The organism is Neobacillus mesonae (genome assembly GCF_023715155.1).
GTDB classification, from domain to species: domain Bacteria; phylum Bacillota; class Bacilli; order Bacillales; family Cytobacillaceae; genus Neobacillus; species Neobacillus mesonae_A.
In genome coordinates, this window is the sequence record NZ_JAMBNQ010000008.1 from 1 (window position 1) to 57,671 (window position 57,671).

The 57,671-nt window shown below is 38.5% G+C and carries 53 protein-coding genes, 1 other RNA gene and 3 other annotated features (1 of these 57 running past the window's edge); of the genes, 43 read left to right on the forward strand and 11 right to left on the reverse strand.

From position 1 onward, the window contains the following. The first annotated feature begins 219 nt into the window (after positions 1–219). Positions 220–417: a hypothetical protein gene (locus M3183_RS09355; protein WP_251468810.1), complete on the forward strand. Its 198-nt coding sequence runs from the start codon at positions 220–222 to the stop codon at positions 415–417. A gap of 86 nt (positions 418–503) precedes the next feature. Then, the gene (gene ald, locus M3183_RS09360; RefSeq protein ID WP_251468812.1) at positions 504–1,622 is read left to right on the forward strand and encodes an alanine dehydrogenase; all 1,119 of its coding nucleotides are present in this window, start codon (positions 504–506) and stop codon (positions 1,620–1,622) included. Between the two features lie 44 nt (positions 1,623–1,666). On the opposite strand, the gene ssrS is transcribed toward ald, so the two are convergent. Further along, positions 1,667–1,863, reverse strand: a non-coding RNA gene (gene ssrS, locus M3183_RS09365) — 6S RNA. Between the two features lie 137 nt (positions 1,864–2,000). Beyond that, a complete protein-coding gene (locus M3183_RS09370; RefSeq protein WP_251468815.1) occupies positions 2,001–3,098 on the reverse strand; it encodes a M24 family metallopeptidase in 1,098 nt (365 codons plus the stop codon). Positions 3,099–3,279: 181 nt separating this feature from the next. On the opposite strand from M3183_RS09370, the gene M3183_RS09375 reads away from it, so the two are divergent. The 3 genes from M3183_RS09375 (at position 3,280) to M3183_RS09385 (ending at position 5,922) form a co-directional block, all read left to right on the forward strand. Beyond that, positions 3,280–3,960 (forward strand): metal-dependent hydrolase, encoded by a 681-nt coding sequence (locus tag M3183_RS09375; RefSeq protein ID WP_251468817.1) that lies wholly within the window; start codon positions 3,280–3,282, stop codon positions 3,958–3,960. 234 nt (positions 3,961–4,194) lie between these two features. After that, complete coding sequence (locus tag M3183_RS09380; protein ID WP_251468819.1) at positions 4,195–4,428, forward strand: hypothetical protein; 234 nt, start codon at positions 4,195–4,197, stop codon at positions 4,426–4,428. Between the two features lie 174 nt (positions 4,429–4,602). Further along, positions 4,603–5,922 carry a CBS domain-containing protein gene (locus tag M3183_RS09385; RefSeq protein ID WP_251468821.1) on the forward strand — a complete coding sequence of 440 codons (1,320 nt, stop codon included), beginning with the start codon at positions 4,603–4,605 and terminating at the stop codon, positions 5,920–5,922. 56 nt (positions 5,923–5,978) lie between these two features. Here the strand turns inward: M3183_RS09385 and M3183_RS09390 are convergent, their stop codons facing one another. Continuing rightward, positions 5,979–6,290 carry a YtpI family protein gene (locus M3183_RS09390; protein WP_251468823.1) on the reverse strand — a complete coding sequence of 104 codons (312 nt, stop codon included), beginning with the start codon at positions 6,288–6,290 and terminating at the stop codon, positions 5,979–5,981. A gap of 359 nt (positions 6,291–6,649) precedes the next feature. Between M3183_RS09390 and M3183_RS09395 the strand changes: the two genes are divergently transcribed. After that, positions 6,650–7,582 (forward strand): DHH family phosphoesterase, encoded by a 933-nt coding sequence (locus tag M3183_RS09395; protein ID WP_251468825.1) that lies wholly within the window; start codon positions 6,650–6,652, stop codon positions 7,580–7,582. A 41-nt stretch (positions 7,583–7,623) separates the two neighbouring features. Here the strand turns inward: M3183_RS09395 and ytrI are convergent, their stop codons facing one another. Together ytrI and ytrH are read right to left on the reverse strand one after the other, a co-directional pair. Next, the gene (gene ytrI / locus M3183_RS09400) at positions 7,624–8,127 is read right to left on the reverse strand and encodes a sporulation membrane protein YtrI (RefSeq protein ID WP_251468827.1); all 504 of its coding nucleotides are present in this window, start codon (positions 8,125–8,127) and stop codon (positions 7,624–7,626) included. Continuing rightward, positions 8,124–8,459 (reverse strand): sporulation membrane protein YtrH, encoded by a 336-nt coding sequence (gene ytrH, locus M3183_RS09405; RefSeq protein WP_251468829.1) that lies wholly within the window; start codon positions 8,457–8,459, stop codon positions 8,124–8,126. Before ytrH ends, ytrI begins: the two co-directional genes overlap by 4 nt. A gap of 155 nt (positions 8,460–8,614) precedes the next feature. On the opposite strand from ytrH, the gene dnaE reads away from it, so the two are divergent. The 7 genes from dnaE (at position 8,615) to pyk (ending at position 19,445) form a co-directional block, all read left to right on the forward strand. After that, complete coding sequence (gene dnaE / locus M3183_RS09410; RefSeq protein ID WP_251468832.1) at positions 8,615–11,980, forward strand: DNA polymerase III subunit alpha; 3,366 nt, start codon at positions 8,615–8,617, stop codon at positions 11,978–11,980. Positions 11,981–12,462: 482 nt separating this feature from the next. After that, positions 12,463–13,698 (forward strand): NADP-dependent malic enzyme, encoded by a 1,236-nt coding sequence (gene ystJ, locus M3183_RS09415; RefSeq protein ID WP_251468834.1) that lies wholly within the window; start codon positions 12,463–12,465, stop codon positions 13,696–13,698. 8 nt (positions 13,699–13,706) lie between these two features. Further along, a complete protein-coding gene (locus M3183_RS09420; protein ID WP_311315355.1) occupies positions 13,707–14,318 on the forward strand; it encodes a FadR/GntR family transcriptional regulator in 612 nt (203 codons plus the stop codon). Positions 14,319–14,528: 210 nt separating this feature from the next. Next, positions 14,529–15,416 (forward strand): acetyl-CoA carboxylase, carboxyltransferase subunit beta, encoded by an 888-nt coding sequence (gene accD / locus M3183_RS09425; RefSeq protein WP_251468836.1) that lies wholly within the window; start codon positions 14,529–14,531, stop codon positions 15,414–15,416. Further along, positions 15,401–16,378, forward strand: a complete 978-nt coding sequence (accA, locus tag M3183_RS09430; protein ID WP_251468838.1) for an acetyl-CoA carboxylase carboxyl transferase subunit alpha — start codon at positions 15,401–15,403, stop codon at positions 16,376–16,378. The genes accD and accA overlap by 16 nt, the downstream gene beginning before the upstream one ends. A gap of 295 nt (positions 16,379–16,673) precedes the next feature. Then, positions 16,674–17,636: a 6-phosphofructokinase gene (gene pfkA, locus M3183_RS09435; protein WP_251468840.1), complete on the forward strand. Its 963-nt coding sequence runs from the start codon at positions 16,674–16,676 to the stop codon at positions 17,634–17,636. Between the two features lie 48 nt (positions 17,637–17,684). Next, on the forward strand, positions 17,685–19,445 hold the full coding sequence (gene pyk / locus M3183_RS09440; RefSeq protein WP_251469131.1) for a pyruvate kinase: 1,761 nt from the start codon (positions 17,685–17,687) through the stop codon (positions 19,443–19,445). A 31-nt stretch (positions 19,446–19,476) separates the two neighbouring features. Here the strand turns inward: pyk and ytvI are convergent, their stop codons facing one another. Next, positions 19,477–20,592, reverse strand: a complete 1,116-nt coding sequence (ytvI, locus tag M3183_RS09445) for a sporulation integral membrane protein YtvI (RefSeq protein ID WP_251468842.1) — start codon at positions 20,590–20,592, stop codon at positions 19,477–19,479. A 536-nt stretch (positions 20,593–21,128) separates the two neighbouring features. On the opposite strand from ytvI, the gene citZ reads away from it, so the two are divergent. From citZ to dut, 21 genes are all read left to right on the forward strand, one after another. Continuing rightward, the gene (gene citZ, locus M3183_RS09450; protein ID WP_251468844.1) at positions 21,129–22,247 is read left to right on the forward strand and encodes a citrate synthase; all 1,119 of its coding nucleotides are present in this window, start codon (positions 21,129–21,131) and stop codon (positions 22,245–22,247) included. A gap of 138 nt (positions 22,248–22,385) precedes the next feature. After that, positions 22,386–23,654 (forward strand): NADP-dependent isocitrate dehydrogenase, encoded by a 1,269-nt coding sequence (gene icd, locus M3183_RS09455; RefSeq protein WP_251468846.1) that lies wholly within the window; start codon positions 22,386–22,388, stop codon positions 23,652–23,654. An 86-nt stretch (positions 23,655–23,740) separates the two neighbouring features. Next, complete coding sequence (gene mdh / locus M3183_RS09460; RefSeq protein ID WP_251468848.1) at positions 23,741–24,682, forward strand: malate dehydrogenase; 942 nt, start codon at positions 23,741–23,743, stop codon at positions 24,680–24,682. A gap of 200 nt (positions 24,683–24,882) precedes the next feature. Further along, positions 24,883–25,599 (forward strand): response regulator transcription factor, encoded by a 717-nt coding sequence (locus tag M3183_RS09465; RefSeq protein WP_251468850.1) that lies wholly within the window; start codon positions 24,883–24,885, stop codon positions 25,597–25,599. Further along, entirely contained in the window at positions 25,596–27,350 is a 1,755-nt protein-coding gene (gene pnpS / locus M3183_RS09470; RefSeq protein WP_251468852.1) for a two-component system histidine kinase PnpS, read from the forward strand. Before M3183_RS09465 ends, pnpS begins: the two co-directional genes overlap by 4 nt. A 23-nt stretch (positions 27,351–27,373) precedes the next feature. Next, positions 27,374–30,010: a DNA polymerase I gene (gene polA / locus M3183_RS09475; RefSeq protein WP_251468854.1), complete on the forward strand. Its 2,637-nt coding sequence runs from the start codon at positions 27,374–27,376 to the stop codon at positions 30,008–30,010. A gap of 14 nt (positions 30,011–30,024) precedes the next feature. Beyond that, positions 30,025–30,855 (forward strand): DNA-formamidopyrimidine glycosylase, encoded by an 831-nt coding sequence (gene mutM, locus M3183_RS09480; RefSeq protein ID WP_251468856.1) that lies wholly within the window; start codon positions 30,025–30,027, stop codon positions 30,853–30,855. Positions 30,856–31,046: 191 nt separating this feature from the next. Then, positions 31,047–31,682 (forward strand): sporulation membrane protein YtaF, encoded by a 636-nt coding sequence (ytaF, locus tag M3183_RS09485; RefSeq protein WP_251468858.1) that lies wholly within the window; start codon positions 31,047–31,049, stop codon positions 31,680–31,682. Between the two features lie 20 nt (positions 31,683–31,702). Next, positions 31,703–32,308 carry a dephospho-CoA kinase gene (gene coaE / locus M3183_RS09490; protein WP_251468860.1) on the forward strand — a complete coding sequence of 202 codons (606 nt, stop codon included), beginning with the start codon at positions 31,703–31,705 and terminating at the stop codon, positions 32,306–32,308. A gap of 184 nt (positions 32,309–32,492) precedes the next feature. Next, positions 32,493–33,524 (forward strand): glyceraldehyde-3-phosphate dehydrogenase, encoded by a 1,032-nt coding sequence (locus M3183_RS09495; RefSeq protein ID WP_251468862.1) that lies wholly within the window; start codon positions 32,493–32,495, stop codon positions 33,522–33,524. Between the two features lie 109 nt (positions 33,525–33,633). After that, positions 33,634–34,023 (forward strand): hypothetical protein, encoded by a 390-nt coding sequence (locus M3183_RS09500; RefSeq protein WP_251468864.1) that lies wholly within the window; start codon positions 33,634–33,636, stop codon positions 34,021–34,023. Positions 34,024–34,254: 231 nt separating this feature from the next. After that, positions 34,255–34,713 carry a transcriptional regulator NrdR gene (nrdR, locus tag M3183_RS09505; RefSeq protein WP_251468867.1) on the forward strand — a complete coding sequence of 153 codons (459 nt, stop codon included), beginning with the start codon at positions 34,255–34,257 and terminating at the stop codon, positions 34,711–34,713. Positions 34,714–34,795: 82 nt separating this feature from the next. Then, a complete protein-coding gene (locus M3183_RS09510) occupies positions 34,796–36,196 on the forward strand; it encodes a replication initiation and membrane attachment family protein (RefSeq protein ID WP_251468869.1) in 1,401 nt (466 codons plus the stop codon). Between the two features lie 11 nt (positions 36,197–36,207). After that, positions 36,208–37,137: a primosomal protein DnaI gene (gene dnaI / locus M3183_RS09515; RefSeq protein WP_251468871.1), complete on the forward strand. Its 930-nt coding sequence runs from the start codon at positions 36,208–36,210 to the stop codon at positions 37,135–37,137. Positions 37,138–37,448: 311 nt separating this feature from the next. After that, positions 37,449–38,333 carry a putative sporulation protein YtxC gene (gene ytxC / locus M3183_RS09520; protein WP_251468873.1) on the forward strand — a complete coding sequence of 295 codons (885 nt, stop codon included), beginning with the start codon at positions 37,449–37,451 and terminating at the stop codon, positions 38,331–38,333. Positions 38,334–38,427: 94 nt separating this feature from the next. Further along, positions 38,428–38,672 (forward strand) — a binding site (T-box leader). Positions 38,673–38,738: 66 nt separating this feature from the next. Further along, a complete protein-coding gene (thrS, locus tag M3183_RS09525; protein ID WP_251468875.1) occupies positions 38,739–40,673 on the forward strand; it encodes a threonine--tRNA ligase in 1,935 nt (644 codons plus the stop codon). Between the two features lie 163 nt (positions 40,674–40,836). After that, positions 40,837–40,968 (forward strand) — a sequence feature (ribosomal protein L20 leader region). Positions 40,969–41,116: 148 nt separating this feature from the next. Then, positions 41,117–41,620 carry a translation initiation factor IF-3 gene (gene infC / locus M3183_RS09530; protein WP_251469132.1) on the forward strand — a complete coding sequence of 168 codons (504 nt, stop codon included), beginning with the start codon at positions 41,117–41,119 and terminating at the stop codon, positions 41,618–41,620. 17 nt (positions 41,621–41,637) lie between these two features. Next, complete coding sequence (gene rpmI, locus M3183_RS09535; RefSeq protein WP_251468876.1) at positions 41,638–41,838, forward strand: 50S ribosomal protein L35; 201 nt, start codon at positions 41,638–41,640, stop codon at positions 41,836–41,838. 36 nt (positions 41,839–41,874) lie between these two features. Further along, a complete protein-coding gene (gene rplT / locus M3183_RS09540; RefSeq protein WP_251468877.1) occupies positions 41,875–42,234 on the forward strand; it encodes a 50S ribosomal protein L20 in 360 nt (119 codons plus the stop codon). A 185-nt stretch (positions 42,235–42,419) separates the two neighbouring features. Further along, positions 42,420–42,686: a DUF1294 domain-containing protein gene (locus M3183_RS09545; protein WP_285879209.1), complete on the forward strand. Its 267-nt coding sequence runs from the start codon at positions 42,420–42,422 to the stop codon at positions 42,684–42,686. 263 nt (positions 42,687–42,949) lie between these two features. After that, positions 42,950–43,387 carry a dUTP diphosphatase gene (dut, locus tag M3183_RS09550; RefSeq protein ID WP_251468879.1) on the forward strand — a complete coding sequence of 146 codons (438 nt, stop codon included), beginning with the start codon at positions 42,950–42,952 and terminating at the stop codon, positions 43,385–43,387. A 144-nt stretch (positions 43,388–43,531) separates the two neighbouring features. On the opposite strand, the gene M3183_RS09555 is transcribed toward dut, so the two are convergent. Both M3183_RS09555 and M3183_RS09560 read right to left on the reverse strand, forming a co-directional pair. Continuing rightward, positions 43,532–43,639: a Uma2 family endonuclease gene (locus M3183_RS09555; RefSeq protein ID WP_251468880.1), complete on the reverse strand. Its 108-nt coding sequence runs from the start codon at positions 43,637–43,639 to the stop codon at positions 43,532–43,534. Positions 43,640–43,673: 34 nt separating this feature from the next. Next, on the reverse strand, positions 43,674–43,832 hold the full coding sequence (locus M3183_RS09560; RefSeq protein ID WP_251468881.1) for a type II toxin-antitoxin system Phd/YefM family antitoxin: 159 nt from the start codon (positions 43,830–43,832) through the stop codon (positions 43,674–43,676). A 211-nt stretch (positions 43,833–44,043) separates the two neighbouring features. On the opposite strand from M3183_RS09560, the gene M3183_RS09565 reads away from it, so the two are divergent. Beyond that, positions 44,044–45,129 (forward strand): M42 family metallopeptidase, encoded by a 1,086-nt coding sequence (locus M3183_RS09565; RefSeq protein ID WP_251468882.1) that lies wholly within the window; start codon positions 44,044–44,046, stop codon positions 45,127–45,129. 735 nt (positions 45,130–45,864) lie between these two features. On the opposite strand, the gene sspI is transcribed toward M3183_RS09565, so the two are convergent. Further along, entirely contained in the window at positions 45,865–46,074 is a 210-nt protein-coding gene (sspI, locus tag M3183_RS09570) for a small acid-soluble spore protein SspI (protein ID WP_251469134.1), read from the reverse strand. A 116-nt stretch (positions 46,075–46,190) separates the two neighbouring features. On the opposite strand from sspI, the gene M3183_RS09575 reads away from it, so the two are divergent. The 3 genes from M3183_RS09575 to pheT all read left to right on the forward strand — a co-directional run bounded on the left by M3183_RS09575 (position 46,191) and on the right by pheT (position 50,865). Beyond that, positions 46,191–46,943, forward strand: a complete 753-nt coding sequence (locus tag M3183_RS09575) for a TrmH family RNA methyltransferase (protein WP_251468883.1) — start codon at positions 46,191–46,193, stop codon at positions 46,941–46,943. Positions 46,944–47,005: 62 nt separating this feature from the next. Then, positions 47,006–47,253, forward strand: a binding site (T-box leader). Positions 47,254–47,376: 123 nt separating this feature from the next. Further along, on the forward strand, positions 47,377–48,414 hold the full coding sequence (pheS, locus tag M3183_RS09580; RefSeq protein WP_251468884.1) for a phenylalanine--tRNA ligase subunit alpha: 1,038 nt from the start codon (positions 47,377–47,379) through the stop codon (positions 48,412–48,414). A gap of 36 nt (positions 48,415–48,450) precedes the next feature. Further along, positions 48,451–50,865, forward strand: coding sequence for a phenylalanine--tRNA ligase subunit beta (gene pheT / locus M3183_RS09585; RefSeq protein WP_251468885.1), 2,415 nt, complete (start codon positions 48,451–48,453; stop codon positions 50,863–50,865). Positions 50,866–51,120: 255 nt separating this feature from the next. On the opposite strand, the gene M3183_RS09590 is transcribed toward pheT, so the two are convergent. After that, positions 51,121–51,408, reverse strand: a complete 288-nt coding sequence (locus M3183_RS09590; protein WP_251468886.1) for a 4a-hydroxytetrahydrobiopterin dehydratase — start codon at positions 51,406–51,408, stop codon at positions 51,121–51,123. A gap of 9 nt (positions 51,409–51,417) precedes the next feature. Continuing rightward, positions 51,418–52,383, reverse strand: a complete 966-nt coding sequence (gene rnhC / locus M3183_RS09595; RefSeq protein WP_251468887.1) for a ribonuclease HIII — start codon at positions 52,381–52,383, stop codon at positions 51,418–51,420. Positions 52,384–52,472: 89 nt separating this feature from the next. Here rnhC and zapA point away from each other — a divergent pair, with 89 nt between their 5' ends. The 5 genes from zapA to M3183_RS09620 all read left to right on the forward strand — a co-directional run. Then, entirely contained in the window at positions 52,473–52,733 is a 261-nt protein-coding gene (zapA, locus tag M3183_RS09600) for a cell division protein ZapA (RefSeq protein ID WP_251468888.1), read from the forward strand. Between the two features lie 6 nt (positions 52,734–52,739). Further along, positions 52,740–53,282, forward strand: a complete 543-nt coding sequence (locus M3183_RS09605; RefSeq protein ID WP_251468889.1) for a CvpA family protein — start codon at positions 52,740–52,742, stop codon at positions 53,280–53,282. An 82-nt stretch (positions 53,283–53,364) separates the two neighbouring features. Beyond that, entirely contained in the window at positions 53,365–55,083 is a 1,719-nt protein-coding gene (gene polX / locus M3183_RS09610; protein ID WP_251468890.1) for a DNA polymerase/3'-5' exonuclease PolX, read from the forward strand. A gap of 23 nt (positions 55,084–55,106) precedes the next feature. Further along, positions 55,107–57,467 carry an endonuclease MutS2 gene (locus tag M3183_RS09615; protein ID WP_251468891.1) on the forward strand — a complete coding sequence of 787 codons (2,361 nt, stop codon included), beginning with the start codon at positions 55,107–55,109 and terminating at the stop codon, positions 57,465–57,467. 21 nt (positions 57,468–57,488) lie between these two features. After that, positions 57,489–57,671, forward strand: the beginning of a protein-coding gene (locus M3183_RS09620; protein WP_251468892.1) for a DUF350 domain-containing protein. It continues 225 nt past the right edge of the window; only the first 183 of its 408 coding nucleotides appear in the window; the start codon lies at positions 57,489–57,491; its stop codon lies off the right edge, out of view.

A 57,671-nucleotide genomic window follows, 5' to 3' on the forward strand; every position in this document is an offset into this window, starting at 1 on the left:
TTTCTTTTAGACATTTACAATGAGCTACATCCCCAGCGGGGATAAGCATGGAGGAGCCGTATGCGATGACCCGCACGTACGGATCTGTGAGAGGCGCATGAAATTTTTTCATGCGCCTACTCTATTTTTTGCCTAAAAATTTTCCTTAAACAGGATGTTCACCCAAGACATTGCCGGGCTGATTGCATAATCTTTAGTGACAATACATGAGGAGGTTACATGATGAATACAAATATGTATATGGGCCCGAGTTATCAGCATATGTCTTATTATCCTGCTATGAATTATCAAACGGGTGATACCCGTCTCTGGGGTGGATTTGGCTGGGGCTGGGGAAGACCTTGGGGATTCTGGGGAGGACCATTTGGCTTTGGTTATCCGTTTGGATTTGGTTTTGGCTATCCGTTTTTCATTTAATAATCAAAAAATGCCTTGCCTCCTTTGGCAAGGCTTTGACCATATTATTCTGAATGTAAGAATTATAGTAATGGGAGGTAAGAACCATGCGGATTGGAGTACCTAAAGAAATTAAGAACAATGAGAATCGGGTGGCAATGACGCCTGCAGGGGTTGTCAACCTTACAAAATTTGGCCATGATGTGATGATTGAAAAAGGCGCAGGACTCGGTTCGGGATTTTTAGATGAAGATTATAAGGCAGCAGGAGCTGTAATAGTGGAAACTGCAAAGGAAGCATGGGCGGTGGAAATGGTGATGAAGGTAAAAGAACCTCTGCCAAGTGAATATCAATACTTCCGTGAAGGCTTAATTCTATTTACATATTTACATTTAGCAGCTGAACCGGAATTAACGAAAGCAATGCTTGATTCAAAAGTAATTGGAATTGCCTATGAAACTGTTCAGCTTCCCAATCGCAGCCTGCCATTATTATCTCCTATGAGTGAGGTTGCGGGAAGGATGGCTGCCCAGGTTGGAGCCCAGTTTTTAGAAAAGATATATGGAGGAAAGGGTATTCTTCTTTCAGGAGTTCCTGGTGTGCATAGAGGAAAAGTGACAATTATTGGGGGCGGTATGGCTGGAACAAATGCCGCAAAAATGGCGGTTGGATTAGGCGCAAGGGTTACGATTATCGACTTAAACCCCGAGAGACTTAGGCAATTAGATGATATCTTCGGTTCGGATGTTACGACTTTAATGTCAAATCATTATAATATTGCTGAAGCCCTCAGTGATTCGGATCTTGTCATTGGAGCGGTTCTTATACCAGGTTCAAAAGCACCAAAGTTAGTAACGGAAGAAATGGTTAAGTCGATGAGGCCCGGCAGTGTAATTGTAGATATTGCGATTGACCAAGGCGGTATTTTTGAAACTACCGATCGAATTACAACCCATGATCAACCAACGTATGTAAAACATGGTGTTGTCCATTATGCGGTAGCTAATATGCCGGGGGCTGTGCCTAGAACCTCAACAATTGCCCTGACAAATGTGACGGTTCCATATGCAATAGATATTGCTAATAAGGGATACAAAAAAGCGTGTCTTGACAATGAGGCATTGTTAAAAGGGATTAATACACTTGAAGGTTATGTTACCTATAAAGCAGTTGCTGAGGCTCATAAGGTGGAGTATAGAGATACGATGGAACTTCTCTTGCGATAATAAAAAACCAGCATCTAAACGATGCTGGTTTACTTGTGAAATAAAAGCAGGCCGCATTTGCCGTACTTATTATAAGAAAGTTTTAAACCACCACTCCTCAAAGTGGGTGTTCGCACGAAGCTTCCTGCTTGTCCTCCATGTCCTATAGACAGAGGTTTGTCATTTCATCTTCGTAATAAAAACTCCCTATTACAGTTTAAAGGTTAAAACTTTATTATCATTACGTACAACGCAGCTTGTATAAGTATAATACTGCAAAATCATTAAAAATTCAATGTAAATAACTGTAAAAATTTTATCCTGTATTTACGGGCAGTGATCCCCCGCTTCAGTATAAGCCAGGAATGGGGAAACTCCTCACTAATTTGAATTCTTACTTTATTTTATGATTTGCAGTTCTTTCGGGAATTTAGTCAGTACTTTTACACCATTTGCCGTAATATAGACATCATCCTCAATTCGAACTCCTGCAACATTTGGTACGTAAATGCCTGGCTCAATCGTATAAACCATGCCCTCTTCAAGGACAAGCTGGTTTGTTTCTGTCATGGATGGATACTCATGTACACCAATTCCAAGTCCATGTCCAAGTCGATGAGGGAAATATTCACCATAGCAGGCATCTGCAATTACTTTTCGTGCGGTGAGATCAACTTCGGCAGCTGTAACTCCTGGTCGGCTTGCATCTATTGCAGCCAATTGCGCCCTTAACACAGTATCATAGATTTCTTTTTGTTTATCATTGATATCACCATATGCAACAGTTCTTGTAATATCCGAGCAATATCGGTCTACCACTACTCCTAAGTCAAATAAAACCAAATCTCCTTTTTGAATTTTGGTCTCTCCAGGATTTCCATGAGGCGAGGCGGCATTGGCACCGGTTAAGACCATGGTGGAAAAGGACATTTCAGTAACCCCTTTTTTCTTAAGGGCGTATTCCAGGGCATTTAGGACATCAAGTTCTGTTTTTCCTTCCTTAATTTCGCTTGCCCCAAATTCAACAGCATAGTCTGCAAGAGCACAAGCTTCTTCAATCTTTTTCAATTCTTTTGCATCTTTTATCATGCGAAGCATTCTAATTTTTTCTTCTGCTGAAACAAACACAGCATTCGGGAACAAATGCTGGAGCTGCTCATATCGGTCTACATTCATATGTTCCTTTTCGATGGAAGCCTTGGAAATATGATTGATTCTTTTATTAATAGATTTTTGAATTAGTTCCCAAGGGTTTTCGATATCACTAAAACCGATAATTTCTTGTGACCAGCCAGCCTGCTTTGCATCATGAACCTCCATTGCCGGGCAAACTAAAAATGGTTCTGCTTCCTGAAACACTGCTAATGCCAGCAGCCGTTCGTGGGGATCAGTAAAATAACCGGTTAAATAAAAGACATTCTCTGAAGAGGTTAGGAAACTAATCTCTATTTCATTTTCCTTCATCCATGCTTGCAGCTTTTCTAATCGCTGATTCATTTATTTTCGGCCTCCTTAAACATGTAAATCCATTTTGAGAGTATCAATTTAAAATCAAAAAGTAAACTATCAGAAATCCGCAAGTCCTAAAACAAGAAGGATTTGGGTATAAATAGAGAAGGAATTTTCATTTTTTTATGGAAGTACAATATAGATCAAATTTTTTAAAGGAGCTGGTAAGATGAAAATCTCATATCATGGACATTCAGTAGTTCAAATACAAACAAATGGAAAGACCATATTAATTGACCCGTTCATTACTGGCAATAGTTTAACTGATCTTAAGGCTGATGAAGTAAAAGCGGATGTGATTATCTTAACGCATGGTCATAATGATCATGTGGGCGATACAGTCGAGATAGCGAAAAGAAATGATGCCCTTGTAGTGGGCAATGCAGACCTTACTACTTTCTTAAGCTGGCAGGGTGTCAAAACTCATGGAATGAATATTGGTGGTGCTTACCAATTTGATTTTGGAAAAATCAAGTTTACCCAAGCTTTCCATGGTTCAGCCTTTGCAACCAATAATAATGAAATCGTTTATTGTGGAATGCCTACAGGTGTTTTGTTCAGTAATGAAGGAAAGACCATTTACCATGCCGGGGACACGGGTCTTTTCTCAGATATGAAATTGATTGGTGATCGTAATCAAATTGATGTTGCATTTCTGCCGATTGGTGATAATTTCACCATGGGACCTGAGGATGCTGCCTATGCTGCTAAGCTTTTACAGGCGAAGACAGTTGTTCCTATTCATTACAACACATTCCCGCCAATTAAACAGGACCCATATCGTTTTACGGAATTACTAGTAGATAAAAATGGCAAAGTACTAAATCCTGGAGAATTTATTGAAATATAGAAGTTATTCCGCTTAACGGGCGGTAAGCCCCCCGCTTCAATGCTTAGTGTAAGCTAGAAGCATTGAAGTGGGGAATCTTCTGCTCGTAGAAGCCCGATTGGTTCAACTAACAATCAGTGGGGGATGAAAAAAAACCACTGATTGAAGTTTCACTTTATTAGGTTTTCACATACTTTTTTTCCTCCCTTATGCATAAAAATGAAACAAGCAGTTTTTTTAAGGGAGGAAATAGTGTTGAAGAAAAACAGATACTTATTGTGTTTATTACTTTGCGGTTTTATGCTTTATTTTGCTGTTCCAAGATTATCCGTAACAGCTGACGGACTTCAGGGGATTTTCGCGATTGCTTGGCTTGCATTTGCTCTGATGGTGATTGCAGGCAATTTAACCGGCTTGCTTTATGCACCGAAAAGACAAACAAATAAAGTGCAGACTCAGGACTTAAAACGAAAATCCCGCTCATTGTAATAAAAGGTTTTGTTAAAAAATCCGATCCTTCAGCACCTTTTCAAGGTGCTGAAGCTTTTTAATGTAAGAAACGACATTGAATCAGGCCTTTTAAAACTTTATAATGGAATTTAGATATAATTTTCTGGTAAGCAGGAGAGAGATATGAATTCGAAAGTATAAAGGGTGAAGGTCTTGGCTACAAAACACGAACAAATATTACAGTATATTGATGGACTTCCAGTTGGTGAAAAAATATCAGTCAGACAAATTGCCAAAGCAATGAATGTAAGTGAAGGGACGGCCTATCGCGCAATCAAAGAAGCAGAAAATAAAGGATATGTCAGCACTATTGAACGGGTAGGAACCATTCGCATAGAACAGAAGAAAAAGGAAAATATTGAAAAGCTGACATTTGCTGAAGTGGTAAATATCGTGGATGGCCAAGTTTTAGGCGGACGGACAGGATTACATAAAACTTTGAAGCAATTTGTTATTGGTGCCATGAAATTAGAAGCTATGATGAAATATATAGACGCTGGGAGCCTTTTAATTGTCGGTAACCGGATAAAGGCACATGAACTTGCTTTAAAGGCAGGAGCAGCGGTTTTAATTACAGGAGGTTTTGACACAGAAGAGCATGTAAAAAGGCTTGCCGATGAACTCGAACTGCCAATCATCTCCTCCAGCTATGACACGTTTACAGTTGCAACACTAATTAATAGAGCAATCTATGACCAGTTAATCAAAAAGGAAATTATCTTGGTAGAAGATATTTTAACCCCTTTATCAGAAACTTATTATCTTAAAAATACAGATAAGGTCTCAAAATGGCATGAATTAAACCAAGAGACCACCCATAGCCGTTATCCTGTTGTTGATCAAAATATGAAGATTCAAGGAATGATTACAAGTAAGGATATTCTAGGTCAAGACCGGGAAACTGCTATTGAAAAAATCATGACGAAACATCCAATGGCAGTAAACGGCAGAATCAGTGTTGCTTCAGCAGCCCATATGATGGTTTGGGAGGGGATTGAAATGCTGCCGGTAATTGATGATTCGAGTCGTTTAGAAGGAATCATCAGCAGGCAGGATGTTTTGAAGGCACTGCAGATGAATCAGGGACAGCCTCAAGTGGGTGAAACGATAGATGACATCGTCACAAATCAAATGGATATCATGAATAATAAAGAGAAAGGTGAAAATGTTTTTACGTTAGAAGTGACTCCACAGATGTCCAATCATCTTGGTACGATTTCATATGGGGTATTTACAACACTTGTTTCTGATGCGGCTAATCGAGTATTACGCGGTTACAAAAAAGGTGATTTGGTCGTTGAAAATATGACAATCTACTTTATTAAACCCGTTCAAATAGAAAGCAGGCTGGAAATATATCCTAAGGTTTTAGAAGTTGGACGAAAGTTTGGAAAAGTGGATGTGGAAGTTTTTAATGGCGGAACTCTGGTAGGAAAAGCTTTGATGGTATGTCAGCTGCTTGATAGAAGCTGACATATATTTTATCTTACATAATGAAAGCCGCTTCCATCAAGGAGCGGCTAAAATGATTAGTTTTCTGTGTTTAATTCCTCTGCTTCTTTAATGGCAAAGGGAAGATAGTGTTTATATTTTTTGAATCCAATCCAGGCAAAGTAAGCCCCATAAAGAATAAATATGACTGCAATAATGTAATTTACTGTGGATTCAGCAATATAAATCAAATGATTTAACCCAAATAAAAAGACAAATAAGCCAAGGACAATATTTGACTTAGCAGATAACCATTTCTTTTCAACAGGACGGCTGCTTCTAAAATATTTTGTTTTATAAAATAAATAGAAAACAAGTAAAATAATAATGAGAAACACGAAGATAAACATGCTCTACTCCTTCCAGTTTAAAATCAATTTTAATACCGCCTTTAACGGGCAGTAAAACTTCCGAATTAAGGTTTAGCATTAGCAAAAGGGATGGGGGATTAACGGCCCATAACTGCCTGATTCATTCATCTAAAAAATTGTATTGAAGTTTCACTTTATTGTAACTTTAATTAGTGAAAAATGCCATAAGAGGTTTAAGTTATCTCGTGCTTACGGGGGAGTAAGACCCCGCTTCGAAGGAAGTATGAACGAGGGGATATCTGCCCGTATAAGCCAGATTAGTAAAACTAACAGCCAGCAGAGGGTGGGAAAAACCCCGTTGATTGAAGTTTCACTTTATTAAATGTTAAGGAGCGCTTATGAAAGAGAAAATATTAGAAACTATTAAACAATATGAAACCATCATTGTTCACCGGCATGTCCGTCCAGACCCTGATGCATACGGATCCCAAGGCGGTCTGGTGGAAATTTTAAAAGAATCCTTTCCTGAAAAGAAAATTTATGCAGTCGGCAATGATGAACCGACTCTCCAATATATGCGGATACTTGATGTAATCGATGATGAAGTATATAAAGGAGCATTAGTCATAGTTTGTGATACAGCAAATACCGAAAGAATATGTGATTCCAGATATCAAATGGGTGACAGGCTGATTAAAATTGATCACCATCCAAATGTTGATCCATATGGGGATTTAGTATGGGTAGATACAACGGCAAGCTCCTGCTCTGAGTTAATATATGACTTCTATTTATTTGGAAAAGATCAGGGATTGAAACTAAATGATGAAGCGGCAAGGCTGTTATTTGCAGGAATTGTCGGGGATACTGGTCGTTTTCTTTTTCCAAGTACCACAGAAAAAACATTTGCTTATGCTGGGGAGTTAATCCATTACAAGTTTTCACGGCCGGAATTATTCGACAAAATGTACGAGCTCGAACCTAATATTATTAAGTTAAAAGGGTATGTACTGCAAAACTTTGAGTTTCATAAGAATGGTGTGGCTGTTGTTAAACTAACAAAAGAGCTGATGAAGGAATTTCAGGCAAGACCTGCAGAGGCTTCTCTATTAGTTGGAGTTTTAAGTGATGTAAAGGATATTAAGGCCTGGGTATTCTTCATTGAAGAATCAGACCAAATAAGGGTCCGCCTCCGTTCTAAAGGACCGGTTATTAATGAGGTCGCCAGGAAATTTAATGGCGGAGGCCACCCGCTGGCAGCCGGAGCTTCTATTTATTCATGGGATCAAACAGCTGATGTAATAAATGAATTAAACAAGGTTTGTGAGTAGATTATAAAAAAATGGAACGGCCAGTGAAAGCTCGGCCGTTTCTATTCATCGAATTGAATTTCCAGCTGCACGGTTAGTGTGGTAAAAATAATCATTTCTTTTACCTTTAATTTATACCTTTTTTCATTGATTTTAATCGGTTTATTTTCAATGATTTTTTTTATTAAATCCTTGCTTTTAGCGACGGTTTCCAAATCCTTTGCTAAAACCATTTTAATGTCATCGCGAACAGCTTCTTCTGTTTCAAAGACACTGAAATCGTCCAGTTTATATCTCTGGGAATTAGTAATTTTAATTTGAATCTTTTGAACAGTGATTTTTTCTAAATTACGGTTATTTAACTCCCTATAATCTTCCTGCCATATCTTAATATCATGATTAAGTTCTAAAATATCCTGCCGCTGTTTACGAATAAGCTTTGCATTATCTTCCTGCCAGACCCCAAAAATATATAAAAAAATGCACCAGCTTATCGCACCGCCAATGGCCATACCAGCAAAAAAGCGCTGCCATGATGGTCTCCTGTAATAGGGAGGGATTCTCATGATATATGCTCCTGTGTCATCCAATTTATGATAAGGGCGCCTGTCTGGGCTCCTCCTAAAGCAGACAGGATTAATAAAAATTGTTTAAACAAATCTTTTGTATCTGCATTTAACAGTCCCCGTTCAAACGTGTAGACGGCGTCAAATGTACCGCCAATCGCCGCAACAATTGCCCATATTCGAAGAGCAGAGGACAGCCGGTAGACGGTGGTCAATGGAGGCTGTCCGGTCAAAAAGGAAGCAATTCCCCCAATCAATGAGCCGCCGAGCAAGACTCCCAGGGCTATAAAATAACTTTCAATAAAAGCAGGAAAAAAGCCGATTTCTTTCATTCTTCCTCCGTCCTTTAATTAAAATAAATACTCATACCACCATTTATATGGACAGGCATAGGGAAATATGAATTTTAAAATGAGAACATATTTTCTTTTTTCTAAGTAAAGATTTATAATAGAATTTGAATTCATGTATTTAAGGGTGTGATGAAATGGCTTTTATTCACCTGCATGTTTATAGTGCGTATAGTTTATTAACAAGCACAGCCTCAGTGCCTGAGTTAGTAAAGAAAGCTCAGGAAAAAGGGTTTCGTGCGCTTGCTTTGACGGATCGAAATGTAATGTACGGAACAATTGAATTTTACAAACTATGTAAACAGCATGGGATTAAACCCATAATTGGTTTAACAGTGGATGTGGAAGGCACACGGGATAGTCATGATGCATTTCCGCTTGTGCTTTTAGCAGAAAATGAAACAGGATATAAGAATCTATTGAAAATTTCCAGTGCGGTTCAGACGAAGTCTGAAAAGGGAATTCCATATAAATGGCTGCGGCATTATGCTGCTGGTCTTATTGCGATTACACCAGGCATAGAAGGAGAAATTGAACAGGCCTTATTAAATGAGGAAATTGAAATTGCAAAGGAATTAATTCAAAAATATATTGCTCTTTTTGGCAGTGGAAACTTCTTTCTTTCCATGCAAAATCATCAATTAAAACAAGAAGCAGCTATTTATCCTCAAATATTATTGCTGGCAAAAGAAATGAAAGTCCCGCTTGCAGCGACCAACCAAGTATACTACATCGAAAAGAATGATATGTTTGCTCATGAATGCCTCCTGGCCATTAAGAATGGAGATAAATTACAGGATGACACTCGTGAGAAATTAGGAAGCGACCAGTTTTATCTAAAATCAGCGGAAGAGATGGACGGTGTTTTAGCTGATTTTCCGGAAGCGATAGAAAATACACTTCGAATTGCCGAACGATGCAATGTGAATATTGAATTTAATAGGACGTACCTGCCTGCTTTTCCGACTGGTGATGAAAGTCTGTCTGCAGAGGAATACCTGGAACAGCTGTGCCGCAAAGGCCTAATGGAACGCATTTCTTCTCCTTCCGAGGAGTATATAGAAAGATTGACCTATGAATTAACAGTCATTAAAAAAATGAAATTTAGTCATTATTTTTTAATTGTTTGGGATTTTATGAATTTCGCAAGGGAGAATGGTATCTTAACAGGTCCGGGCCGGGGATCGGCAGCGGGATCACTCGTTGCTTATGTTTTATATATTACAGATGTTGATCCGATTCAACATAACCTTTTATTTGAGCGATTCTTAAACCCTGAAAGGATTTCAATGCCTGATATCGATATTGATTTTCCAGACCATCGCCGGGACGAAGTGATTGATTATGTTGCAAGAAAATATGGCGAGCTCCATGTAGCCCAAATTGTTACATTTGGTACATTGGCAGCCAAGGCTGCCTTACGAGATGTTGGACGTGCCTTTGGATTGAATTCAAAGGAATTGGATTATGTATCAAGATTAGTGCCTTCAAGGCTGGGGACCAGCTTATCAGCCGCATATAAAGAATCCGAAGGTCTGAGGAAATTTGTTAACGATACACCCATGAATCAAAGGCTTTATGAAACAGCCTTGAAATTAGAAGGGCTTCCTAGACACACCTCTACACATGCTGCTGGTGTTGTGATAAGCGAAAAACCGCTTATTGATTTAGTTCCCATTCAGCAGGGTTCCGGTCATGTTTATTTAACTCAATATTCAATGGAATATCTTGAGGAAATGGGTCTTCTTAAAATGGACTTTCTCGGACTGCGGAATTTAACCTTGATTGAAATGATTCTAGCCTCTATTAAACGTCATACCGGGAAGACTTTGGACATCCACTCGTTCCCTCTTAGTGATTCAAAGACTTTTACATTATTAGCAGCAGGAGAAACGACCGGGATTTTTCAGCTTGAATCCGAAGGTATGAGAAAAGTATTAAAAAGATTAAAACCGTCACGGTTTGAAGATATTGTGGCAGTTAATGCTTTATATCGTCCAGGGCCGATGGAAAATATTCCGCTTTTCATTGATCGGAAACATGGGCGGGAGCCGGTTGAATATCCACATCGTGACCTAAAGCCTATTCTCGAGAATACGTATGGTGTTATTGTATACCAGGAACAGATTATGCAGATTGCCTCGAAAATGGCAGGATTTTCACTTGGTGAGGCTGACCTGTTACGAAGAGCTGTATCAAAAAAGAAAAAAGAAGTGCTTGACCAAGAGCGGCATCACTTTGTTCAAGGCGCACTTCAAAAGGGTTATAAACAAGCAGCTGCCAATGGAATTTACGACTTAATCGTCCGTTTCGCCAATTATGGGTTTAACCGCAGTCATGCGGTTGCTTATAGTATGATTGCTTATCAATTAGCCTATTTAAAGGCGAATTATCCAGTCTATTTTATGGCAGGGCTATTAACATCTGCAATTGGCAATGAGTCGAAAATTGCCCAATATGTAATGGAAGCAAAACAAAAGGATATTACCGTTCTTCCACCGTCCATAAATCAGAGCAGTTTTTCTTTCAAAGTTGAAAACGGCGCTATCCGCTACGGCCTTGCTGCTATTAAAGGTGTAGGTGCAGCGGCTATGAAGGAAATTTTTCAAGTTAGGAAGAAAAAAAGGTTTGCAGATTTATTCGATTTTTGCATAAGAGTGTCCAATAAGGCTATTAACCGAAAAACATTGGAATTTCTTGTTCACTCCGGGTCCTTCGATGAATTTGGCATGGATCGGGCGGTTTTACTGGCAAGTCTGGATGTTGCCATAGAACATGCCCAAATATTCAAACCGGATGACTCCAATCAAATTGATTTATTTGAAGAAGAATTTAACCTTAAACCGAAATATGTCATAGTTGACCCTATCAGCCAGGAACATAAACTATCATTTGAAAAAGAGGCGCTTGGACTGTATCTTTCTGATCATCCAATTTCCATTTATGAAAAAGAACTTAGTCAAAGTGGTGCACAGCCTTTATTTCATTTGAACTCAGGCTCTCATCGGGCTGCTGTTGGCGTTTATATCTCTGCGTTAAAAACCATTCGCACAAAACGAGGAGAGCTAATGGCATTTTTAACTATCAGTGATTCTAGCGGAGAGATGGAAGCAATCGCATTTCCCAATATTTATAAAAGGTTTTCTGTACTATTAAACCATGGAAACTTTGCATTGCTGGAAGGAAAGGTTGAAGAGAGAGAGGGGAAACTGCAGTTTATCATTCAGCAGGTTCATGAAATCGGTGAATGGCTAAAAAGCCATTCCGACAAGCAGTCTGTACTATATTTAAAAATCAGTAAAGATAAAGATGAAGAAATAGTTCTTAAGGACGTGAATCACCTCCTTGAAAACAATAAAGGGAAAACGAGTGTTATTATCCATTTTGAAGCGGTTCGGAAAACTCTCCGTTTAGGCATGGAAAAAAATATCACCCCAACGCCTAAATTGATGCATTCTTTAAAAGAAATACTGGGAATGCAAAATGTGGTTCTAAAAGATTAAATCTTTACAACTATTGAGATTATGTTATATTGTTAAAGGGACAGGCGTGGTCTGACCACCGCCATAATAGTTTTTTTATCCCGCATTATCGAGAAGTAAGACCGCAGCTTCAAGGTTTAGCATTAGCAAAAAACAATAATTATAAGCGGCGGATCAACTGCCCGTAAATGCCCGATTGGTAAGATACAGCAAAACTTACCGATGCTTATAGCAGGGCAGTCTGAGCCAATCGGAGCAGTATTGACTCTTTCTCGGTGGCAGCCAACGATAGTAAAACAGTAAACCGGGTTTAACTATCAATGGAATGAAAAAAACTATTGATTACAGTTTCACTTTATATTTGCAATGTTTTCTAAAATATAGAATAATAAGAAAATAATAAATAATTTAGAAAGCAGTCTGCTCCATTACCATGGGACTTATTATTCATATGTCCTGCAATGGCAAGGTGCTTCCGCTATTCTATTGAGGGGTGACAATTCATGACTTTGCGGGAAGAAGCATTACATATGCACCGAATTCATAAGGGAAAATTAGAATCAAAATCGAAAGTACCTGTTAGAAATGCTCATGATTTAAGCTTGGCTTATTCACCAGGTGTTGCTGAACCTTGTAAGGATATCTATGAAAAGCCGGAAACAGTATATGACTATACTATGAAAGGCAATATGGTGGCTGTCGTATCTGATGGTACTGCTGTTTTGGGCTTAGGAAATATCGGAGCGGAGGCAGCTTTGCCTGTTATGGAAGGAAAAGCTGTATTATTCAAAAGTTTTGCTGGTGTCGATGCTTTTCCTATCTGTCTAAATACAACGGACGTGGATAAAATTATCGAAACTGTTAAGTTGCTGGAACCGTCCTTTGGCGGGGTAAACCTTGAGGATATTGCTGCACCGAATTGTTTTGTCATCGAAGAAAGGCTGAAAAAGGAATCAAACATTCCAATTTTTCATGATGATCAGCACGGTACTGCTATTGTTACTGTTGCAGGCCTTGTTAATGCTCTAAAACTTGTCGGAAAAAAAATGACGGAAATAAAAGTTGTTGCAAGTGGTGCCGGTGCAGCAGGAATTGCTATTATTAAATTGCTGTACAGCTACGGAGTCAGGGATATCATCATGTGTGATACAAAAGGGGCTATCTATGAAGGCCGTCCTCAAGGAATGAACACGGTCAAGGCGGAAGTTGCAAAATTTACTAACCGCGATAATTTAACCGGGAGTTTAAAAGATGTAATTAAAGGTGCAGATGTTTTTATCGGTGTTTCTGTAGCTGGTGCCTTAACTAAAGAAATGGTTGAATCAATGAATTCAGATTCTATTATTTTTGCAATGGCCAATCCTGTGCCGGAAATTATGCCTGAGGAAGCAAAAGCAGCTGGTGCAAAGGTAGTCGGTACAGGCCGTTCTGATTTCCCAAATCAGGTCAATAATGTTCTTGCCTTTCCTGGCATTTTCCGCGGGGCACTTGATGTCCGTGCGACACATATTAATGAAAAAATGAAAATTGCTGCAGTAAAGGCAATCGCAAATTTAATCAAAGATAATGAATTAAGCGCGGATTACGTTATTCCCGCCCCATTTGACCCTCGTGTTGCACCAAATGTTGCGGCAGCAGTTGCTAAAGCAGCTATGGAGACAGGTGTTGCTAGAATAAAGGTAGATCCTGAAGATGTAAGAGAAAAAACCAAGAGGCTCGCTATTATTGGAAAAGAGTGATTTGTTAAGTGGCAGCTTCAAAAGTGTACTTGAAAATTGTTGAATATTTACGAGAAATGATAAGTGCATATGGGCTAAAGCCTGGTGATAAAATACCTTCTGAGCGGGAACTATCAGAGCGCCTGGATGTCGGGCGCTCTTCCGTTAGGGAAGCCTTAAGAGCTTTGGAACTTCTAGGTTTAATTGAGACAAAGCGAGGGGAAGGGACGTTTCTCCGGGATTTTCGCGGTCACCAGCTCGTACAGCTTCTAGGTACGTTTATTTTACAAGATGAGAAAGCTAAAAAAGATGTATATGAAACAAAAAATATTATTGAAATGGACTGCCTTCAATTAGTACAAAAGCGTGCTGAACCAGAAGAATTTCTTAATCTGATTGAATGGGCAGCATTCAAAGAAAACATTGAAGATGATGAATTTTTCTACCGTATCGTGCTATTAGCGGATAATAACCTATTTTTAAGAATATGGTTAATACTAAAAGATTATTATTATTCTTTAACACCAATTCCTCCCAAATATAAACGTGAGGATTATTTGTTTTTATTGGAGGCTTTGGCGGAAAAAGATGAGAGTAAAGTTATTTCCGCCTATCGCGAATTACGAAATTTGTCTGTTTAATGACGACAAATACTTACAAAAATTAGACCTGTTTTAATTTATAGTAGAAATGATACAAGCCTTGACTATTGGGCATTTTTAACAAATGAGTGGTCTGACCACTTTTCGGTCATCTGCAATGTATGAGATTTACGTCAGATAGAAAGACTGCTGAATAGATTTAATAGGGAGCTTTTCATCTGGCAGGGTTATACAAGGGAGGATTCAAACTTGGCGTTAAAAGATCTTTTTACAAAAAATCAGACCAAAAAGAAAAAATATGCGACCATTCCAACGGAAGCTGCGAAACATGATGTTCCCGAAGGAATTATGTCTAAATGCCCATCATGTAAGAAAATTATGTATACAAAGGAATTATTAAAAAATCATAAGGTATGCTTACATTGCCAGTACCATTTTCAAATGAATGCCGGTGAGCGGATTGAAAGCTTTATCGACGAAGGAAGTTTTGAGGAAATAAACGATAATATGATTTCAAAGAATCCGCTTGGATTCCCAGGATATCTAGAAAAGATTGAAAAGGACCGGCAAAAAAGTAAGTTAAATGAAGCAGTAGTAACGGGGATAGGAACTATAGGCGGCTGTAAAGCGGTCGTGGCTATTATGGACGCTTCATTCCGTATGGGAAGTATGGGTTCAGTTGTTGGTGAGAAAATAACATTAGCAATTGAAAAAGCAGATGAGCTTAATGTGCCATTTATTATTTTTACTGCCTCTGGCGGCGCGAGAATGCAAGAGGGTGCTATTAGTTTAATGCAAATGGCGAAAACTAGTGTGGCGTTGAAAAAGTTTTCGAGCCATGGGGGATTAATTATATCTATAATGACACATCCAACTACAGGAGGAGTGTCTGCAAGCTTTGCATCTTTAGGAGACTATAATTTTGCAGAGCCGCAGGCTCTCATTGGTTTTGCCGGACGGAGGGTGATCGAACAGTCGATTCGTGAAAAGCTTCCTGAGGATTTTCAAACAGCAGAATTTCTTTTAAAGCATGGTCAATTAGATGCCATTATTTCACGCTTGGAGTTATCAGAGAAAATTGCCAGTATCCTTGAAATGCATCAGCCTGGAGGTGAAATCAATTGGTTGGAGAATTAGAATTTGAACGTCCGTTAATAGAATTAAGAAAAAAGATAGCAGAATTGAAAGAATTCACTCAAAATACTGATGTGGATTTAAGTTCCGAAATAAGTAAATTAGAGACAAGATTAGTTAGACTTGAGCAGGACATATATGAAAATATCAAACCATGGGATCGTGTACAAATTGCTAGACATCCCAATCGTCCGACGACACTTGACTATATTTCATACCTATTTGAAGATTTCTTTGAATGTCATGGTGATCGTGTTTTTGGTGATGACGAGGCAATTGTAGGCGGGATTGCTAAATTTAAGGGATTGCCTGTTACTGTAATTGGACATCAAAGAGGAAAAGACACGAAGGAAAATATTCGCAGAAACTTTGGCATGCCACATCCTGAAGGATATAGGAAGGCATTAAGACTGATGGAGCAGGCTGATAAATTTAATCGGCCAATTATCAGTTTTATTGATACCAAAGGGGCCTATCCTGGAAAAGCAGCAGAAGAGCGGGGACAAAGTGAAGCAATTGCCCGCAACTTATTTGAAATGGCTGGTTTAAAGGTTCCTGTCATTTGTATTGTGATTGGTGAAGGCGGAAGCGGCGGTGCACTCGGCCTTGGAGTCGGAAACCGAATTTATATGCTGGAGAACTCAACCTATTCAGTTATTTCTCCTGAAGGGGCTGCTGCAATTTTATGGAAGGACGCAGCACAGGCAAAACGCGCTGCTGAAACAATGAAAATTACTGCTCCTGACTTAAAAGAATTAGGAATTATTGATGAAATCATACCTGAAATTAAAGGCGGAGCTCATAAGGATGTTAAAAAGCAGGCTGAAGCAATTGAGAAGACTATTCTAGATGCCTTAAAAGAACTATTGAAGTTTACTCCGGAAGAGTTAATTGATGACCGATACAATCGATTCAGAATGATTGGTGAGTTTGATTTTATCAATGATTATGTCGGGGTGAATTAAGATGTACTCATTTGGGTGCATCTTTTTTCTTTCATTTCAAGACGTTAAAAAATGTTCACAAAAAAACGATTACATAGATGTATAAAACGATTGCAATTAATCGATTATTCCGTGAATTTCAGATTCCAGTTTGATAATGTTGTTAACCCATTTCCTTCATGTTATTTTATTAATATTCAAGTGTCTTATGTTAATAATAAAAAAAGATTAAAATCATGATGAGACATATGTTCATAACCCAGTTTTTAGTGAAAAGATTTACATATTTTTTAATTAAATTTTGAGGTGAAAAACCATGAAAAAAATAGGTGTACTGACGAGTGGAGGAGATTCTCCTGGAATGAATCCGGCAATTCGGGCTGTTGTCCGGAAGGCTATTTATCATGATATAGAGGTATATGGGATTTATGGCGGATACGCAGGATTAATTTCTGGAGAAATTGAAAAGCTTGGATTGGGTTCAGTAGGTGACATTATCCATCGCGGCGGAACTATGCTCCATTCCGCGCGATGCCCTGAATTTAAAACGAAAGAGGGGCAGCAAAAAGGAATTGAACAACTGCGTGCACGTGGGATAGAAGGACTTGTTGTTATTGGCGGTGATGGATCATATCAAGGAGCCAAGGCCTTAACTGAACAAGGTTACCCTTGTATTGGTGTTCCAGGAACAATTGATAATGATATTCCGGGAACAGATGTAACAATTGGATTTGATACTGCACTAAATACAGTAATTGATGCTGTAGACAAAATCAGAGATACTGCAACCTCCCATGAAAGAACATTTATTATTGAAGTTATGGGGCGTGATGCAGGAGATATAGCATTATGTGCAGGACTTGCTGGCGGTGCAGAAACCATATTAATTCCTGAGGAAAACTATGATATAAATGAAATTACTGAAAGACTTCTTAAAGGGCAAGAACGCGGTAAAAAGCATAGTATTATTATTGTAGCCGAAGGAGTCTGCAGCGGCGTTAAATTTGCTGATGAACTGCAGAAAGCAGCTAATCTGGAAACGAGAGTATCAGTATTGGGACATATTCAACGCGGTGGCTCTCCTACTGCTGCTGATAGAGTACTTGCAAGCAGATTAGGTGCCAAAGCGGTTGAACTTCTAATTGAAGGTAAAGGCGGCAGGGCTGTAGGAATCGAAAATAATGAGCTGGTAGATTATGACATTGTTGAGGCGCTGGAGAATAAAAAACATAAATTAGATCTTAATCTCTATAAACTTTCGAAAGAATTATCAATTTAACTTTTTTCGTTTGTATAATGACCGTTTTAACTAGGAGGAAAAAGAATGTTGCGAAAAACAAAAATTGTTTGTACGATTGGCCCCGCAAGTGAGAGTATTGAAAAACTGGAACAATTAATGGATGCTGGCATGAATGTCGCACGGTTAAATTTCTCACATGGTAATTACGATGAACATGGTATGAGAATCAAAAATATTCGTGAAGCAGCAAAAAAGACAGGAAAAACCATAGCGATTTTACTTGATACAAAGGGCCCTGAAATTCGTACAAATAATATGCAGAACGGTGCAATAGAGCTCAAAGCTGGAGAAAATATTACGATTTCTATGAATGAGGTCGAAGGAACTGTAAATAAATTTTCCGTTACATACCCAGGATTAATTGATGATATCCATGTTGGCTCAAGGATCCTGCTTGATGATGGATTGATTGGGCTTGAAGTGGTAGAAATTGATCAAAATGCAAAAGAGATTCAAACAAAAATTTTAAATAGCGGTACATTGAAAGATAAAAAAGGTGTAAATGTGCCAGGAGTTTCGGTAAATCTGCCAGGTATTACTGAAAAGGATACGAATGATATCTTATTTGGTATTGAACAGGGGATTGACTTTATTGCTGCTTCCTTTGTCCGCAGAGCAAAAGATGTTCTTGAAATCCGTAAGCTTCTGGAAGAAAATAATGCAACCTATATCCACATCATTCCAAAGATTGAAAACCAAGAGGGAGTAGACAATATTGATGAAATCCTTGAAGTTTCAGATGGACTTATGGTAGCCCGTGGGGATTTAGGCGTTGAAATCCCAGCTGAAGAAGTGCCTCTTGTGCAAAAAATGCTTATTAAGAAATGTAATGCATTAGGAAAACCGGTTATTACAGCTACCCAAATGCTTGATTCAATGCAGAGGAACCCTCGGCCTACACGCGCTGAAGCAAGCGATGTAGCAAATGCGATTTTTGACGGAACGGATGCAATCATGCTTTCGGGCGAAACAGCTGCGGGGAATTATCCTGTAGAAGCTGTTCAAACGATGCACAATATTGCTTCACGAGCTGAACAGGCGTTAGATCATAGGGAAATTCTATCCCAGCGCAGTAAATGTATGGAACATAATGTCACGGATGCGATTGGGCTATCTGTAGCGCATACAGCATTAAATCTAGAGGTTAAATCAATCATAACTCCGACAGAAAGTGGTCATACAGCCAGAATGATCTCTAAGTATCGTCCTAAAGCATCTATCGTGGCTGTAACAGCTAATGAAACAGTCTGCCGTCGTTTATCCCTTGTTTGGGGTGTTTATCCACAGCTAGGGGCATTTGCAACAACGACAGATGAAATGCTTGAAAGTGCGGTTGAAGAAAGCCTGAAAAGCGGAATCGTAAAACGTGGAGATTTAGTAGTCATCACTGCAGGTGTACCTGTTGGAGAAGCGGGGACAACAAATTTGATGAAAATTCATGTTGTAGGTGATATTATTGCAAAAGCTCAAGGAATCGGCCGGAAATCTGCTTTTGGAAAAGTAGTTCTTGCCCATAATGCAGAGGAAGCTTTGGCAAAAGTTAAGTCAGGTTCCATTCTAGTTACTATCGGCTCAGATCGTGAAATGATGCCGGCTCTTGAGAAATGTGCAGCCCTCATTACCCAAGAAGGCGGGTTAACCAGTCATGGAGCTGTTGTTGGATTAAACTTAGGCATTCCGGTAATTGTAGGAGTAGAAGATGCCCTGAACTTATTTAAAGAGGGCCAGGAAGTAACCGTTGATGCGGCAAGAGGCTTTGTTTATAACGGTCACGCTAATGTATTATAATAAAAAAGACGTCAGCGAGGCTGACGTCTTTTTATACTTCTTTCCCTTTGATAAACGTCCATAAGTCATGGAATACTTTAGCACGGTAAAGGGTATTAATAATCACTAATGTAACCGGACCAATGATTAATCCTAAAAAACCAAATAATTTAAAACCAACGAATAAAGCGATAAGAGTCGCTAAGGGGTCTAAACCAATGCTGGAAGATAAAATTTTTGGTTCCATAATTTGTCTTTGTACCAAAACAACAATATAGAGAATTCCTAAGCCAATCGCCAGCCCCATATCTCCACCAATTGCTTCATAAATAATCCATGGAACAAATACTGCTCCAGTACCGAGATAAGGGATTATATCGACAATTCCCGTTAGTAAGGCGATGGTAATGGCATAATCAACCCTGAGAATCAGTAAACCAATTAAAATAATGACTGTCGTAATTGAAATAAGGGTAAGCTGTGCTTTGACAAATCCAAATAATGCCTTTTTTAAATCAAGGAAAACGGTTCTGCTGCTTGCTTGCGCTTTTTTTGGAAGAAGCCTGCCTCCCATTGCAGACAGTCTTTTCCAGTCTTTGCTGATAAAAAAAGTAGCCAATAATGAAAAAATAAGTACGGTTGCTGCATTAGGAATCCATGAAAAGAAAGTTGGAATATTTCCAAACAGATTTTTTATGAAATCCCCAACGGTAGAACCGATCGTTTTTCCTACATTTTGGATATTCGTAATAATCGTATCCTGCTGTCCGGTCCCAAGCTGGTTAAACATAGATGCTAATTGATTATATAGCGGAATAATTTGAGCCGTAAAATAGGTCTCCAAATAATTGATCAAAGTGTCAAGATGTTCGGGGACAACTTTTGCCAAATAGTTCGCACCAGAAACAACTTCAGCTACCAATAATGTTACCAATCCAGCAAAAACTGCAATTAAAATAATCAGTGCAACGACTACCGCAAGTGCACGCGGCATTCTAGCTTTTTTTTCAAAGAAATTAACCAGCGGGTTAATCATAAAGGCTATGACAATGGCAATAATAAATGGGTATGTTACTTTGGATAATTGAAAAAGTGCCAAAAAACCTAATACAACAACACCAATAACCACGAGAAAACGTAAGGTTCGGTACAGGTATTTTACATTCAAAGTAAAACCTCCTAGGGAAGAAAAACTAATTCATATTTTACCATTTATTTAGCGGTTCTGCATAATTTTCCAAGATTTGATTTTAAAGTAGTAAGATATACGATTTAATTAGAAGAAAGTTTCAAAATTAAAATAAAAAGATTAACATATCTACTTATTTCATTTATTATGGTAAAATAATTAACATACAGGTATGGCAAAATATTTTTTTGCAATTTGGATTCCTTACCATTCACAAAAATCTGATTATTGTTTATAATAAGCTTGTAAGCGTATCCTTTCTACATAAACCATTTTATAATGGTAATTACTTGTGAAATAACTTTTAGTTGTGAATGATAGGCATGCAATTATATGTTCTTTTCCCGAGCAATCGCTCAGCTGTTAAGTATATGAGCCGAAGGGACTAAAAGAGATGGAATACTTGTAAAGTCATTCATCCAAAACAATCGAAGCAGTTTAAAAGCTTCGGTAAACCATTTTTTAAATAAAATATGGGTAATGGGGAAATTTAGAAAGCGAAGGAGAGAATTATTATGACAGTAACACGCGGTCTTGAAGGAGTAGTGGCAACAACTTCCTCTATCAGTTCAATTATCGATGACACGCTTACATATGTAGGCTATAATATTGATGATTTAGCTGAAAACGCTAGTTTTGAAGAAGTTATTTATCTGCTATGGCATCTTAAACTGCCCAATGCTGAAGAATTGGCTGAATTGAAGCAGCAGCTTGCTGAAAATGCAGCACTTCCACAAGAAGTAATTGAGCATTTTAATATGTATCCTATTAAAAAAGTGCATCCAATGGCAGCATTACGCTCAGCTGTTTCATTATTAGGTTTATATGATGAAGAAGCAGACGTGATGGAACCAGAGGCTAATTACCGTAAAGCAATTAGACTGCAGGCTAAACTGCCGTCCATCGTTGCAACTTTTGCTCGCGTAAGAAAAGGTCTTGAACCAGTTGCACCTAGAAATGATTTAAGCTTTGCTGCGAACTTCCTTTACATGTTAACTGGCAAAGAGCCGCAGCCAATCGCTGTTGAAGCAATGAATAAGGCACTTGTTCTTCACGCTGATCATGAATTGAATGCATCTACATTTACAGCACGTGTCTGTGTGGCAACGTTATCTGATGTTTATTCTGGCATTACTGCTGCAATTGGAGCATTGAAAGGACCTCTTCATGGCGGAGCTAATGAAGCAGTTATGAAAATGCTGACCGAAATTGGCACACTAGAAAATGTTGAACCATATATTCGCGGCAAACTGGAGAGAAAAGAGAAGATTATGGGCTTTGGCCACAGAGTGTACCGTCAAGGCGATCCTCGAGCCAAGCATTTAAAAGCAATGTCTAAGAAATTAACAGAACTTACAGGTGAACCATTCTGGTATGATATGTCTGTTAATATTGAGGAAATTGTTACAGGTGAAAAGAAATTACCGCCAAATGTGGATTTCTATTCAGCATCTGTTTACCACAGCTTAGGTATTGATCATGATTTGTTCACGCCTATTTTTGCTGTAAGCCGTGTGTCTGGATGGCTTGCTCATATTCTTGAACAGTATGCAAATAACCGCCTAATCCGCCCTCGTGCAGAATACACGGGTCCTGGAATGCAAAAATATGTTCCAATTGAACAAAGAAATTAACATTTTTTGTTTTACTTTTTTCAGAAAAATTGATTCAATAGAGATGAAAGTCTAAGGTTAGGGGAGAAACCTCTAACCTTAGGCTCAGTATACACATCTATTTTAAGGCTTTTTACATAAGCAGAAGGGAGACACAACATGCAAGGCGAAAAAATCTTAGTTAAAGATGGAGTATTAAATGTACCAAACAATCCAATCATCCCATTTATCGAGGGGGACGGTACTGGTCCTGATATCTGGGCTGCTGCTTCTAGAGTTTTGGATGCGGCTGTTGAAAAGGCTTATAAAGGGGAACGCAAATTAGTATGGAAAGAAGTATTAGCCGGCGAAAAAGCTTTTAATAAAACTGGTGAATGGCTTCCACAAGAAACTCTTGATGTAATCAGAGAATACTTAATTGCCATTAAAGGACCTCTAACCACTCCTGTAGGCGGAGGGATTCGTTCTTTGAACGTTGCTTTACGTCAAGAATTAGACTTGTTTGTCTGCCTTCGTCCGGTAAGATGGTTTGAAGGTGTTCCTTCTCCTGTTAAGCGCCCGCAGGATACTGACATGGTTATCTTCCGTGAAAATACTGAAGATATTTATGCGGGTATTGAATATGAAAAAGGATCAGATGCTGTTAAGAAAGTTCTTAATTTCCTGCAAAAAGAAATGGGCGTAAATAAAATCCGCTTCCCTGAAACTTCTGGTATTGGTATTAAGCCGGTTTCTGAAGAAGGTACAAAACGTCTTGTACGTGCTGCTCTTAATTACACAATTAAAGAAGGACGTAAATCATTAACACTTGTTCATAAAGGAAATATCATGAAGTTCACAGAAGGTGCCTTTAAAAACTGGGGCTATGAGCTTGCGGAAAAAGAATTTGGTGATAAGGTATTTACTTGGGCTCAATATGACCGTATTAAAGCCGAACAAGGTACAGATGCGGCTAATAAGGCACAGGCTGATGCAGAAGCAGCAGGTAAAATCATTGTGAAGGATGCAATCGCCGATATCTTCTTACAACAAATTTTAACTCGTCCACGTGAGTTTGATGTTGTTGCGACAATGAACTTAAACGGAGACTATATTTCAGATGCATTAGCAGCTCAAGTTGGCGGTATCGGTATTGCCCCAGGTGCTAACATCAACTATGAAACAGGACATGCTATTTTTGAAGCTACACATGGTACTGCACCTAAATATGCAGGACTAGATAAGGTTAATCCTTCATCAGTAATTCTTTCAGGTGTGTTAATGCTTGAACACTTAGGATGGAATGAAGCAGCTAACATGATTGTTAAATCAGTAGAGAAATCAATCGCATCTAAAGTAGTAACTTATGACTTTGCCCGTTTGATGGATGGGGCAACAGAAGTTAAAACTTCTGAGTTTGGTGATGAATTAATTAAGAATATGGAATAATTTTTCCGTAATCATATAGAATAAGAGGGCTGTTATTCAACAGCCCTTATTCTACATATTTTAAATTGGAAGAAGGGATAATTATTATGTCATCTTTAAAACGCAAAAAAGTTTCTGTTGTTGGGGGAGGATTCACTGGAGCAACCACAGCATTTTTGCTAGCGCAAAAGGAGCTGGGAGACGTTGTTTTAGTTGATATTCCGCAGATGGAAAATCCCACGAAGGGAAAAGCTTTAGATATGCTCGAAGCAAGCCCTGTTCAAGGTTTTGATGCAAATATTATCGGTACTTCTAACTATGAGGACACAAAAGACTCTGATATTGTTGTGATTACTGCTGGTATTGCCCGTAAACCAGGCATGAGCCGTGATGATTTAGTTCAAACTAACCAAAAGGTGATGAAAGCAGTAACACAGGAAATTGTAAAATACTCTCCAAATTGTACAATCCTTGTATTAACCAACCCTGTTGACGCTATGACTTATACTGTCTTCAAAGAGTCCGGATTCCCTAAAAACCGCGTCATCGGCCAATCTGGTGTTCTTGACACCGCCCGATTCCGGACATTTGTTGCACAAGAATTGAATCTTTCGGTTAAAGATATAACCGGGTTTGTTCTTGGTGGTCATGGCGATGATATGGTTCCTCTCGTACGTTATTCCTATGCAGGCGGTATTCCTTTGGAAACATTAATTTCGAAAGATCGTTTAGAAGCAATTGTTGAACGAACAAGAAAAGGCGGCGGAGAAATAGTTAACCTGCTTGGTAATGGAAGTGCTTACTATGCACCCGCAGCTTCTTTAGTTGAAATGTGTGAAGCCATTTTAAAAGACCAGCGCCGGGTATTACCTTCCATTGCTTATCTTGAAGGTGAATATGGTTATCAAGGCATTTACCTGGGCGTTCCGACAATCCTTGGAGCAAATGGAATTGAAAAAGTGATTGAACTTGAATTAACTGCAGATGAAAAAGCTGCATTAGACAAATCCGTTGAATCCGTTCGAAATGTTATGAATGTATTAGTATAAAGCAAACTTTGTTTCGGGTGAAGGTGCATTCTGTCTTTACCCGAATTTTTTATACTCAGTAAATTTAAAACTTAAAATGAGAGAAAAGGAATGTGCTTCCACATTCCTTTTATTATGCTGAAAAATAGTAGTATGCAAGTAATCCTATTAAATTTATATTATAATGGAGACGTATATATCATGGAAAAGCGGGGGTAATCATGAAAACAAAGGTACTTGTAGTCGATGATGAACAGTCAATTGTAACATTGCTTCAATATAATTTGGAACAGGCTGGGTTCGAGGTCATTACAGCGATGGATGGTGAAGAAGGGAAACGACTGGCAGAACAGGAATCACCGAATATAATCATTTTAGATCTTATGCTGCCTCAATTAGATGGTATGGAAGTATGCAAGCAGCTAAGACAGGAGAAAATTATGATACCTATTTTAATGTTAACCGCCAAGGAAGATGAGTTCGATAAAATATTAGGCCTTGAGCTTGGTGCGGATGATTACATGGTGAAACCGTTTAGTCCACGGGAAGTCATTGCACGGGTAAAAGCTATATTAAGACGATCACAGGTACCTATTGAACCTGCTGAAGAGGCAGTTGACGAAGATGTGGCCATTGAGATTGGAAGTTTGAAAATTTATCCGGAAAAATACGAAGCTTTTTTTCAGGGAGATCTTTTGGAATTAACTTTAAAAGAATTTGAATTACTTCTATATCTTGCGCAAAATAAAGGACGTGTACTGACTCGTGATCAATTGCTGAGTGCTGTTTGGAACTATGACTTTGCTGGAGATACTAGAATTGTGGATGTACATATCTCTCATTTGCGGGAAAAAGTTGAAAAAGATACCAGAAAGCCGGTCTATATTAAAACTGTCCGCGGGCTTGGCTATAAATTGGAGGGGCCAAAAGAGGAATGACCAAATTTCGGACAAAACTTCTAATTGCCCTAATTACGTTAATTATCTCAGTATTAATTGGTTTAGGGATTTTGCTTGGTCAGCTATTTAAAAGCTATTACTTACAATCCTTTAATGAACGACTAATCATTGAAAAAAATCTTCTGGGTATTTACATTGAAGAAAATGGCGGTATTTCTTCATTTAATAAAGTAGATTTGTTAAAGTTTAGTGATTTATTAAATGTCAGAACAACGATTACAGACACCAAAGGAGATTTTATTTTTGATAGTGGTGAAATAAGCGACCATAATTCCAGCAGACTGAAGAAAATTATTCAAGAGGTTATTAAGAAAAAGACACAGCAAGAGGATCGATTTGAAGAAGGCGATGGTTATGATCTTCATTATTATTGGAAGCCGCTGACAAGAAATGGACAAAATGAAGGGTACATTTTCTTAAGTACCAAAACGAATGAGCTCAACCACGCATATGGTCAAATATGGTGGATTTTATCAATCAGTCTTGGCATGGCACTTGTTGTAATTATATATCTTGGTATACGAATTACCACCAGATATACTAAACCCATTGAAGAGGCGACGAATGTGGCCATCGAATTGGCGAAAGGGAATTATCGGGCAAGAACTTTTACCCATTCATTGGATGAAATTGGAATGCTGGGGACATCTATTAACAGGCTTGCAAAAAATCTGCAGGATCTTGTAAAAAATCAGGAAATGCAGCAGGATCGTTTAAGCGTATTAATTGAAAATATTGGCGCAGGATTAATTCTTATTGACAGCCGTGGATATATCAACTTAATCAATAAAGGCTATATTGATATTTTTCATGTGAATCCAGGTGATTTTTTAAATAAGCTTTATTATGAAGTAATTGAACAAAATGATATATGCCACATCGTTGCGGAAGTATTTCGGACTGAACAAAAGGTCAGAAGTCAATTGTTAATTCCTTTGCATATTGAGAGAAGGTATTTTGACGTTTATGGTATTCCAATTATTGGATCTAGTAATGTTTGGAAAGGTGTATTACTAGTATTTCACGATATAACCGAAATAAAAAAACTTGAACAAATGCGTAAGGACTTTGTTGCAAATGTATCGCATGAGTTAAAAACGCCGGTTACCTCCATTAAAGGATTTGCGGAAACTTTAATGGATGGGGCAATGAATAATCCAGAAACATTAGAAGCATTTCTTTCCATTATCTTAAAAGAAAGCGATCGTCTTCAATCTTTGATTCAAGATTTATTAGAGCTTTCAAAAATAGAACAGCAAGGATTTCAACTAAATATACAACAAGTTGATATTAATAAACTGTTGAAGGAAGTTGTTTCCTTACTTGCAGGAAAAGCCGAAGCCAAACATATTCAGCTTGAATATAACAGCTTACCTGATCAACTCTTGGTTAGCGGTGATCTTGACCGTTTAAAACAAGTGTTTATTAACCTTGTAAGCAATTCCATTAACTATACGCCAGAAGAGGGTAATGTGAAGATTATCCTGAAAGACGATGTTAAGAATGTCCGGGTCCATGTAATAGACTCTGGAGTCGGAATAGAGAAAGAAGAAATTCCGCGGATTTTTGAACGCTTTTACCGGGTAGACCGTGCGCGAAGCCGAAACTCCGGCGGGACAGGACTTGGCCTTGCAATTGTGAAGCATTTAATCGAGTCACATCATGGAAATATAATTGTGAAAAGTGATGTAGGAAAAGGAAGCGAGTTTATTATTGAATTGAAAAAATAGTTAGGTATTGGAAGGTGAAATCAATGGAAAAGAAAAAACTAGTGCTGATAGATGGCAACAGCATTGCTTATCGGGCCTTTTTTGCTCTCCCCTTGCTAAACAATGAAAAGGGGATTCATACCAATGCCGTTTATGGCTTTACAATGATGTTAATGAAAATCCTGGAGGATGAAAAGCCAACCCATATACTTGTGGCATTTGATGCAGGGAAGACCACATTCCGTCATAAAACCTTTGAAGAATATAAGGGAGGCAGACAAAAGACACCGCCGGAATTATCCGAACAATTTCCATATATTCGTGAATTGCTTGATGCATATGGCATCTCGAGGTATGAACTTGAAAATTATGAAGCGGATGATATCATTGGTACTCTTTCATTAAAGGCTGAAACAGATGGATATGAAGTAAAAGTGATTTCTGGTGACAAAGACTTAACACAGCTGTCATCAAAGACAACAACTGTTGGAATTACAAGAAAAGGGATTACAGATATTGAGGAATATACGCCCGAACACATTAATGAAAAGTATGGTCTTACGCCTGAGCAAATTATTGATATGAAAGGATTAATGGGGGATACCTCAGATAATATACCAGGCGTTCCCGGTGTGGGTGAAAAAACAGCAATCAAATTGTTAAAAGAATTTTCTACAGTAGAAAAGTTAATTGATTCACTTGACCAGGTAAGCGGGAAAAAGCTAAAAGAAAAACTTTCTGAGTATACTAATCAGGCACTTATGAGCAAAGAACTGGCGACAATTGAACGCCATGCACCCGTTGAAGTAAACATTGCGGAAATTGGCTATGACGGTTTTGAAAGGGACAAAGTGATTAAAATATTTAAAGACCTTGGTTTTTCCTCGTTATTGGACAAGCTGGGTGAAACTGTTCAAGATATTAGCCCTGATCAATTTGAAGACATTGAATTCACTATTCCGGATGAAATTACCAATGATTTATTCACAGAAGACAGCTGTTTCTATGTCGAAATGCTCGATGATAATTACCATTATGCTGATATCATTGGTTTTTCTATCGTTAATGAGAAGGGAGCCTTCTATCTGCCGGTTGATCTTGCACTAAATTCTGAAGCTTTTAAAAGTTGGGCAGAGGATGAAGGAAGAAAAAAAACTGTATATGATGTAAAAAGGTCAGAGGTTTCTTTACGAAGATTCGATATCCATTTAAAAGGAACAGACTTTGATATTTTAATTGCTTCATACATAATCAACCCCTCCGATTCACAGGAAGATTTGGCTGCTATTGCTAAAAAATATGATATTCCGAATGTCCAATCAGATGAATCTTTTTATGGAAAAGGTGCAAAGCAAAAAGTTCCCGATACTCCATTACTAGCCGAGCATCTTGTAAGAAAAGCAACAGCCATGTCAAAGTTAAAGGGTAAGCTTGAAGATGAATTAAAACGAAACGAACAGTACGAATTATTTATTGATCTCGAGATGCCTTTAGCATTGATTCTAGCTGATATGGAATCTTGCGGGATTAAGGTAGAACGGAGCCGTCTTGAATCCATGGGAAGGGAGCTTGGGCAGCGGCTGAATGAAATAGAAGAAAAAATATGCGAATTAGCTGGAGAAAAATTTAATATTAATTCTCCAAAGCAATTGGGAATTATTTTGTTTGAAAAATTAAATCTCCCTTCATTGAAGAAAACGAAAACAGGTTACTCTACTTCCGCTGATGTATTAGAAAAATTAGCACCTCATCATGAAATAGTAGAAAATATTCTCCTCTATAGACAATTAAGTAAGCTGCAATCTACTTATATTGAGGGGCTGCTTAAAGTAATCAATCCAAAAAATGAAAAGGTTCATACACGCTTTCAGCAAACGTTAACTGCAACAGGGCGATTAAGTTCCGTTGACCCAAACCTTCAGAATATTCCTATTCGATTAGAGGAAGGCCGGAAAATTCGTCAGGCCTTTGTTCCGTCAGAAAAAGGCTGGGTGATATTCTCCGCCGATTATTCGCAGATTGAACTGCGCGTTCTTGCTCACATTGCCGGGGATAAAAAGCTGATTCAAGCATTTAAAGATGATATGGATATTCATACCAAAACAGCGATGGAGGTATTTCATGTTAACAGGGATGAGGTAACTTCCAATATGAGAAGGCAGGCTAAAGCTGTTAACTTTGGAATAGTTTATGGAATCAGCGACTATGGCCTTTCGCAGAACCTAGGGATATCGAGAAAAGAGGCAGGCCAATTTATTGAGCGCTATCTTAACAGCTACCCAGGTGTAAAAGAATATATGGACGATATTATTCATTCTGCAAAAGAAAAGGGCTATGTATCCACATTGCTGCAAAGAAGACGTTATATTCCAGAAATCACAAGCAGAAATTTCAATTTAAGAAGTTTTGCAGAACGGACTGCGATGAATACGCCTATCCAGGGCAGTGCCGCAGATATAATAAAAAAAGCAATGATCGATATGGATGAAGCATTAAAAGATAAAGGCCTTAATTCACGCTTGCTTCTGCAGGTACATGATGAATTAATCTTTGAGGTACCTGAGGACGAGGTCGAAATACTGAAGGAATTGGTTCCTTTAGTAATGGAAAATGCAATTGAATTAGATGTACCATTAAAAGTGGATTATGCTTATGGTCCAACATGGTTTGATGCAAAGTAAAGGGGTTATAGGCAATGCCAGAGTTACCAGAAGTTGAGACGGTACGAAAAACATTAAAAAATCTTGTACTTCATAAAACAATTGAGAATGTCACCGTCTTCTGGCCGAAAATCATCAAATATCCTTTAGAGATTGAACAATTTATCGATGCCCTAAAAGGTGAAACGATTGTTGATGTCGGAAGAAGAGGAAAATTTTTAATCATTTATACGAATCAATATGCCCTTATCTCCCATTTAAGAATGGAAGGGAGATATGGGCTTTATCCAAAGAACGAACCTTTTGATAAACATACACATGTTATCTTTTATTTTTCTGATGAGACCGAATTAAGGTATCGTGATGTACGTAAATTTGGAACCATGCATTTATACCTTAAGGGGGTTGAATTTAATCAGCCGCCTCTTTCCGGCCTTGGTCCGGAGCCATTTTCGGATGAATTTACTGTGAAATATCTGCAAACTAAGCTAAAGAAGACAAATCGAAAGATTAAGCCTGCATTGCTGGATCAAAAACTGCTTGTCGGTTTAGGAAATATTTATGTGGATGAAGCTCTTTTCCGTGCCGGTATCCATCCTGAAAGGCTGGCAAGTTCACTTAAACGAAAGGAAATTGCTTTGCTTCATGATGAAATTGTTGCGACCTTATCGGAAGCGGTTAAAATGGGCGGCAGTACAATCCGTTCTTATGTTAACTCCCAAGGTGAAATCGGCATGTTTCAGCTAGAACTTTATGTATACGGACGTAAAGGAGAAGAATGTAAAAAATGCGGACGCCCCCTAGTAAAAACAACGGTCGGGGGCAGAGGTACACATTACTGTCCTAACTGCCAAAGGATTCGATGAATTTAGAAAAGCGTAAGTGTTTCCTAAGTAAACAGCTTGTTCCGAAGTCCCTTGAACTGGACAATTCTCAAGGTGAAAATATTTTAATTTCTGATATGACCATATAAAAGAAGTGGATGAATTAAAACACACCGGATAGGCTCCTGCCATATACTATCGTAGTGATTTTGGAGGAAGGGGTCCTAGACAACATGAGTCAATTCATCTCACTTCTCATTTTAGCCTTTGCTCTAAGTCTTGACAGCTTTAGTGTTGGTTTTACCTATGGCTTAAGAAAAATGGTTATGCCGCTAAAATCCGTTATGATTATTGCGACATGCTCGGCTCTTTCTTTATTAATAGCCGTATCAATTGGACATGGGCTTGAAAAGATGCTTTCGGAAAAAGTAACAGCCAGCCTTGGAGGCATTATTCTCATAGGATTAGGAGCATGGGTGTTATATCAATTTTTTCGTCCGGAAAAGGAAAAGGAGATTCTAAACCAGGAAAAAACAATTGTGAACTTTGAAATTCGTTCCCTGGGTTTGGCTGTTAACATATTAAAGAAGCCGATGTCTGCGGATTTCGACCAATCCGGAACGATAACTGGAATTGAGGCTCTAATGCTGGGGTTAGCCCTATCCTTGGATTCTTTCGGTGCCGGGATTGGAGCTGCGATGTTAGGCTACTCACCAATTTATTTAGCGGTTTCGGTTGCTGTTATGAGCTCCTTATTTGTCCTCTTTGGCATCAGAAGCGGACGCTTTTTACATCGGTTTGGATGGGTGCAGAGACTGACATTCCTGCCGGGAATTTTATTAATTATTATTGGAATATGGAAAATTTAAAAGGTAGAAAGGGAAATAGTATGACATTAATCGTCGGTTTAACAGGCGGAATAGCCAGTGGAAAAAGTACAGTTTCTAATATGTTGAAGGAAATGAATATAACGGTCATTGATGCAGATGTTGAATCACGCCTTGCTGTTCAAAAGGGCGAGCCGGCATATTATAAAATTATTGAAGAATTCGGAAGCGACATTTTATTGGAGAATGAAGAAATCGACAGACCCAAGCTTGGGTCAATCATTTTCCATCAAGAGGACAAAAGAAAGCTGCTGAATCAAATTGTTCATCCTGACGTAAGAAGTAGAATGAATAACAAGATTGAACAAGCAAAGCAGAACAGGGAAGATGTCATTATACTGGATATCCCATTATTATTTGAAAGCAAACTTACCTATATGGCAGATAAAACCATCCTTGTTTATGTAAATGAGGAAATACAATTAAAACGCTTAATGGAAAGAAACAGCCTATCCGTAAGTGATGCCAAAGCAAGGATGCAATCCCAAATGCCTTTATCCGAAAAGGTAAGTCTTGCCGATGCTGTTATCGATAATAATGGATCAGTGGATAAGACCAAGAATCAGCTTATGAAGATACTGGCTGATTGGGGAATTCATAAAGAATAAGTACAAAACTTCAAGGAAGGAGCCTAAAATGGTTCCTTTTTTTTTTATAGTAAGCAAGGAAAATAACATGAAAAAATTATTAAAAAATAAACTTTTTATTCATCACAATTAATTCTAAATGTGTTATACTAATAACAACTTATAAAGATAAAAAGTATAACACTAATACGGAAGGGGCCGTACAATGAAGGCGAGAGTTGCGATTAATGGTTTTGGAAGAATTGGAAGGATGGTTTTTAGACAAGCAATCCTTAATCATAAATTAGAGGTAGTTGCAGTTAATGCAAGCTATCCAGCAGAGACATTAGCGCATTTAATTAAGTATGATTCAAATCATGGGGCATTTCAAGGGGAAGTAATTCCGTTAGATGATGAATTACTTGTTAATGGAAAAAGAGTTAAACTTTTAAATAATCGTAATCCGGAGCAGCTTCCTTGGAAGGAATTGGACATTGATATTGTTATAGAAGCTACTGGGAAATTTAATGCACGGGAAAAAGCTGCACTGCATTTAGAAGCTGGGGCTAAAAAGGTTATTCTAACTGCACCTGGTAAAAATGAAGATGTCACAATTGTTATGGGTGTAAATGAAGAAGTACTTAATTTAGAAAAGCATGATGTCATCTCCAATGCATCTTGCACAACAAACTGCCTTGCACCAGTTGCAAAAGTGCTTGATGAGAAGTTTGGAATTGAAAGCGGTCTTATGACGACTGTTCATGCCTATACAAATGACCAAAAGAATATTGATAATCCACATAAGGATTTACGAAGAGCAAGAGGATGTGGACAATCTATCATCCCGACAACAACAGGTGCAGCAAAAGCATTAGCACTGGTACTTCCGCAATTGAAAGGGAAATTGCATGGGATGGCGCTTCGCGTGCCAACACCAAACGTTTCACTTGTAGATTTAGTGGTTGATTTAAATACAGATGTTACGATTGATGATGTGAATAATGCGTTTATTGAAGCTGCAGATGGCCCATTAAAAGGTATTTTAGATTTTACGATGGAGCCTCTTGTATCCATTGATTTTAATACAAATAATCACTCTGCTACAATTGATGGATTGTCTACAATGGTCATGCGCACGAGAAAAGTGAAGGTGCTTGCTTGGTATGATAATGAATGGGGCTACTCTGCACGTGTGGTAGATTTATGTCTTTACGTAGCAGCAGAGATGGCTAAAATGTCCCGTGTTACAGCAGGCTGACAGCCGCTTAATAAATAATACGAAAGGAGGTGTACTTGTTTACATCTCCTTTTATATTTTTAAGACCAATGATTTATACTAAGACAAATGATATTCAGGAGGCTTATATATGGCTTTATTGGTCGGTTTATTTACCCGTTATAAAAAAGAAATAAAGACATCTGATTCTCAAAGCGACTCAAGCTTAAAAACACATTACTATAAAGCTGATTTTGAACAAGTGTTTGATTCGGTTGAAAAAATATTTACAGATGATGCAGATTGCCAAATTACCACTATTTCAAAAGTGCGTGGAGAAATTTCTGTTGAAATTAATAAACCATTCTCCTGTTCTCTTACCGCGATAATCGTTTCGGTAGAACCAATGGAAACTGCTGTTAATTTTTCTATATCCTCGGAGAAGTTTTCGATATTAGGAACATTTCCCGAATTAAAAAAACGCCTCAATTCTTATTTTAATAAGATAAACCAAATACATACGAATATTGGGATAAAGTAATTTTTAAAGCAAAGTTTCCGCTTTGTTGGTACGTGAAACACTTACTATCCGGTTGAACAGGGATAAAAAGAAATTAAATAAACACTTCTACTTGTCCAAACGCTGACTTTTTTATAAGATAAGATTAAGAAAACTATCGGATTTTGTCAGGGATTACCCCATTTTTGGGCAGTAAACCTTTACTGACTGAAGTTCACTTTAGCGTAGTTAAGAGTTGGAGTTGATTAAACAATGAAATGCCCTTCATGTCAGCACTATGGTACACGTGTACTGGATTCTCGACCGGTTGATGAAGGACGAGCAACGAGAAGGAGACGGGAATGCGAAGAATGCGGCTACCGATTTACTACTTTTGAGAAGATAGAAGAGATTCCCCTCATAGTGGTAAAGAAGGAAGGCACAAGGGAAGAGTTCAGCCGTGATAAAATATTAAGAGGTTTAATTAAGGCCTGTGAAAAACGGCCGGTTGCCCTGAAGGAATTGGAAGATATTACGCATGGGGTTGAAAAGGAGCTTCGCAGTCAAGGGATTTCTGAAATAAAAAGTGAAGATATTGGCGAAATGGTCATGGATCGGCTCGCCCATGTTGATGAAGTGGCATATGTTCGTTTTGCTTCTGTTTATCGCCAATTTAAAGATATCAATGTTTTTATTGAAGAATTGAAAGAACTAATAAAAAAAGAGAAATAATAGGGGGCTAAAGCGGGCTTTGGCTCTTTTTTTATACTAATGATTCTACTAAAAAAGAATACGGATATGAAGGTGAAATTTTATGGTGCAGCATTGGCAGGAAATTCTTCCGATTGATCGTTATATTGTATCGGCAAATGGGCTGCTCCATGATTATGACCGCAAAATACTGACGTTTTTATACCAGCCCTTAATTGGATCAACTTGTTTCAGCTTATATATGACACTTTGGGCTGAGCTTGAGGAGAATAGACTTTGGGGAGAATCTTCTACCCACCATTTATTGATGAATCTGTTAGGAATGAATTTAAAGCAAATTTATGAAGCAAGGTTAAAGCTGGAAGGTATTGGTTTGTTAAAAACGTATGTGAATGTGGAGGATGGAGAACGGTCTTTTATTTATGAACTATTTCCACCGCTTACTCCTGAGCAGTTTTTTTTAGATGGTATGTTAAATATTTATCTCTATCGAAAAATAGGAAAAAATCATTTTGCCCGTTTAAAACGCTTTTTTACTGATCAGCAGATTCCGACAGAAAAGGAATTCACTGAAATTACGAAGGCCTTTCAGGACGTATTTTCTTCGGAAACCCCAGGAAGCCTCCATTATCTTCAAGACGTGTCCGCTGATTTAGCCCCTGAGGAAAATGAGCGGTTCGTAGGGAGGCATGAGGCTAAAGAAATCCAAATCGATACTCAATCCTTTGATTTCAACTTATTGGCAGCGGGTTTGAATGAAACTCTTGTGCCCCAAAAAGCATTAACACCAAAGGTAAAAGAGGTTATCAGTAATCTTGCTTTTCTTTATGGTATTGACCCGATTCAAATGAAGAATATCGTTTTAAGTGCAGTTAATGAATCAAGTGAAATAGATATTGAGGAATTACGAAAAGGTGCGAGAGATTGGTATCAATTTGTCAATTATGATCAGCTGCCAAACTTGGTTGAACGTACGCAGCCTTTAATACATCAAGTACAGGTTTCAGAGCCAAAAACCAAAGAAGAGAAATTAATTCGATATTTGGAAACTACTTCGCCATTACAGTTTTTAAAAGATGTTTCCGGAGGGGCTGAGCCTTCAAAATCGGATATTCAAATCATAGAAGATGTGATGTTTAAACAGAAACTTTTGCCAGGTGTAATTAATGTTTTACTCCATTTTGTGATGCTTCGAAATGAAATGAAGCTGACAAAAGGATATGTTGAAAAGATTGCCAGCCACTGGGCAAGGCTGCAAATTAAAACGGTGAAAGATGCAATGGAAATGGCAAAGAAAGAATATCGAACCTATCTTAGCTGGGCCGAGAACAAAAAGTCCGGTGGTAAAGGAACAAAACAAAAGCCGACAAGGACTGAACTTTTGCCGGATTGGTTTGATGAACCTCAAGCTAATCAGCAGAAAAAACAGGAAAAGCCAGCCAGCCCTGACCTGGAGGCTAAGAAACGTGAAATAGAAGAAATGCTTAAAGCATTTGATGATTAGGCGGTGATTATATGGAGAATATAAATCAGACATTGAAACGGTTAGCTTCAAATGAAAATTTTCAAAAACGGTATGAAAAAATGCGTCAAGAAATTCTTACAAATCCCGACGTTCAAGCTTTTATAAAAGAAAATCAAGATAAAGTTCATTCAGAAATGATTGAGAAAAGCTTGAATAAATTATATGAATATATTAACCAAAGCAAGGAATGCAGTAAATGTGAAAATCTTGAGTGCTGTATCAATATGATGAAGGGGTATCACCCTGAATTGGTTTTAACAAGAAACTCTATTGATATCCGTTATGACCGCTGTCCGCGAAAAGTCATGGATGATGAAAAAAGAAAGAATGAAAAGCTAATTAAAAGTCTATATGTTCCGAAGGATATCCTTGCTGCTACATTTGAAGATTTTGAGCAGGATGCTGACCGGATTGATGCAGTTCAAAAAGCTGCTGCCTTCTTATTACATTATGAACAAGGGCAACGGGCAAAGGGTTTGTATTTTTATGGGAAATTCGGTGTCGGAAAATCCTATTTATTAGGAGCGATAGCTAATAAGTTAGCTAAAAAACAAGTTTCATCAATGATTGTGTATGTTCCAGAATTATTTAGAGAATTGAAAAGTTCTATTGCTGATTCAACATTAAATGATAAAATTGAGGCGTTAAAGAAGGAACCTGTTTTAATGCTGGATGATATTGGAGCAGAGGCAGTTTCAAGCTGGACCAGGGATGAGTTATTAGGACCTATCCTGCAGTTTCGAATGCTTGAAAATCTTCCGACCTTTTTTACCTCCAATTTTGATTTGCAGGGATTGGAGCACCACTTAGCCCATAGCCAGCGGGGCGAAGAGGAGAAGTTAAAGGCACGCAGATTGATGGAGAGGATTCGTGCCATAAGTGATCCAGTCTTGGTTGATGGACCTAACCGCCGAGGATAAATTGTGAATAGACAAATGATAAGGATTGCCGGAGATTTTGGCAGTCCTTTTTTTTGCTTTTGTTCAGCCCCAGAAGCTATACTTCTCTCTTTTCCCTGCGATAGTCATATCATTGATGTAACGCTCATTCCTTTAACTCAGTCGAAGCGCCCATAAGGAGGGCTTCAACAGCATTAGCTTTGCACGAAGGAAATGTGTCAGCATTCCGAGTCCATATGCTGCTAAACGGGCGCTTTCGCTTTTCTAGTCTAAATTGGTCAAGTTCCCCATATATATTAAAAACAGAGATTTTGTGTGAAGGGGGGATTTGGTTGGTAGAAATCATCTTCCAAAATAGGCTGGATGCCATTAGGTTTTATAACCATCTAAAGAAATGGTTAAATCGTGATCCTGACTATGAAAAAAATATTCTTCTTATTGAAGATCGACATATAGTAAAAATAGAAAATGACTATTTTAGCATTAATCACATACTAGAAAAAGTTAAACATGCTTTTTATGAATTCATTACAAATATAAAACGAGATGATTGGCTGCAGGATATATTAAAGAATAAATATTATTTTGAGGATGTTGAAGAACAGCAGCAAATTCTTGACATTCTTTATTCAGTGCTTGATGGCCAAAGAGAGGATCTGGCTGTTTTTTTAAAAGAAACCAATCTGGAACCGATGATCAATGAAGCAATTAGTCATGTCATTCATGAAAATGTTTCATTTTCGTTTGATTCCTTTTTGAAATTCCGTCTGCGGTCTTATTTGCAGCTGCTTGAAAACTATGTCGAGATTTCAATTGATGAATATAAAATGGAGCAGGAGTATCAAATGTTTGTCCACATGCTGCGGGAATTCTTGACTGGCCGTGAGCCGAAAATGAACCTGCTGCATCTTTTGCTTGATGATGACATTGTTTTTTATGATGAAAAATATGTTGAAATCAAAAGAAGTGAATTAGCAAAGATGATTGACCGTAAGCTTTTGGTGAATCATCCTGTTTATATTGATTCTGCTTCGATTGCTCCACTCTTGTCATTGGCACCGACAAAGATTTTTCTCTACACAAAAAATGCCGATGCACCATTGGTAAGAACAATTAAAAATATTTTTGAAGAAAGAGTGATTATAAAATCATATCAGGCACTAAGAAAGCTAAAAGGCGAAGAATTTGGTGACAGTGCAATCGAAGGGAAGGCATAAAAGGAAAATGTCGAAATAACTTGTTTTATCAGGCTGGTGGACTTGATTTTTTATAATGGAGTGTTTATAATAACGTACATAGAAAAAATCATGACCAAAAGTAATGATAAGGACAACAGTATTTTTTTACGGTTTATAGAGAGGGAGGCCGCGGCTGAAAGTCTCCTAACACGAAAGAGATACTTACCGCCTTTAAACTTCAGCAGTGAACGTTTTATGCATGCAAGTAATTGCTGACGGCAGCAGCCGTTACCTGACCTAAAGTCATTTTTTGCTGCTTAACATTGCAGAATGAAAAATTTGGGTGGAACCACGTGTTAATAATAACTCGTCCCTTTTCTAGGGGCGGGTTTTTTTATTTTTTAAAGCGTTTATTATAACGCTAATTGAAAGGGAGGAATAAAAATGTCAGACGTTGTAAAAATTACGTTTCCAGATGGAGCAGTAAAGGAGTTTCCTAAAGGAATAACAACGGAAGATATTGCTGCGTCCATTAGCCCAGGCCTTAAGAAAAAGGCGATTGCAGGCAAATGGAATGGAAAAATGTATGATCTTCGCCGTCCAATTATAGAAGACGGAGCAATAGAAATTGTTACACCTGACAAACCTGAAGCTCTTGAAGTGCTGCGTCACAGCACAGCCCATTTAATGGCACAGGCGGTGAAAAGACTATTTCCAAATACGAAATTTGGAGTAGGACCAGTCATTGAAGGCGGATTCTATTATGATATGGATTTGGAAGAGTCATTAACACCAGAAGATCTTCCAAAAATCGAAAAGGAAATGGCAAAAATCGTGAACGAAAACCTTGAGGTTGTCCGCAAGGAAGTAAGCCGTGCCGAAGCCATCCAGCTTTTCAAAGAAGTGGGTGATGAGTACAAACTGGAATTGATTGAAGCTATACCTGAAGATGAACAAGTAACCATTTATGAACAGGGAGAATTCTTTGACCTTTGCCGCGGTGTGCATGTGCCGTCAACAGGAAAGATTAAGGTATTTAAACTTTTAAGCATAGCAGGCGCTTATTGGCGCGGCAACAGCGATAATAAAATGCTGCAGCGTGTTTATGGTACTGCCTTCTTTAAAAAGGAAGATTTAGAAGAGCATCTTCGTTTGCTAGAAGAGGCAAAAGAGCGTGACCACCGTAAACTCGGAAAAGAGCTTGACCTTTTTACGACTTCTCAAAAGGTTGGACAGGGGCTTCCGCTTTGGCTTCCAAAGGGTGCGACAATCCGCCGTATTGTGGAGCGCTATATTGTCGATAAGGAAATCAGCTTAGGTTATGACCATGTGTATACACCAATAATGGCAAATGTTGAGCTTTATAAGACTTCCGGACATTGGGATCATTACCATGAAGATATGTTCCCGGTAATGGATATGGACAATGAGCAATTGGTTTTGCGCCCAATGAACTGTCCGCATCACATGATGGTCTATAAAAATGCTATTCACAGCTACCGTGAACTTCCAATCCGCATCGCTGAGCTTGGTACGATGCACCGCTATGAAATGTCTGGTGCTCTCTCAGGATTGCAGCGTGTCCGCGGTATGACTTTGAACGATGCTCATATTTTTGTTCGTCCTGATCAAATTAAGGAGGAATTCCAGCGGGTTGTTCAGCTGATTTTGGAAGTATACAAGGATTTTGATATCAAAGATTATTCGTTCCGTCTATCCTACAGGGATCCTCAGGATAAAGAAAAATACTTTGATGATGATGCAATGTGGGAAAAAGCTCAAAGCATGTTGAAGGAAGCAATGGATGATCTGGGTCTTGAGTATTTCGAAGCTGAAGGCGAAGCTGCTTTCTATGGTCCTAAACTTGATGTTCAGGTCAGAACAGCATTAGGAAAAGATGAAACACTTTCCACAATCCAGCTTGACTTCTTGCTGCCTGAACGTTTTGATTTAACATATGTCGGGGAAGATGGAAAACAGCATCGTCCAGTTGTTATCCACCGCGGGGTTGTTTCTACGATGGAGCGTTTTGTCGCTTACCTGATTGAAGAATACAAAGGCGCTTTCCCTACTTGGCTGGCACCAGTTCAAGTCCAAGTGATTCCAGTATCACCAGATGTTCATTATGATTATGCAAGATCGGTTCAGGAGCAATTGAAAGCTGCAGGCTTCCGTGTTGAACTGGATGGCCGTGATGAAAAAATCGGCTATAAAATTCGTGAAGCTCAAATGCAAAAAATTCCGTATATGCTCGTTGTTGGTGATAAGGAAGTGGAAGAAAAAGCTGTCAACGTACGTAAATATGGTGAACAAAAGTCAGAAACTCGCAGCTTTGCAGACTTCTTAGCAGCACTGAAGTCGGAAGTGAAAAAAGGTTGATTTAGTAAAAGGGAGGTTTTTCCTCCCTTTAAATAATAAAAATTATATTGAATAATTTTTGATTTCTTGTTAAAATAATTTTTGTTGTCGTATAAAAAGTTCATTTGACAATTTGTCTTTGCATATGATATAGTAACAAAGGTAAAATTGAATACGAATTTTTTGGGAAAAGAAGAAGCACCCGCTTCTCACCTGATTGACGCTGATTAAGCAGTTGCCAGGTTTTACGTGAATTTGTTATTTATTAACTATGTTCATAAAGTGTGGGTGTGTACATCCACACTTTTTTATTTTGTGACTTATCGAAAAGAAGCAAAAAACATATTCAGCCTGCTCTATCAATATAGTGTCAATAGTCAGGTTTGAGTGAGCCTGTCTGATATTCTTAACCCGAATTTGTATTCGTGATTAAACCTTGGAGGTGGCTAATTATTAGCAAAGACATGTTGGTAAATGAGGGTATTCGCGCTCGTGAAGTTCGCCTGATTGATCAAAACGGAGAACAATTAGGAATTAAATCTAAAAACGAAGCGTTGGAGATTGCCGGACGAGTGAATCTTGATTTAGTGCTTGTTGCACCAAACGCAAAGCCGCCGGTAGCCCGGATTATGGACTATGGTAAATTTAAATTCGAGCAGCAAAAGAAAGATAAAGAAGCTCGTAAAAATCAAAAGATTATTACCACGAAAGAAGTGCGTCTAAGTCCAACAATTGATGAGCATGACTTTAATACAAAGCTTCGCAATGCAATTAAATTTTTGGAAAAAGGCGATAAGGTAAAAGCCTCTATCCGTTTCAAAGGCCGGGCAATTACCCATAAAGAAATTGGTCAAAAGGTTTTAGACCGTTTTGCCGCAGAGTGCAAGGAAGTAGCTGCAATTGAATCACATCCGAAAATGGAAGGCCGCAGCATGTTCCTAGTTCTTGCACCGAAAATCGAAAAGTAATAAGGAGGATATCCCAAATGCCAAAAATGAAAACACACCGCGGCGCTGCAAAGCGTTTCAAAAAGACTGGATCTGGTAAATTAAAACGTGACCACGCATATACCAGCCACTTATTTGCTAACAAATCTACAAAAGCTAAACGTAAATTACGTAAATCAGCTGTAGTATCATCTGGTGACTACAAGCGTATTCGTTCATTATTATCTAATATGAAGTAAGTAGAAAGTCTCGATTTATCTTAGGAGGGAAAATTAATGCCACGTGTAAAAGGCGGTACAGTTACTCGCAGACGTCGTAAAAAAGTTCTTAAATTAGCTAAAGGTTATTTCGGTTCAAAACATACATTATACAAAGTTGCTAACCAACAGGTTATGAAATCATTAAACTACGCTTATCGTGACCGTCGTCAGAAAAAGCGCGATTTCCGCAAACTTTGGATTACTCGTATTAATGCAGCAGCTCGTATGAACGGTCTTTCTTACAGCCGTTTAATGCACGGATTAAAGCTTGCTGGTATCGAAGTAAACCGTAAAATGCTTGCTGATTTAGCAATTAGCGATGCAAATGCATTTAATCAATTAGCAGAAACTGCTAAAGCACAATTAAATAAATAAGCGGAAGCTGCTTGATCCGGGACATCAAGCAAAGGGCATGAGGGCTGCATTTCAGCCTTCTTGACGGATTGGCTTATAACCTCGAATCTATAGGCGCTGAAGCTGGAATAATAAATCATTTTATGTATAAATGCCATTCTCTTATTGAGGATGGCTTTTTCATTAGGGAGGGTGACTTCCGGGAAATGGATGGACAGATAATCGTAACAGCAATTATCATCATCATGAATATTATAGGTTTTTGGATTATGGGGGCGGACAAGAGACGGGCAAAGATGCATAAATTTCGCATCCGTGAAAGAACCTTATGGCTTGTGGCGCTGTTTGGCGGAGCTGTTGGGACTACAGCAGGAATGCAATTTTTCCGGCATAAGACAAAGCATTTTAGTTTTAAAATAGGCTTTCCAATCCTTGCGGTGATAGAAATAATTCTTTTCTTAAAGCTCTATTAAAGACGGATGTTAAGTTTAAATGAAAATACTTCAAATCAAATTATTAAATAATTAATTGGCAACTGATTGACAACTTAATTGATATCTAAGGTCGCCAATAGCCCAAATTTGCGGCTGATTGACATCATTATGGAGGACTAAGGCAGTCAATAAAACCATGAGGTTGATGAATTGTTTACATAAGGAGCCTTCATGTGATTTTTATGATCACATATCAATAATGAAAATTATCAAGTTTTAAAAATAGAAGGAGTGTTTAAACCATGGATTTTAACTTAAAGGTTAAATTGATACATAAGGATGCTATTTTGCCGTTCCAAGCTAATCCAGGAGATGCGGGATTAGATTTATTCGCTATCGAAGAGAAGGTAATAAAACCTGGGGAAGCGGAATTGATTCATACGGGGATTATTTTAGAGCTGCCCAAAGGAACAGAGGCTCAAGTTAGACCAAGAAGCGGCTTAGCATTAAAACATTCTGTAACAGTACTTAATAGTCCTGGTACGATTGATGAGGGATACAGGGGGGAAGTACAAGTTATATTAATCAATCATGGAAAGAAAGACTTTAAAGTAGAAAAACAAATGAGAATTGCCCAAATGGTGATTGCTCCAATTGCAAGAATAAATATCACTCAAGTTGAAGAGTTAACTGATTCAGAAAGAGGTATTGGAGGCTTTGGATCTTCGGGTATCAAATAGAAGGTTTTACAAGCAGAAGCAAGTATCCAGTAATGGAATACTTGCTTCATCAACAAAAAGAACTATAAAATTTTACAAGTTAAAAATGCGGTTAATTTCTGCATAAGTCCATCAAAAATGAATGATTGTGCAGCTTCGTTCTTTTTATTTATATGTAGTATTATTGCTAATATTATTGTCCTCAAAAAGGTAGACAGTTACTTCTTTGTTGTCTGGATTAACAATCCAGTACTCGTTAACCCCGCTAGACATATAAAGATCCAGCTTTTGAATAAGGTCTTTTCTTCTAATTATCTAGTTGGTCATTATTCTCTACTGATGTTTCTTTAATTGCCGTTAGTTTAGCAATTTCTGTACCGTTTCGTGTAATGATAATATCCTCTTGTGCAACAAGCATTAAGTACTTTCCAAAATTATTTTGCAATTCAGTGGATTTAATAATCAATTTCTAATACCTCCAATAGTAGATAAAATAGCTAAATTAACTAATTTAATTATGTTATTATTTTTATTTTAGGAATTAGAAAAGACATATTTTACAAAAAATGAAGTAAATTATCAAAGACAACTAAATAACACTTAGCAAAAAAATTGTAAAATGATTATTTTCTTCGCTATAATTGAAGCAATACATATTGAACCAGGGGGGCTTATGATTGGCACAGTTCGATGAAACATTAACCATGCTGAAGGAATTAACCGATGCCAGGGGAATTCCCGGCAATGAGCGTGAAGTTCGTGAAGTGATGAAAAGATACATAGAGCCATTTGCAGATGAAATCACAACGGACGGACTTGGCAGTTTGATTGCCAAAAAAGCAGGAAAAGCAGACGGTCCCAAAATCTTAGTGGCAGGTCATTTAGATGAAGTCGGTTTTATGGTGACGAAAATTGATGATAAAGGTTTTCTTCGCTTTCAAACAGTCGGCGGCTGGTGGGGCCAGGTAATGCTTGCTCAGCGGGTTACGATTGTCACTAGAAAAGGGGACGTTACGGGGATCATTGGGTCTAAACCTCCTCATATCTTATCAGCCGAGGCACGAAAGAAACCAATTGAAATAAAAGACATGTTCATTGATATTGGTGCATCGAGCCGTGAGGAAGCAGAAGGATGGGGCGTGTGTCCTGGAGATATGGTTGTGCCTTATTTTGAGTTTACAGTCATGAATAATGAAAAGATGTTGCTCGCAAAAGCATGGGATAACCGTATTGGCTGCGCTATTGCCATCGATGTTTTAAAGCAATTGAAAGATGTTGAGCATCCTAATGTTGTTTATGGTGTTGGCAATGTTCAGGAAGAAGTTGGACTACGCGGCGCTAAAACCGCTACATATAAAATCGAACCAGATATCGGTTTTGCAGTAGATGTAGGGATAGCTGGAGATACTCCTGGAATTTCTGAAAAAGAGGCCATGAGCAAAATGGGCAAAGGTCCGCAAATCGTTGTTTATGACGCGTCAATGGTAAGCCACAAAGGTTTACGCGATTTTGTGACCGATGTTGCGGACGAATTGAATATCCCGTATCAGTTCGAATCACTTCCTGGAGGCGGCACAGATGCTGGTTCCATTCATTTGGTTCATAATGGTGTACCTGCTCTGGCCATTACGATTGCAACCCGTTATATCCATTCACATGCAGCCATGCTTCACCGGGACGATTTCGAAAATGCCGTTAAGCTGATTGTCGAAGTAATTAAACGTCTGGATCGGGAAACGGTTAATAAGATTACGTTTGAATAAAAAATGTAAGTCCTCGGTATTAGTATAAGTAGTTCCGTTTCGGTGGAGAAACATACCAAATAGTATGTTAATTAGCAGACCAAATCGCATATGATTTGGTCTCTTATTTTCCTCTTATATATCAACAATTATGAGATATTACCACGTTAATTAGAGAGCAAAATCGCAGCCTAAAAAAACATATTGACAATAATTATTGTCAACGTGCTAATTACTATGTGAATTCGTAAGCAATTTGCTATGTTGTTTTTTTACTTAAGCAGGTAACCAGAGATAATTAAAATAAGCGGAGATTTTTCGGTTAGACTGCTTAATAGAGCTTGGTTCGGGGGATATAAGCGGAGGTTTTCCGATTAAGCAAAGCAAAATGACCCATTTTTACGTTTTTCGAGTAAATAGTCGGAATCCTTCCGTCTATTTAAACTATTTTCAGTGCTATTTCCTATTTAAGAGAAATTTCTCCGCTTATCTATCAAACTCGCCTTGGTGTCTAATGAACTTGTACAACTTCTCCTTTAATTAAAGAAAAACATATTAAAGACAAAAGCTTGGGAAATCCCAAGCTTTTTTGTTGCTAGTTATATTGTTATTTACTTGTTATTCATGCTGCGAAATCTTATGTTATTCATGCTGCGAATTTTGATTTTCTCCACATTATCGGAACTACTTAGTATTAGTACCGGGGACTTTTTTAAATAAAAGCTGCCGACCATTTGATCGACAGCAGCATCATGATTAATGCTTTAACCCGCTTTCAAGCGTGTCCAGCATCTCTTTTTTCTCATTTTCAGAAGCGTTTTGCCAAATTACTTCAAATAAGACGCCTAAGCCAGGAAGCATTTTTTCCTCTCCGCTTTGAATCGCATCAACAATTGTATCTTCTAGTTGATCTTGTGTGTTACCGGAAACATTGTGAATAATGGCATTTCGTAAATTTAAATTCATCATTACACACTCCTTTAAAAACAATCTTTTCTCTTATATGATTTACTGCTTTTGGTGTTATTATGTATTTTAGTTATAATATTAAAAACAAAGGTATAATTAAAGGGGATAAGGCATTGAAATACATACAATCATTACAAAATTCACAAGTAAAGCAATGGAAAAAGCTGTTAACCAAAAAAGAACGCGACCGTTCTGGTACTTTTATAGTCGAAGGCTTTCATTTAGTTGAGGAAGCACTCAAAGAAGGAAAGGTCTTAGAAGTAATGGTTTCTGAACAAATAGAACTGCCTCCAAGGCTCGATATAGGGGCAGCAGACGTTACGACAATTACAGAAGAAATTTCTAACGCACTTTCAGATACAGAAACAACTCAGGGTATTTTTGCTGTTTGCCGGCAGGAGAGAACAAAAGAAGGGGTTTCAGCAGGAAAAACCTTTTTACTGATTGATGCTGTTCAAGATCCGGGAAATCTTGGGACAATGATACGCACTGCTGATGCGGCCGGGATTGATATGGTTATTGTCGGCCGCGGCAGTGTGGATGTGTACAATTCAAAAGTATTAAGATCTGCACAGGGCAGCCATTTCCATTTACCCATTTTAAGAGGCGATTTAGGAAATTGGATAAACCAATTAAAAAATGAAAATATCCCTGTCTATGGAACAGCACTTGAAAATGCATCAACATATACTGATATTCAACCACTAGAATCCTTTGCTCTATTGGTTGGAAATGAAGGAGGCGGTGTAAATCAAGAACTGCTTTCAACCACATCAGCTAACCTTTATATTCCCATTTACGGTAAGAGTGAATCATTGAATGTTGCTGTTGCTGCAGGAATTTTGTTATATTATTTGAAAAAATAGGCGAAACTTTGTTTGAAAGGTTCGAAAAATTATTATATAATAGTGAACAATGTTAATGAAATGAAAAGACGATGACGGAGAAAAGTATCATACTTGTTTAACCAATTAGGGAGAGAGTGCCGTGACTGAAAGTATTCTTATGGAAACAGTATGAGAAGTTCACCTCCAGAGTTGGCATCGGGACCACGAAAGTTAAAGTTTTTCGTGTAAAGATGTATCGGCTAAAAGGCCGTTATCCTAATGAAGTGAACACTAGTGTATACATATGTGTTTATAAGGGTGGTACCGCGACTATAACCTCGTCCCTTTTTGGGATGGGGTTTTTTTGTTTTTTACATTGTCCAGCTGCAGCGCATAGGGGCTCGAGATCACCCCTGACCAAGGCGCTTCCGCATTTCGCGGTGCCCGACATTAAATATAAGGAGGAAAAGAAATGCAAGAGCGTTTAAAGGAATTGCAGGCAGAAGCGATTCAAAAAGTGGAACAGTCTGCAAACTTAAAAGAGTTAAATGACATCCGTGTTTCTTACTTAGGTAAAAAAGGTCCAATTACTGAAGTATTAAGAGGAATGGGAAAGCTTTCTGCAGAGGAACGCCCATTGATGGGAGCACTTGCCAATGAAGTGCGGGCAGCGATTACAGCCAAAATTGAAGAAAAACAAGCTGAGCTGGAGGAAGCAGCAGTCCAAGCAAAATTAGCATCAGAAAGTATTGATGTTACACTGCCAGGCCGTCCAGTTAAAGTAGGAAACCATCATCCGCTGACTAAAATCATCGAAGAAATTGAAGATTTATTTATCGGAATGGGTTATGAAATAGCGGAAGGTCCAGAAGTGGAGCAGGACTATTACAATTTTGAGGCACTTAACCTGCCAAAAGGACATCCAGCCCGCGATATGCAGGATTCTTTTTATATCACAGACGAAATACTATTGCGCACCCATACATCACCAGTTCAGGCAAGAACAATGGAGAAACATCAAGGAAAAGGTCCTATTAAAATTATTTGTCCTGGTAAAGTATACCGCCGTGATAATGACGACGCGACACACTCTCATCAATTTATGCAAATTGAAGGTTTAGTGGTTGGTGAAAATATCCGTATGAGCGACTTGAAAGGAACTTTGGAAGTATTTGCGAAAAAGTTGTTTGGTGAAGACCGTGAAATCAGACTGCGCCCAAGCTTTTTCCCATTTACAGAGCCATCTGTCGAAATGGATATTTCTTGTAAGATGTGCGGCGGCCATGGCTGTAATGTCTGCAAACATACCGGCTGGATTGAAATTCTTGGTGCTGGCATGGTTCATCCAAATGTACTTGAAATGGCTGGGTATGATTCCAAAAAGTACAGCGGATTTGCCTTTGGAATGGGTCCGGAGCGGATTGCCATGTTGAAATATGGTATTGATGATATCCGTCATTTCTATACCAATGATGTACGGTTTTTAAAACAGTTCGCGATTGAAGAATAATGAGATATTTAAGCTGGAAAATAGGAGGTTGACGAGATGCTCGTTTCATATAAATGGCTTCAGGACTATGTAGACTTAACTGGAGTGTCAGCTGGTGAACTTGCGGAAAGAATCACCAAAAGCGGAATAGAAGTAGAAGGTGTAGAGGTTTTAAATGAAAAAATTAAAGGTGTTGTGGTTGGTCATGTACTAGAACGCGAACAGCACCCAAATGCCGATAAATTGAACAAATGTTTAGTTGATATCGGTGCTGGCGATCCCGTACAAATAATTTGCGGAGCACCGAATGTGGACAAAGGACAAAAAGTGGTAGTCGCTACAGTAGGAGCAAGACTTCCAGGCGGTGTGAAAATTAAAAGGGCTAAGCTTCGTGGTGAAGAATCTAACGGGATGATTTGTTCACTGCAAGAGCTTGGCATGGAAGGCAAAATTGTTCCAAAAGAGTTTGAGAAGGGGATCTATGTTTTACCTGAAGATGCAGAGGTCGGTTCAGATGCCATTGCCTTATTAAATAGAGACGATCAAGTTCTCGAGCTTGGACTGACACCAAACAGAGCAGATTGTTTAAGCATGCTTGGTGTTGCCTATGAAACAGCCGCCATTTTAGGAAGAGATGTAGAACTTCCGGAAACAAATCTTGAACCAGTCTCTGAAAAAGCTTCTGATTATGTAAAGATTGTTGTAGAAGCAAAAGAAGATAACCCATTATATTCAGCAAAAATCATTAAAAATGTAAAAATCGGCCCGTCACCATTATGGATGCAGACTCGTTTAATGAATTCTGGGATTCGTCCCCACAACAATGTAGTGGATATTACAAACTATATTCTGCTTGAATATGGACAGCCGCTGCATGCGTTTGACTACGACCGTCTGGGATCAAAGGAAATCCTTGTCCGCCGTGCAAACGATGGGGAGAAATTCACTACTTTGGATGATGTTGAGCGGACATTAACATCTGACCATCTTGTTATTACTAACGGAAAAGAACCTGTTGCATTGGCAGGAGTTATGGGTGGAGCTAATTCCGAAGTTACATCTGATACAACAACTGTTTTATTGGAATCTGCCTATTTTAATGGTCTTACCATTCGAAAAGCTTCAAAAGATCATGGCCTTCGCAGTGAAGCGAGTTCCCGTTATGAAAAAGGTGTGGATCCAAACCGTGTAAGACCTGCAGGTGAAAGAGCAGCATATTTAATGGCCAAATATGCTGGGGGTGAAGTACTTGATGGAACAGTGGAAGTGGATACTTTGACTGTGGAACCAGCGGTGGTTTCTATTACCCTTGAAAAAATTAACCGAGTACTTGGTACAAATCTTGAAATGAACCAGGTCAAAGAAATTTTTGACCGCCTTCAATTTGAATCTTCAGTTGATGGGGATACAATTACCGTAACTGCACCAACCCGCCGCGGTGATATTAAGATTGAAGAGGATTTAATCGAAGAAGTGGCTCGTCTATACGGATATGATAATATTCCTAAAACATTACCAATTGGGTCTGCAACACCAGGAAAACTAACAGCATATCAACAGAAACGCCGTGTTGTCCGCCAATATCTTGAGGGAGCCGGACTTTATCAGGCAGTAACCTATTCATTAACCAGTGAGGAAAAAGCTGCTCAGTATGCTCTTGAAAACCGTCATACGATTCGTTTAGCAATGCCAATGAGCGAAGACCGCAGTATTCTTCGTTTAAGTCTTACACCACATCTTTTGGAGGTTGTAAAATACAATAGCGCCCGTCAAAATGACAGCCTGGCTGTTTATGAAACAGGCAATGTATTTTTAGCAAACGGTACTGAAGCCCTTCCAGAGGAAAGAGAGCATTTGGCTGGAGCTATTACCGGCCTTTGGACAAATCATTCTTGGCAGGGTGAAAAGAAACCAGTTGATTTCTTTGTATTAAAAGGAATTTTAGAAGGCCTGTTTGCGAAGCTTGGTCTGACAGACAGAGTTGACTATGTCAAAGCGCAAGTGGAGGGACTTCATCCCGGACGCACTGCGGAAATCCAGCTGAATGGTACTGCAATAGGTTTTATCGGGCAGGTTCACCCTAGTGTTCAAAAGGAAATGGATTTAAAAGATACGTATGTATTTGAGCTCTTATTAAAAGCTGTATTAGAAGAGGATACGGATGACTTACAATATGCAGCCATCCCGCGTTTCCCATCTATTTCAAGAGATATTGCTCTTGCTGCTAATAAAGAAACGATATCAAGCACTTTGAAAGATATTATTCTTGAAGCAGGAGCCCCGCTTCTAAAAGAAGCATACGTATTTGATTTATATGAAGGCGAGAAAATGGAAGAAGGCAAGAAATCTATTGCTTTCTCACTAAAATATGCTGACCCTGAACGCACGCTGACAGATGAGGAAGTAACGAAAGTGCATGAAAAAGTGCTCGAAGCTTTGAAAGAAAAAGCTGGAGCAGTTTTACGGGGATAATCACAAAAAGCCAGCTGAGAATGCTGGCTTTTTTGTTTGAAATTTGGATTCGCGGCTAACTTTTCAGATTCGCGGATAAGTAGTTCAGATTCGCGGAAAAGGAATCGAAATTCGCGGATAAAAAAATTAAAAAGTAAATCCGCTTTTTAGAGTAAAAGCTGCCGTATAAAAGATAATCTTTTCATGAAAATTGTTCGAAAAGCTAAAAAAAGACCGCTCCCTATCTGAAAATTTAAGGGACAGTCTTTCCAAAAACTAATAGTTTTCAAAGATTTCATCATATTTTTTTGCCAAACTCATATCTAAATCTGTTAATCCTCCTGCATGCCAAGAGGTAAGTTTCAATGTGATTAACTTATAATCAATTGAGATAAAGGGGTGGTGGTTCTGATCCTCCGACAGCCGGGCGATATCATTTACAAAAGAAACACCTTTTAAAAATTCCTTAAAGCGATACTTTTTCACAATGAATTTTCCGTCCAGCTTCCAGCCGTTTAAACTGGATAGAGATTCGCTCATTTCAGTTTCTGTTAACCGTCGCATAAAACCCTCCTATTTCCTTTTTTTCTGAGCTATAGCCATTGCTTTATCTGTATTAGCAAAGTGTAATTTTACAAATGAGCCCAGGCTTTCCCTGCCTTTGTTCAAAATCAGTTTTGCAGCCGCTGCATCCACTTGTGAACCAGCTCCTTTTGGAATGGAAAAACCAGCCGCTTCACTAAGTTTATCGATATATTGAATAAAGGCATAGCGGGCAAGGATACTGGCAGCTGCAACAGATAAATGAATTCCTTCGGCTTTGGTGCTGAAATAAACATTCTCACGGGCAATTTCCTTTTGACCTTTTATATGCTGAAAATAAGTAGTAGATTGGACAAATTGGTCAATTAAAATAGCATCCGGTTTTTCCGGGGCAATTTTCTTTAATACGTTTAAAATAGCTTGATTATGAAGCAGTGCCTTCATTTTTCCTTGTGACATGCCTGCCCGTTGTACCTGATTATATTTTTCATTTTTTAAGGTCATGAGGCTGAAAGGAACGACATCTTTTATCACCTTAGCAATTTCAATGATTTTTTCATCATTTAAATCTTTAGAATCCCTGACTCCTAATTCCTTTAATAAAGGAAATTGCTCTTTTTTTACATAAGCTGCGACGACTGTGATTGGTCCAAAGAAATCACCCGTGCCGACTTCATCAGAGCCAATAACAGACAGTTGTCCAATACCTGCGGGGACATCGCCTTTGGCAGCTGACGTTGATTTAGAAGAAGATTTTAAGGCTCCTGATTTTGCTGGCGTTACTCTCAAAGCCGAATCTTTCCATCTTTCAGCTTCCTTTTCACAGGTATTCCCTTGGAACAGTACTTTACCTGATTGATAGGCTGTGATGGTACAGCCGGAGATTTTCGCAGAAAAAACACTCCCTGGCGGATTTTTTCCCAGAAGCTGTTTTTCGTAAAAATTTTTCATTTCGTTAATCGTATTTTTTCCACAATTTAAGACGACTTGTCCCATAATTAAACACCACATTTCTTTTGGCTTTTCCTAATTTAGAGGTTCATGGTATGATTATGTGTAGGATTCTTCGATTGGAGGCATTGACGTTGTCGAATATACAAAAAAATAGAATATCCGTTGATATTTTCGGAACTCAATACGTCATTTTAGGAACAGAAAGTAAAGACCACATCCGCCATGTCGCATCATTAGTTGACAATAAAATGCGTGAAATCAGTTCCAAGAATCCTGGATTAGACGTTAGTAAACTTGCTGTTTTAACAGCGATTAATGCAGTTAATGATTATCTTATCATGAAAGATGAATTGAAACGACTGCAAAAAGAACAACAAAAAGAAAAGGAATAATAACATATGTTAGATTTAGCGATTATTATTTTACTTGTCCTCGGTTTCTTTATTGGACTGAAACGAGGCTTGATTTTGCAGCTAGTACATTTAACCAGTTTTATTATCGCATATGCGGCCGCCTATTTGTACTATGATCAGCTTGCACCAAAATTAACATTGTGGATTCCATATCCGAAATTTGGAGATGATTCAACATTAAAGATCATAACAGGATCAAGTGATATGGAAACAGCCTTTTACCGGGCGATTGCGTTTGTCATCATCTTTTTTGCTGTGAAAATTCTTTTGCAAATTATTGGATCAATGCTTGATTTTATTGCACTTCTGCCAATTCTGAAGCAATTAAATATTTGGGCCGGCGGAATTTTTGGCTTTTTAGAAATCTATTTACTTATTTTTATTGTATTATACATTGCCGCACTCATCCCAATTGATCATTTTCAAACCATATTGGATAATTCTTCTTTAGCAAAGATGATTGTAAATTATACACCAGTTCTATCGGAACAATTAAAAGGATGGTGGATTGATAGGACGGCTGCGTAAACTTCTCTACAGCAGAGAAGTTTTTCTATTATTAGGCTGTTAAGGGCAAAATAAAAACAATAGTTTAAGCAGGTGAAAGTTCATGAAAGTGAATAAAAAAGAATTAGTGCAACTGTTAGAGATGATTGCAATTTATATGGAATTAAAAGGGGAAAATCCTTTTAAGGTTTCAGCCTTTCGGAAGGCTGCTAACGCCTTGGAAACGGATGACCGCAGTTTATCGGAAATGGAGGATTTTACGGCCATTCCCGGTATTGGCAAAGGCACTGCTGCTGTTATTGAAGAATACATACAGGAAGGCACGTCAACCGTGTTAAAGGAACTAAAAGAAGAAGTTCCTGCCGGCCTTATCCCGCTGCTGCAGCTCCCGGGACTTGGCGGTAAGAAAATTGCCAAACTATATAAGCAGCTGGGGGTAACCGATGTAACCAGTCTAAAGGAAGCATGTAAAGCTGAGAAAGTTCAAGGACTTCAAGGGTTTGGCAAAAAGACAGAGGAAAAAATTTTAGCAGCCATTGCAAACGTTGGATCAAGACCTGAGCGGCTGCCGATTGCGTACATGCTGCCGATTGCTCAGCAGATAGAGGAGAGGCTGGCTGAAATAAAAGAAATTAATCGTTTTTCTCGTGCTGGAAGTTTAAGGCGGATGAGAGAAACCGTTAAAGATCTTGATTTTATTATTGCTGCACAAGAGCCCGAATCAGTGCGCAGGTCTTTATTGAACTGGCCGGGAATTAAAGAAATAATCGGGGCAGGTGACACCAAGGTTTCGTTAGTTTTTGCCCTTGATTATGATGTTTCTGTTGACTTTCGCTTAGTAAAGCCAGAGGAATTTATCACTACCCTGCACCATTTTACAGGTTCTAAGGACCATAATGTCCGGATGAGGCAGCTTGCGAAAGAACGTGGAGAAAAAATAAGCGAATATGGCGTAGAAAATAGTGAAACAGGGGAAGTCTTAACTTTTTCTTCAGAACAAGAGTTTTTCAAGCACTTTCATTTGCCGTTTATACCGCCTGAAGTCCGCGAAGATGGGAAAGAAGTCGATACATACTCAGCACATGAAGGTTTAATCGAGATTTCAGATATAAAAGGCGATCTTCACATGCATACGACATGGAGTGATGGGGCTCATTCCATTGAAGAGATGGTGGAAGCGTGCCGTGCAAGAGGATACCGCTATATGGCAATTACAGATCACTCCCAATATTTAAAAGTAGCGAACGGGCTTAGCACGGAGAGATTGCTTAAACAAAACAAGGAAATTAAGAACTTGAATGAAAAATATGATGATATCCTGATTTTATCAGGCATTGAAATGGATATATTACCAGACGGCACTTTAGATTATGAGGATGAGATACTAGCAGAAATGGATTTTGTGATTGCTTCCATTCACTCTGCTTTCTCCCAGTCGAAGGATAAAATTATGGAACGGTTAAAGACGGCACTTAAAAATCCGCATGTTGATTTAATTGCCCACCCGACAGGAAGGAAAATCGGCCGGCGTGACGGCTATGATGTGGATATTGATTTACTTATTGAATTGGCAAAGGAAACGAATACAGCGTTAGAATTGAATGCAAATCCCAACCGGCTGGATTTAAAAGCAGATTATTTACGGAAAGCGCAGGAGGCAGGAGTGAGAATATTTATTAATACCGATGCGCATCGGATGGAAACATTAAGCCATATGGAGATTGGTGTTTCAGCCGCCAAAAAAGGCTGGATTAAAAAATCATCTGTGCTCAACGCTTTAGAGCCGCATGATTTACTTAACTTTTTGCATAATCGACATTGACAATATAAAGGAGGATTATCCTCATGCAAGAAAGGGCTTTAAAAGTATTAGAATTCACCAAAGTAAAAGAGCAGCTGTTAGAGCATGCTGCCTCATCGCTCGGGAAGGAAAAAATAACGAATTTGATGCCTTCCACAGATTTCAATGAGGTTGTGAAGCTGCAGGCAGAAACGGATGAGGCGGCAACCGTTTATCGAATAAAAGGCAATGTCCCATTATCGGGAATTCATGATATAAGACCTCATATTAAACGTTCCGTCATTGGCGGTGTATTAAGCCCGCATGAGCTGATGCAAATTGCCAGCACCATTCATGCTAGCAGGCAGATCAAACGCTTTATTGAGGAGGTTAATGAAGAACGGACAGAAATTCCGATTTTAATGGAACAGGTCGGGCATATTATTCCTTTAACAAATCTTGAACAGGATATTAAACAGGCTATTGATGAAAGCGGTGAGGTTTTGGATGGGGCAAGTGAGCTGCTTCGTTCCTTAAGACACCAGCTTCGCGCAAATGAAGCACGGGTTCGGGAGAAATTAGAAAGTATGATTCGTTCCTCCAGCGCCGCAAAGATGCTGTCTGATGCGATTATTACCATTCGTAATGACCGGTTTGTCATTCCTGTAAAACAAGAATACCGCAGCCATTACGGCGGTATTATTCACGACCAAAGCTCTTCAGGGCAAACATTATTTATTGAACCGCAGGCAATTGTTCAATTAAACAATCAATTACAAGATATCCGTGTCAAAGAGCAGCTGGAAATCGAACGTATTCTGACTGAATTATCGGCAAAAACAGCAGAGTATGAGAGAGAACTGGAATTCATTGTGAAAATATTGGCTAATTTGGACTTTGTTTTTGCGAAGGCAAGATATGGGAAAAAAATAAAAGCTACGCTGCCTATCATGAATAACGAAGGCCGCATTGCTTTATATAAAGCTAGACATCCATTAATTTCAATGGATGAGGTAGTAGCTAATGATATAATGCTTGGCAATGACTATACAACCATAGTCATTACTGGTCCAAACACTGGAGGAAAAACGGTTACTTTAAAAACCCTTGGTCTATGTTCATTAATGGCTCAAGCAGGTCTCCAGGTGCCGGCGCAGGAAGGTTCCGAACTGGCGGTTTTTGATGCTGTTTATGCCGATATTGGCGATGAACAGTCCATTGAACAAAGCTTGAGTACGTTCTCTTCCCATATGGTGAATATTGTTGATATTTTAAATAAGGTTGATTCTAACAGCCTCGTCTTGTTTGATGAACTCGGGGCTGGCACTGATCCTCAGGAAGGGGCCGCACTGGCCATTTCGATTTTAGATGAAGTTCATCGTATTGGGGCGAAGGTAGTCGCTACTACACACTATCCGGAATTAAAGGCTTATGGCTATAATCGTGAAGGGGTATTAAATGCCAGTGTTGAATTTGATGTTGAGACATTAAGTCCGACCTATAAATTATTGCTTGGTGTTCCGGGCCGCAGTAATGCGTTTGAAATCTCCAAACGTTTGGGGCTGAATGATAGCATTATAAGTAATGCACGATCCCACATCAGTGAAGATACTAATCAAATCGATAAAATGATTGCTTCACTTGAGGAAAGCAGACGACAAGCCGAAATGGATCAGCAGGAAGCACAGGATTATTTAAAACAGGCAGAAAGACTTCACAGAGATTTACAAAAGCAAATAATGGAGTATTATGAAAAGAAAGATTCTATGATTGAAAAGGCTGCTATGAAAGCTGAAGAGATTGTGGATGAAGCGAAAAAAGAAGCCGAGCAGGTTATTCGCGATTTACGTAAAATGAGAACAGAAAAGCATGCTGAAGTAAAGGAGCATGAATTAATTGATGCCAAAAAACGCCTGGAAAAGGCTGCTCCGGAAGTCACTAAATCAGCTAAGCTGGCAAATAAGAAAAACAAGAAGCATAAATATATGCCTGGTGACGAGGTGAAGGTTTTAACCTTTGACCAGAAGGGCGTTCTTGTAGACAAAGTATCAGATGATGAATGGCAGGTTCAAATGGGAATCTTGAAAATGAAAGTGAAAGAAAAAGATATGGAATATATTGGAACATCATCTGTAAAGCAAGAAACAAGACCGCTTGCAATTGTGAAAGGAAACGACGCACATGTTAAAATGGAATTAGATTTACGTGGGGAAAGGTATGAGGATGCATTGTTAAAAGTAGAAAAATACATTGACGATGCCCTTTTGGCAAGTTATCCGCGTGTATCGATTATCCACGGAAAAGGAACAGGTGCCTTAAGGCAGGGAGTTCAGGAGTATCTTAAAAATCATCGTTCTGTAAAGAAAATTCGTTTTGGCGAGGCTGGTGAGGGCGGTACCGGCGTTACCATAGTGGAATTTAAATAATGTCCCGGGGAGATTTTAGCTATGGATCATTTTTGGGAAAATGAGTATATTCAAATTGCAGCTTATTACAGTGTCGTCATTCTGTGTATGATTGTATTTTTAGCTGTGTTTGAATTAGTCACAAAATATAAGAACTGGGAAGAAATAAAAAAAGGCAATGTAGCAGTAGCACTTGCAACAGGCGGGAAAATCTTTGGAGTTGCG

Coding starts and splice junctions, on each gene's coding strand:
- citZ (WP_251468844.1), top strand. CDS start 21,129: ATGACAGTAACACGCGGTCTTGAAGGAGTAGTGGCAACAACTTCCTCT.
- M3183_RS09355 (WP_251468810.1), top strand. CDS start 220: ATGATGAATACAAATATGTATATGGGCCCGAGTTATCAGCATATGTCT.
- dnaE (WP_251468832.1), top strand. CDS start 8,615: ATGGCTTTTATTCACCTGCATGTTTATAGTGCGTATAGTTTATTAACA.
- pfkA (WP_251468840.1), top strand. CDS start 16,674: ATGAAAAAAATAGGTGTACTGACGAGTGGAGGAGATTCTCCTGGAATG.
- M3183_RS09495 (WP_251468862.1), top strand. CDS start 32,493: ATGAAGGCGAGAGTTGCGATTAATGGTTTTGGAAGAATTGGAAGGATG.
- mutM (WP_251468856.1), top strand. CDS start 30,025: ATGCCAGAGTTACCAGAAGTTGAGACGGTACGAAAAACATTAAAAAAT.
- rnhC (WP_251468887.1), bottom strand. CDS start 52,383: ATGGGACAAGTCGTCTTAAATTGTGGAAAAAATACGATTAACGAAATG.
- M3183_RS09500 (WP_251468864.1), top strand. CDS start 33,634: ATGGCTTTATTGGTCGGTTTATTTACCCGTTATAAAAAAGAAATAAAG.
- polX (WP_251468890.1), top strand. CDS start 53,365: ATGAAAGTGAATAAAAAAGAATTAGTGCAACTGTTAGAGATGATTGCA.
- ystJ (WP_251468834.1), top strand. CDS start 12,463: ATGACTTTGCGGGAAGAAGCATTACATATGCACCGAATTCATAAGGGA.
- nrdR (WP_251468867.1), top strand. CDS start 34,255: ATGAAATGCCCTTCATGTCAGCACTATGGTACACGTGTACTGGATTCT.
- rpmI (WP_251468876.1), top strand. CDS start 41,638: ATGCCAAAAATGAAAACACACCGCGGCGCTGCAAAGCGTTTCAAAAAG.
- M3183_RS09390 (WP_251468823.1), bottom strand. CDS start 6,290: ATGTTTATCTTCGTGTTTCTCATTATTATTTTACTTGTTTTCTATTTA.
- ytrH (WP_251468829.1), bottom strand. CDS start 8,459: ATGAAAGAAATCGGCTTTTTTCCTGCTTTTATTGAAAGTTATTTTATA.
- M3183_RS09465 (WP_251468850.1), top strand. CDS start 24,883: ATGAAAACAAAGGTACTTGTAGTCGATGATGAACAGTCAATTGTAACA.
- icd (WP_251468846.1), top strand. CDS start 22,386: ATGCAAGGCGAAAAAATCTTAGTTAAAGATGGAGTATTAAATGTACCA.
- mdh (WP_251468848.1), top strand. CDS start 23,741: ATGTCATCTTTAAAACGCAAAAAAGTTTCTGTTGTTGGGGGAGGATTC.
- M3183_RS09605 (WP_251468889.1), top strand. CDS start 52,740: ATGTTAGATTTAGCGATTATTATTTTACTTGTCCTCGGTTTCTTTATT.
- M3183_RS09555 (WP_251468880.1), bottom strand. CDS start 43,639: ATGTCTAGCGGGGTTAACGAGTACTGGATTGTTAATCCAGACAACAAA.
- M3183_RS09370 (WP_251468815.1), bottom strand. CDS start 3,098: ATGAATCAGCGATTAGAAAAGCTGCAAGCATGGATGAAGGAAAATGAA.
- ytaF (WP_251468858.1), top strand. CDS start 31,047: ATGAGTCAATTCATCTCACTTCTCATTTTAGCCTTTGCTCTAAGTCTT.
- pheS (WP_251468884.1), top strand. CDS start 47,377: ATGCAAGAGCGTTTAAAGGAATTGCAGGCAGAAGCGATTCAAAAAGTG.
- M3183_RS09615 (WP_251468891.1), top strand. CDS start 55,107: ATGCAAGAAAGGGCTTTAAAAGTATTAGAATTCACCAAAGTAAAAGAG.
- dut (WP_251468879.1), top strand. CDS start 42,950: ATGGATTTTAACTTAAAGGTTAAATTGATACATAAGGATGCTATTTTG.
- M3183_RS09395 (WP_251468825.1), top strand. CDS start 6,650: ATGAAAGAGAAAATATTAGAAACTATTAAACAATATGAAACCATCATT.
- pheT (WP_251468885.1), top strand. CDS start 48,451: ATGCTCGTTTCATATAAATGGCTTCAGGACTATGTAGACTTAACTGGA.
- M3183_RS09375 (WP_251468817.1), top strand. CDS start 3,280: ATGAAAATCTCATATCATGGACATTCAGTAGTTCAAATACAAACAAAT.
- dnaI (WP_251468871.1), top strand. CDS start 36,208: ATGGAGAATATAAATCAGACATTGAAACGGTTAGCTTCAAATGAAAAT.
- M3183_RS09545 (WP_285879209.1), top strand. CDS start 42,420: ATGGATGGACAGATAATCGTAACAGCAATTATCATCATCATGAATATT.
- polA (WP_251468854.1), top strand. CDS start 27,374: ATGGAAAAGAAAAAACTAGTGCTGATAGATGGCAACAGCATTGCTTAT.
- thrS (WP_251468875.1), top strand. CDS start 38,739: ATGTCAGACGTTGTAAAAATTACGTTTCCAGATGGAGCAGTAAAGGAG.
- pnpS (WP_251468852.1), top strand. CDS start 25,596: ATGACCAAATTTCGGACAAAACTTCTAATTGCCCTAATTACGTTAATT.
- M3183_RS09510 (WP_251468869.1), top strand. CDS start 34,796: ATGGTGCAGCATTGGCAGGAAATTCTTCCGATTGATCGTTATATTGTA.
- coaE (WP_251468860.1), top strand. CDS start 31,703: ATGACATTAATCGTCGGTTTAACAGGCGGAATAGCCAGTGGAAAAAGT.
- ytrI (WP_251468827.1), bottom strand. CDS start 8,127: ATGAGAATCCCTCCCTATTACAGGAGACCATCATGGCAGCGCTTTTTT.
- rplT (WP_251468877.1), top strand. CDS start 41,875: ATGCCACGTGTAAAAGGCGGTACAGTTACTCGCAGACGTCGTAAAAAA.
- M3183_RS09590 (WP_251468886.1), bottom strand. CDS start 51,408: ATGCGACGGTTAACAGAAACTGAAATGAGCGAATCTCTATCCAGTTTA.
- infC (WP_251469132.1), top strand. CDS start 41,117: ATGTTGGTAAATGAGGGTATTCGCGCTCGTGAAGTTCGCCTGATTGAT.
- sspI (WP_251469134.1), bottom strand. CDS start 46,074: ATGAATTTAAATTTACGAAATGCCATTATTCACAATGTTTCCGGTAAC.
- ald (WP_251468812.1), top strand. CDS start 504: ATGCGGATTGGAGTACCTAAAGAAATTAAGAACAATGAGAATCGGGTG.